The organism is Marinobacter sp. (assembly GCF_965229985.1).
GTDB lineage: Bacteria > Pseudomonadota > Gammaproteobacteria > Pseudomonadales > Oleiphilaceae > Marinobacter.
Window position 1 is genome coordinate 910817 of sequence record NZ_OZ245935.1, and the last position, 57671, is coordinate 968487.

The 57671-nt window shown below is 57.1% G+C and carries 47 protein-coding genes and 1 other RNA gene (2 of these 48 running past the window's edge); 11 read left to right on the forward strand and 37 right to left on the reverse strand.

Features of this window, described 5'->3' with window-relative positions; all coding sequences use genetic code 11:
- Positions 1 to 1697, forward strand: partial view of a LuxR C-terminal-related transcriptional regulator gene (locus tag ACO06L_RS04165; protein ID WP_202347638.1) — the 3' portion only. 1036 nt of this gene lie to the left of the window's left edge; the window shows 1697 of its 2733 coding nt (coding positions 1037–2733); its start codon lies beyond the left edge, outside the window; it ends in the stop codon at positions 1695 to 1697.
- Between the two features lie 269 nt (positions 1698 to 1966).
- Here ACO06L_RS04165 and dinG read toward each other — a convergent pair whose 3' ends face one another.
- The 5 genes from dinG to ACO06L_RS04190 are packed head-to-tail and all read right to left on the reverse strand — an operon-like array spanning position 1967 to position 8900.
- Positions 1967 to 4171, reverse strand: coding sequence for an ATP-dependent DNA helicase DinG (dinG, locus tag ACO06L_RS04170; RefSeq protein ID WP_202347639.1), 2205 nt, complete (start codon positions 4169 to 4171; stop codon positions 1967 to 1969).
- The gene (locus ACO06L_RS04175) at positions 4171 to 4896 is read right to left on the reverse strand and encodes a general secretion pathway protein GspB (protein ID WP_202347640.1); all 726 of its coding nucleotides are present in this window, start codon (positions 4894 to 4896) and stop codon (positions 4171 to 4173) included. Before ACO06L_RS04175 ends, dinG begins: the two co-directional genes overlap by 1 nt.
- A 2-nt stretch (positions 4897 to 4898) precedes the next feature.
- Positions 4899 to 6593 (reverse strand): ExeA family protein, encoded by a 1695-nt coding sequence (locus ACO06L_RS04180; protein WP_202347641.1) that lies wholly within the window; start codon positions 6591 to 6593, stop codon positions 4899 to 4901.
- A gap of 1 nt (position 6594) precedes the next feature.
- Positions 6595 to 8082 (reverse strand): DUF3336 domain-containing protein, encoded by a 1488-nt coding sequence (locus ACO06L_RS04185; protein ID WP_202347642.1) that lies wholly within the window; start codon positions 8080 to 8082, stop codon positions 6595 to 6597.
- 29 nt (positions 8083 to 8111) lie between these two features.
- Entirely contained in the window at positions 8112 to 8900 is a 789-nt protein-coding gene (locus ACO06L_RS04190) for an MlaA family lipoprotein (RefSeq protein ID WP_064226950.1), read from the reverse strand.
- A gap of 91 nt (positions 8901 to 8991) precedes the next feature.
- Between ACO06L_RS04190 and ACO06L_RS04195 the strand changes: the two genes are divergently transcribed.
- Positions 8992 to 9399 carry an acyl-CoA thioesterase gene (locus ACO06L_RS04195; RefSeq protein ID WP_202347643.1) on the forward strand — a complete coding sequence of 136 codons (408 nt, stop codon included), beginning with the start codon at positions 8992 to 8994 and terminating at the stop codon, positions 9397 to 9399.
- A gap of 12 nt (positions 9400 to 9411) precedes the next feature.
- Here ACO06L_RS04195 and ACO06L_RS04200 read toward each other — a convergent pair whose 3' ends face one another.
- The 3 genes from ACO06L_RS04200 to ACO06L_RS04210 all read right to left on the reverse strand — a co-directional run bounded on the left by ACO06L_RS04200 (position 9412) and on the right by ACO06L_RS04210 (position 16418).
- Positions 9412 to 10533 (reverse strand): beta-ketoacyl-ACP synthase III, encoded by a 1122-nt coding sequence (locus ACO06L_RS04200; RefSeq protein WP_202347644.1) that lies wholly within the window; start codon positions 10531 to 10533, stop codon positions 9412 to 9414.
- Between the two features lie 149 nt (positions 10534 to 10682).
- Complete coding sequence (gene hrpA, locus ACO06L_RS04205) at positions 10683 to 14618, reverse strand: ATP-dependent RNA helicase HrpA (RefSeq protein ID WP_202347645.1); 3936 nt, start codon at positions 14616 to 14618, stop codon at positions 10683 to 10685.
- Positions 14619 to 14741: 123 nt separating this feature from the next.
- A complete protein-coding gene (locus ACO06L_RS04210) occupies positions 14742 to 16418 on the reverse strand; it encodes a long-chain fatty acid--CoA ligase (RefSeq protein ID WP_202347646.1) in 1677 nt (558 codons plus the stop codon).
- Positions 16419 to 16606: 188 nt separating this feature from the next.
- On the opposite strand from ACO06L_RS04210, the gene ACO06L_RS04215 reads away from it, so the two are divergent.
- Positions 16607 to 17092, forward strand: a complete 486-nt coding sequence (locus tag ACO06L_RS04215) for a MaoC/PaaZ C-terminal domain-containing protein (protein WP_064226954.1) — start codon at positions 16607 to 16609, stop codon at positions 17090 to 17092.
- Between the two features lie 46 nt (positions 17093 to 17138).
- On the opposite strand, the gene ACO06L_RS04220 is transcribed toward ACO06L_RS04215, so the two are convergent.
- The 25 genes from ACO06L_RS04220 to ACO06L_RS04340 all read right to left on the reverse strand — a co-directional run bounded on the left by ACO06L_RS04220 (position 17139) and on the right by ACO06L_RS04340 (position 44150).
- Complete coding sequence (locus tag ACO06L_RS04220) at positions 17139 to 18128, reverse strand: AgmX/PglI C-terminal domain-containing protein (protein WP_227715974.1); 990 nt, start codon at positions 18126 to 18128, stop codon at positions 17139 to 17141.
- Positions 18121 to 18609: an ExbD/TolR family protein gene (locus ACO06L_RS04225; RefSeq protein WP_202347647.1), complete on the reverse strand. Its 489-nt coding sequence runs from the start codon at positions 18607 to 18609 to the stop codon at positions 18121 to 18123. The genes ACO06L_RS04220 and ACO06L_RS04225 overlap by 8 nt, the downstream gene beginning before the upstream one ends.
- The gene (locus ACO06L_RS04230; RefSeq protein WP_202347648.1) at positions 18606 to 19136 is read right to left on the reverse strand and encodes an ExbD/TolR family protein; all 531 of its coding nucleotides are present in this window, start codon (positions 19134 to 19136) and stop codon (positions 18606 to 18608) included. Before ACO06L_RS04230 ends, ACO06L_RS04225 begins: the two co-directional genes overlap by 4 nt.
- Complete coding sequence (locus ACO06L_RS04235) at positions 19133 to 19759, reverse strand: MotA/TolQ/ExbB proton channel family protein (protein WP_064226958.1); 627 nt, start codon at positions 19757 to 19759, stop codon at positions 19133 to 19135. The genes ACO06L_RS04230 and ACO06L_RS04235 overlap by 4 nt, the downstream gene beginning before the upstream one ends.
- Before the next feature lie 16 nt (positions 19760 to 19775).
- Positions 19776 to 20123 carry a hypothetical protein gene (locus ACO06L_RS04240; protein WP_202347649.1) on the reverse strand — a complete coding sequence of 116 codons (348 nt, stop codon included), beginning with the start codon at positions 20121 to 20123 and terminating at the stop codon, positions 19776 to 19778.
- Positions 20124 to 20609 (reverse strand): tetratricopeptide repeat protein, encoded by a 486-nt coding sequence (locus ACO06L_RS04245; RefSeq protein ID WP_202347650.1) that lies wholly within the window; start codon positions 20607 to 20609, stop codon positions 20124 to 20126.
- Complete coding sequence (locus ACO06L_RS04250; RefSeq protein WP_202347651.1) at positions 20599 to 23406, reverse strand: tetratricopeptide repeat protein; 2808 nt, start codon at positions 23404 to 23406, stop codon at positions 20599 to 20601. The genes ACO06L_RS04245 and ACO06L_RS04250 overlap by 11 nt, the downstream gene beginning before the upstream one ends.
- Positions 23403 to 24809 carry a tetratricopeptide repeat protein gene (locus ACO06L_RS04255; RefSeq protein WP_202347652.1) on the reverse strand — a complete coding sequence of 469 codons (1407 nt, stop codon included), beginning with the start codon at positions 24807 to 24809 and terminating at the stop codon, positions 23403 to 23405. Before ACO06L_RS04255 ends, ACO06L_RS04250 begins: the two co-directional genes overlap by 4 nt.
- 6 nt (positions 24810 to 24815) lie before the next feature.
- Positions 24816 to 25364 carry a hypothetical protein gene (locus tag ACO06L_RS04260; protein ID WP_227715973.1) on the reverse strand — a complete coding sequence of 183 codons (549 nt, stop codon included), beginning with the start codon at positions 25362 to 25364 and terminating at the stop codon, positions 24816 to 24818.
- Positions 25365 to 25812: 448 nt separating this feature from the next.
- Positions 25813 to 27066 carry a hypothetical protein gene (locus ACO06L_RS04265; protein WP_202347653.1) on the reverse strand — a complete coding sequence of 418 codons (1254 nt, stop codon included), beginning with the start codon at positions 27064 to 27066 and terminating at the stop codon, positions 25813 to 25815.
- Positions 27063 to 30470, reverse strand: a complete 3408-nt coding sequence (locus tag ACO06L_RS04270) for a toxin VasX (RefSeq protein ID WP_202347654.1) — start codon at positions 30468 to 30470, stop codon at positions 27063 to 27065. Before ACO06L_RS04270 ends, ACO06L_RS04265 begins: the two co-directional genes overlap by 4 nt.
- Positions 30471 to 30475: 5 nt before the next feature.
- A complete protein-coding gene (locus ACO06L_RS04275) occupies positions 30476 to 31408 on the reverse strand; it encodes a DUF4123 domain-containing protein (RefSeq protein WP_202347655.1) in 933 nt (310 codons plus the stop codon).
- Between the two features lie 11 nt (positions 31409 to 31419).
- On the reverse strand, positions 31420 to 33480 hold the full coding sequence (locus ACO06L_RS04280; protein ID WP_202347656.1) for a type VI secretion system Vgr family protein: 2061 nt from the start codon (positions 33478 to 33480) through the stop codon (positions 31420 to 31422).
- Between the two features lie 124 nt (positions 33481 to 33604).
- Positions 33605 to 34783, reverse strand: a complete 1179-nt coding sequence (locus tag ACO06L_RS04285) for a vWA domain-containing protein (RefSeq protein ID WP_202347657.1) — start codon at positions 34781 to 34783, stop codon at positions 33605 to 33607.
- 34 nt (positions 34784 to 34817) lie between these two features.
- The gene (locus ACO06L_RS04290; protein WP_064226964.1) at positions 34818 to 35660 is read right to left on the reverse strand and encodes an AAA family ATPase; all 843 of its coding nucleotides are present in this window, start codon (positions 35658 to 35660) and stop codon (positions 34818 to 34820) included.
- 17 nt (positions 35661 to 35677) lie between these two features.
- Positions 35678 to 37795: a VWA domain-containing protein gene (locus ACO06L_RS04295; RefSeq protein WP_227715972.1), complete on the reverse strand. Its 2118-nt coding sequence runs from the start codon at positions 37793 to 37795 to the stop codon at positions 35678 to 35680.
- Between the two features lie 43 nt (positions 37796 to 37838).
- Positions 37839 to 38183 carry a hypothetical protein gene (locus tag ACO06L_RS04300; RefSeq protein ID WP_202347659.1) on the reverse strand — a complete coding sequence of 115 codons (345 nt, stop codon included), beginning with the start codon at positions 38181 to 38183 and terminating at the stop codon, positions 37839 to 37841.
- Complete coding sequence (locus ACO06L_RS04305) at positions 38183 to 38629, reverse strand: YcgN family cysteine cluster protein (RefSeq protein ID WP_064226966.1); 447 nt, start codon at positions 38627 to 38629, stop codon at positions 38183 to 38185. Before ACO06L_RS04305 ends, ACO06L_RS04300 begins: the two co-directional genes overlap by 1 nt.
- Positions 38626 to 38919, reverse strand: coding sequence for a YcgL domain-containing protein (locus ACO06L_RS04310; protein ID WP_064226967.1), 294 nt, complete (start codon positions 38917 to 38919; stop codon positions 38626 to 38628). Before ACO06L_RS04310 ends, ACO06L_RS04305 begins: the two co-directional genes overlap by 4 nt.
- On the reverse strand, positions 38916 to 40073 hold the full coding sequence (locus ACO06L_RS04315; protein ID WP_202347660.1) for a ribonuclease D: 1158 nt from the start codon (positions 40071 to 40073) through the stop codon (positions 38916 to 38918). Before ACO06L_RS04315 ends, ACO06L_RS04310 begins: the two co-directional genes overlap by 4 nt.
- Before the next feature lie 31 nt (positions 40074 to 40104).
- The gene (gene recR / locus ACO06L_RS04320; protein WP_202347661.1) at positions 40105 to 40707 is read right to left on the reverse strand and encodes a recombination mediator RecR; all 603 of its coding nucleotides are present in this window, start codon (positions 40705 to 40707) and stop codon (positions 40105 to 40107) included.
- A 31-nt stretch (positions 40708 to 40738) separates the two neighbouring features.
- Positions 40739 to 41062, reverse strand: coding sequence for a YbaB/EbfC family nucleoid-associated protein (locus tag ACO06L_RS04325; RefSeq protein WP_053115401.1), 324 nt, complete (start codon positions 41060 to 41062; stop codon positions 40739 to 40741).
- Positions 41063 to 41065: 3 nt separating this feature from the next.
- The gene (gene dnaX / locus ACO06L_RS04330) at positions 41066 to 43030 is read right to left on the reverse strand and encodes a DNA polymerase III subunit gamma/tau (RefSeq protein ID WP_202347662.1); all 1965 of its coding nucleotides are present in this window, start codon (positions 43028 to 43030) and stop codon (positions 41066 to 41068) included.
- Positions 43031 to 43194: 164 nt separating this feature from the next.
- Positions 43195 to 43291, reverse strand: an RNA gene (gene ffs / locus ACO06L_RS04335) — signal recognition particle sRNA small type.
- Between the two features lie 109 nt (positions 43292 to 43400).
- Positions 43401 to 44150, reverse strand: a complete 750-nt coding sequence (locus tag ACO06L_RS04340) for a 2OG-Fe(II) oxygenase (protein WP_202347663.1) — start codon at positions 44148 to 44150, stop codon at positions 43401 to 43403.
- Positions 44151 to 44268: 118 nt separating this feature from the next.
- Between ACO06L_RS04340 and ACO06L_RS04345 the strand changes: the two genes are divergently transcribed.
- The 7 genes from ACO06L_RS04345 to ACO06L_RS04375 all read left to right on the forward strand — a co-directional run bounded on the left by ACO06L_RS04345 (position 44269) and on the right by ACO06L_RS04375 (position 54240).
- The gene (locus ACO06L_RS04345; protein WP_064226972.1) at positions 44269 to 45192 is read left to right on the forward strand and encodes a D-hexose-6-phosphate mutarotase; all 924 of its coding nucleotides are present in this window, start codon (positions 44269 to 44271) and stop codon (positions 45190 to 45192) included.
- A complete protein-coding gene (locus tag ACO06L_RS04350) occupies positions 45189 to 46004 on the forward strand; it encodes a lysophospholipid acyltransferase family protein (protein WP_202347664.1) in 816 nt (271 codons plus the stop codon). Before ACO06L_RS04345 ends, ACO06L_RS04350 begins: the two co-directional genes overlap by 4 nt.
- Positions 46004 to 46951 carry an SDR family oxidoreductase gene (locus ACO06L_RS04355; RefSeq protein WP_202347665.1) on the forward strand — a complete coding sequence of 316 codons (948 nt, stop codon included), beginning with the start codon at positions 46004 to 46006 and terminating at the stop codon, positions 46949 to 46951. Before ACO06L_RS04350 ends, ACO06L_RS04355 begins: the two co-directional genes overlap by 1 nt.
- 171 nt (positions 46952 to 47122) lie before the next feature.
- Positions 47123 to 47749, forward strand: coding sequence for a PEP-CTERM sorting domain-containing protein (locus ACO06L_RS04360; protein ID WP_202347666.1), 627 nt, complete (start codon positions 47123 to 47125; stop codon positions 47747 to 47749).
- A 125-nt stretch (positions 47750 to 47874) separates the two neighbouring features.
- Positions 47875 to 50010, forward strand: a complete 2136-nt coding sequence (gene prsK, locus ACO06L_RS04365; RefSeq protein ID WP_064226975.1) for an XrtA/PEP-CTERM system histidine kinase PrsK — start codon at positions 47875 to 47877, stop codon at positions 50008 to 50010.
- A gap of 102 nt (positions 50011 to 50112) precedes the next feature.
- Positions 50113 to 51486, forward strand: a complete 1374-nt coding sequence (prsR, locus tag ACO06L_RS04370; protein ID WP_082905077.1) for a PEP-CTERM-box response regulator transcription factor — start codon at positions 50113 to 50115, stop codon at positions 51484 to 51486.
- A 51-nt stretch (positions 51487 to 51537) separates the two neighbouring features.
- Entirely contained in the window at positions 51538 to 54240 is a 2703-nt protein-coding gene (locus ACO06L_RS04375; protein WP_336143556.1) for a tetratricopeptide repeat protein, read from the forward strand.
- 42 nt (positions 54241 to 54282) lie between these two features.
- Here ACO06L_RS04375 and ACO06L_RS04380 read toward each other — a convergent pair whose 3' ends face one another.
- On the reverse strand, positions 54283 to 55401 hold the full coding sequence (locus tag ACO06L_RS04380; RefSeq protein WP_336143553.1) for a hypothetical protein: 1119 nt from the start codon (positions 55399 to 55401) through the stop codon (positions 54283 to 54285).
- A gap of 223 nt (positions 55402 to 55624) precedes the next feature.
- Here ACO06L_RS04380 and ACO06L_RS04385 point away from each other — a divergent pair, with 223 nt between their 5' ends.
- Positions 55625 to 56416: a PEP-CTERM sorting domain-containing protein gene (locus ACO06L_RS04385; RefSeq protein WP_064229027.1), complete on the forward strand. Its 792-nt coding sequence runs from the start codon at positions 55625 to 55627 to the stop codon at positions 56414 to 56416.
- A 60-nt stretch (positions 56417 to 56476) separates the two neighbouring features.
- On the opposite strand, the gene ACO06L_RS04390 is transcribed toward ACO06L_RS04385, so the two are convergent.
- The 3 genes in view from ACO06L_RS04390 to ACO06L_RS04400 are tightly spaced (at most 8 nt apart) and all read right to left on the reverse strand, a layout consistent with a single transcriptional unit that may run on beyond the window.
- Positions 56477 to 56629 (reverse strand): DUF5989 family protein, encoded by a 153-nt coding sequence (locus ACO06L_RS04390; protein ID WP_162841250.1) that lies wholly within the window; start codon positions 56627 to 56629, stop codon positions 56477 to 56479.
- Positions 56629 to 57021 carry an SxtJ family membrane protein gene (locus tag ACO06L_RS04395; protein WP_064229026.1) on the reverse strand — a complete coding sequence of 131 codons (393 nt, stop codon included), beginning with the start codon at positions 57019 to 57021 and terminating at the stop codon, positions 56629 to 56631. The genes ACO06L_RS04390 and ACO06L_RS04395 overlap by 1 nt, the downstream gene beginning before the upstream one ends.
- Positions 57022 to 57029: 8 nt before the next feature.
- Positions 57030 to 57671: the 3' end of a carbamoyltransferase gene (locus tag ACO06L_RS04400; RefSeq protein WP_336143547.1), read on the reverse strand. It continues 1227 nt past the right edge of the window; the window shows 642 of its 1869 coding nt (coding positions 1228–1869); the start codon falls outside the window, past its right edge; its stop codon occupies positions 57030 to 57032.

Here is a 57671-nt window from a genome sequence, read left to right on the forward strand (position 1 = left end):
GCACTGTGGAATGGTTATTGGCCCACGGTCATGTTCAGGAAGCCATCGCCCAGATTGTCCGTCAGGAGGACTGGTCTTGGCTGGCCCGGGTATTGGCGGAACATGGCAACAATCTGATCCATGGTGGTTATCACCTGCCCGTGCTGGACTGGCTCGATGCCCTGCCACAGGAACTGGTAACCGATCATCCGCAACTCCAGATGCTCCGGATCTGGGGACTGTTCTTTGCGAATCGGGTGGACACGCTTGAGCCTCTGCTATCGGCGCTCGAGGATCTGCTGGACCGGCAGGTGGCTGATTCACATCCGGATGCCGAAGGGGCTCTGGGGTTGCAAAGCGAGATCTCGCTGATGCGCTCGTATTTAGCCCGAACCCGGAGTGACGACAAAAGCGCCGCCGACCTCACCCGACAGGTGCTCAGGGAAATAGACCACACCCGCATCCCGCTAAAGTCCGTGACCTATTATGGGCTGGGCCTTGATTGCTACGGTAAGGGTGAACTTACCGAGGCCGAGGACGCGCTCCAATCGGCCGTTCGTTACGGACAGCTTGAGCATAAACCCAGCACAGTGCTATCCAGTGGCGGCCTGTTGGCGTGGATTCAGTACAACCGGGGTGATATCGATCTGGCACTGGAAACCTGCACCGACATCCGGCAATGGGTAGACCGACACTATTCAGACCCCAGCCAACCAAGACTCATCTCCTGCTGGCAGAACAGCACCCTGTGTGAAATCCACCGGGAGCGAAATCATCCCCAGCTCGCCGCCACGCACCTCCAGCCTCTGCTGGAGCATGTTGAACGGGGCACGGAGCCGGGGCAGCACGTGATCATTCAATACGTTCGTGGTCACCTTGCCTTCAGCGAGGGTAAACTTGAGGAGGCAATTGAGGCCCTGGAAGACGCTTCCCAGACAGGCCAAAAGCGCCGCGAGCAGATTGTTTTCGAGCCGCCTGCCAGCACCGCTCTTCTTGCCCGGTGCTATCTTGCCGCCGGTCACCCGGAAAAGGCCCGTGCCAGCCTGGATTCCAGGCCCGACACCGAATTCACGAACCCGCTTCACCTCGAACAAAGCCGGATCAGCGAAGCTCGTGTGCTGGTGGCACTTAATCAGCCGGAGCGTGCCCAGGAAATACTCAGCGCCTTACTGAAACCGGCTGAACGCAATGCCCACAACCGTCACCTGGTGGAGATACTGTTGGTCTATGGCGAGGCCCTGGCACAACAGGAGCGGAAAGACGAATCGGAACAGATGCTGACCCGTGCTGTAACCCTGGCTTCCGAGGCCGGGTTCATGCGGCTGTTTGCCGAAGAAAGCCCGGAGCTTCGTACCCTACTGCTGGATCTGCCCGCGCTGAACTCACCTGGCAGCTGGAACGCCAACGTCAGGAAGATGCTTGTTGATCAAAGAGAGTCTCGTCAGATACACCTCAAAAGCAGCATAAGCTCAGGGGCCAGTGTGCCTGAACGTCCGGCAATTGATCCGGAAGCACTACCGGAACCACTCAGCCAAAGAGAGCTGGAAGTGCTGGAGTTGATTCACGAGGGGCATGCCAACAAGGAAATTGCCTCTAAAATGAAGGTCGCGCCGGCCACCGTGAAAGCACATATTCGCAACCTCTACGGCAAACTGGGCGTCGGTCGCAGGACCGAGGCACTGGCCCGGGCCCGGGATCTGGGGCTACTGGAAGGCTGACACCCAATCGACCAAAACTGTGATGAGCATCACATTTTGCCTCAACTATCTAAGCCCGCTACGCCCTTTGGACGATCCGTCTACGCCCTCTAATCCCCTATTATTATTCCAACGGTGAGGGAAACCTCACCAGGAATTCTGAAACTTCAGGCCTTCAGATTTCTTGTTCCGCGTTGTTTCGACGCCCGGGTTCGAAAGAACCCATTTGATGAGAGCCAACCCTCCGGGGGCGGCTCTTTTTTTATGGCTGAATGGTTTGTCGATGAGATCTAGCGTTCGATAATTCGACGGAACGGCGGCAAGGCATCCAGCAACAACTGCCCATACCGCCTGGCGATGATCCGTCGATCCAGGATGGTCACCCTGCCAGTATCCTGCTCGGTTCTAAGTAGCCGCCCAACCGCCTGAACCAGTTTGATTGAAGCATCCGGAACGGTGATTTCCATAAAGGGATTGCCGCCTCGCTGGGTTACCCATTCGGCCAGGCTCGCTTCAATGGGGTCATCCGGAACGGAAAACGGCAGACGGGTAATCACAACGTGGTGCAGGTACTTGCCTGGCAAATCGATGCCCTCTGCAAAACTGGCAACGCCAAACAGAACACTGGGCCGGCCCTCATCCACCCGGCTGCAATGCTGGCGAAGCACCTCACCTTTGGCCATATCGTCCTGGGTAATAATCAGGTCCGGATACTCTGGAGCCAGTGCATCCCGAACCTGCTGCATTTGGCGCCGGGAAGTGAACAATACCAGAGTCGCTTTTTCGCCGGCCCACAGGTCCGGCAGTCGTTTAACGAGCTCATCAGCAAAGCCGTCATCCGTCGGCATGGCGGACATCGCCGGCACCTCGACCGTCGCCATCTCGCCATAGCGGAATGAGCTGGGAACAACCAGGAAGCGGCTGCCCTGGGGTAATCCCGCCCGGGCATTCAGACGATCAAATCGTCCAAGTGCTGTCAGGGTGGCACTGGTGAGCACGGCCCCGTAGGCGCGGGACCAGAGCCGGGAGTAAAGGAGGTTGTCCGCCAGTACCGGTGAACTGTAAAGCGTAATGTCTTCGACATGGTCCCAGCGTTGACGCACAGCCCAGCGGGCCGGTGGCGGGCTTTTCTGCGCTGGCGGCCTGGATTCCTTCTCATCACCCGCTTCAGAATCCGTTTCTGACTCGCTGGCGGGTTTTGCATTGCCCTGCTCGCACCAGGCGGTCCAGAGTCTCAACTGGTCCTCGGCCCTTGCGTGGAAAGAGCCAATCACCGGGTACCAGGCTTCTGCGGTTTCCCGGTCAATCTCATGTTCCTTGCGCTCGTCGAATGCTCCCTGCAGTTCGTCTGCCAGAACGCCAAGCTGGCGGACCATATTGGCGGTGGCAATGCGGCTCTCGGCTGAGAGCTCTGCCATGGCTTCCGGCAGTTCACCCTCAGGATAGCGCCATTGGGCCGTCCGGCGCTCCTCGTTGAACTCCCACCCGGTATTCTGCTCGGCTTCCTCGTACACCCGGTTCAGCACCAGATCCACTTCCCTTGAGGCAGAGCTGATTCGATCCAGGGACTTGGCGGCCTGGGTGCCAGCCGCCAGGTAGGGCTGCATTTTCACCAGCGCCTGGGAAAGCTGTTTCAGCCATTGGCGGGTGGCATTAAGCGGGAGCGACGCCGCAAAGTGGTTCAGCGCTTTGTCCGGAAGATGATGAGCCTCATCGAAAATGTACAGGGCATTCTCCGGCTCCGGCAAAATCGCCCCGCCGCCCAAGGCCAGATCGGCGAGCACCAGGTCGTGGTTGGCTACCACGATATCGGCATCGTCGAGATCTTTACGGGCATCGAAAAACGCGCAGCTGTCAAAGTAGCTGCAATGGCGGTTGGTGCACTGCCGGTGGTCCGTGGTCACCTGTCGCCAGACATCGTCCGGAATCTGCTCCGGCCAATGGTCCCGGTCACCGTCCCATTCCCGTGAACCATAACTCGCCAGCATCTCTTCAAAGAACGCCCGGGTACCGGGTTCTTCATTCTTCGGGCCATCCAGCAGGAACAGAGGCATGGTGTCACTGTCGGTGTTTCCCTCATCGTGCAAGCGTGCTTCCAGTCGGGACATGCACAGGTAGCGACCCCGGCCCTTGGCGAGCGTCCAGTTGAAGTCCATCTTGCTGTGCTTCTTCAGGTCCGGGAGGTCCTTGAGCACAATCTGGTCCTGCAGGGCGACGGTCGCGGTGGATATAACCAGGGTTTTGCCCAGGGCTTTAGCCACCGGAATGGCGGCGATCAGGTAAGCGAGGGTCTTGCCGGTACCTGTGCCCGCCTCCACAACACAGGCCGCAGCCGGAGAGGTTCTCTGGCCATCGTTCTCTGTGATATCGCCCATGTACTTGGCAATTTCGGCAATCATCAGACGCTGACCATAGCGCGCCCGAATGTCCTTGCCGGCAAGCACATCGCGATAGCCTTGCTGGATGGATTGCTTGATGTCGTCGGTGAGTGCCATCAGCGGGGGCTCACCCAGTCCCGCACCACACCAACCCGGAAGCGGCGACCGTCGCGACTCAGCACCACACCCTCTTCGGTGATGTCGTCCACCCGCAGGCCTTCAAAGGTATCGCCCACCCGAAGGTAGGTATCGTTGATCATCACCCGGCGTGACCCAGGAGACGAAGAGTAAATATGGCTGTTAAAGGTCAAGTCGGGAACGCTCTTCTGGAATGAAAGCGGCAACTCTACCAGATGAGGCACACGGCCCGCCTGCTCCTGTTCCACCATCGGCACCGCGGTTTCGGATATTGCGGATGATGGCACAATAACCGTCGCCCGATCCCTGCTCTCCGCTACCGGAGGTTCTGAGGCGATCTGCGACGGCGTTGCCTCAACAGGATCGGGCTCCGGGATTGCCCCCGTCTCCGCGACGGGATCTTCTGATGTCGGTTCTGCCTCGGTCGCGGTCGGTACCGGCACAGGTTCAGGGACCGTCGCTTTCTCCAGGGCGGCTGGCGCCTCTGATTGTGACTCCGCAAACCACGGCAACGGCGTTCCCGGCCAGAACACAAAGGCCAGGACCGCGGCGTTCAGCAACAGTGCCAGCGACACCCAGAGAGCTGGTGACACCCTCTTTTTCTTCGGCCGGTGAATCAACTGCACCTGTTGGCCGAGGTCCGGAACGCGACCCTGCCGCCGCTCGGTTTCGGATTTTCGCAATGCGTCAAGAATGTAAGACATGATTACTCTCGACCATCCGACTGCGGGGGTTTAAGACGAGGGATGGAGGCTTCCAGATCATTGTTGATCTGGATGATGGTCATGGCGCCGGCAATGCCATCCACAGTGAGCCCACGTAATGCCTGATACCAGCGAACCTGCTCTTCCGCGTTCATACGTTTAACGCGGTCGCTCTCTGCACGGGATTTACTGTGCCGGTCTGCCAGATCCATCATTCGGGCGCCAATCCAGAGTTGTTCACCGCCACCATTGCTGTAGAAACCGTCCCCTGTAAGGTATTCCGGCAAGCGCCACAATACCCGATATTCTCCGAACCAGTATCGCTCGATACTGGCAAAGGACACGGTCTGATTGCCAGAAGGCATGGCAACCTCTGCCTTATTACCATTGAGGTGGCGGAGCACGACAAAACCCGTGTTGCCTGACTCATCCTGAAGCTGAAGCATTGCCGGACGATCAAGAAACTCCAGGCTCCGGCGGCTGCCCTGGCGATTAAGGCAACCCAGCCCATTTTCTCTGGCCCAGTCGCAGGCCACGGGTGCTTCCGCCGGCTGATAGCTCCGCCCCCAGATTCCGAAAAGTACCTGAAACGCCGACACCGAATCCAGAAGTTGATCCGGAACGGCCAGTTCGCCCGGCTCCGGCGGCTCTTCTGGCAAATTTTCAGACCCCTCACCCACTCTTTCCTGTTCTTGCTCCTGCTCTTCCAACCGTTCAACCGCGCCTTCAAGAGGCTCTGCCGACGAGTGCCCCGTCGAAGCTGAACTGTCGGGGGACCACCGCTCAAACAGCCAGGCGGTTCCGATGATAGCCACCAGAATCGAAGCGGCAACAACCAGGTACTGGGACCTGTCCGGCGACCGGCCTGATCGTGAAGGCGCGGGACCAATCGAGTGTCCCCGCACTTCCTTTGCCGCGTGGCGGATGTGATCAGCCGTGATTTCATGTTCCCCTTCGGCATACGCGCCCAGTAACGCCCGGTCGCTGATCAGATTGATCAGCCGGGGAATACCCTGGCTTTCGCGGTAAAGACGATTCACCGCCCGCTGCGAGAAAATATCGCCTCGCATACCGGCGACGCTGAGCCGGTAGCGAAGGTAGGCGGGCAATTCTTCCCGGCCGATGGCATCCAGATGGTACCGCGCGGTTACGCGCTGGTTCAGTTGGCGCAGCTCCGGAAGCGCCAGCATTTCCTGCAATTCGGGCTGGCCCAGCAAAACAATCTGCAGCAGTTTTTTCTCTGCCGTTTCCAGGTTGGTCAGAAGCCGCAGCTGTTCCAGTACCTCGGCCGACAGATTCTGGGCCTCATCGATCATCAGAACCTTGTGTCGCCCGGCCGCATGGGCCTTGAGCAAGTCCTGGTTAATCAGATCCACCAGTTCCTTGATGGTGGCACTGATCTCGTGGGGTATTTCCAGCTCATCGCAGATGGAGGACAGCAATTCCCGCGCAGAGAGCCTTGGGTTAAGGATCAGCGCGATATCTACGTTATCCGGAACGTTCTCGATAAAGCAGCGGGAAACCGTTGTTTTCCCGGTTCCCACTTCACCGGTGATCACGATGAAGCCGCCCTGCCCCTGAACCCCATACATCAGGTGTGCCAGCGCCTCCTTGTGGCGATCGCTCAGATACAGGTAACGAGGGTCTGGAGCAATGGAAAACGGCGGTTCGCGAAAGCCGAAAAAGTCGTAATACATATCAGGACGTACCGGAATCCGCGTTGCTGATCAGTCTGAGCTCGGCGGTGCGCCGGTTCTGTTGCTTGAGCCGCCGGACACACCGCTCCAGGGTTTTCGAGATACGGGCATGGGAACGGATCATGGAGATCTTCGGCCAGGTGGCCCGTTCGCCGGCCAGAATCATCTGCCGCACGTAGGCCGGATCGGGATTTGCCAGCATCCTGCTGTAATCCTTGAACGAATATGAGGGCGCAATGGTAACGTCTCCCGAATAGCGCTGGGCCATGATGGTGTAAAGCTGACCGGACATCTGCCGCAGAAGTTCCGGCCTGAGGCGTTTGCGCAGGTAGTCGAACACCCCCTGGCCATGAAACTGGATTTCGGATTTCAGCAAGTGCATGGGCAGGTTGCCAAGAGACAACTTTTCATCCCGTCCCCGCTGGCTCAGGAACGGCACCACGTGGGGATTGGTCTGGCTCACGATGGTGTAATTCACGTCGTACAGGTGCATCAAACGTTCAATCGGGAGGTCGCTGACAACCGAGCCATCCACAAACTTCAGGCGCGGCATATAGGGTAGCGTGTTGCCCTGAATGTCCTTTTTCATCAGGGTAACCGGCGGAAAAATACCGGGAACCGCGGCGCTGGCCAACACCGCACTCCAGACCATCAGGTAAGGCGAGGTGTATCCGCACAGCAGGCGGGCCTTCTGGTGGGCCTGAACCGGTGAGACACTCACATTGATCGAACGGCCAGTACGCTGGTAAGCCTCTTCAAAGGTGTATTCGCCGATATTCCCACGCAGGCATTTTCGAAGCTCTTCCTGATCCATGAGCCCGTCTCCGCGCACCGCACTGAGCAGGCCCCGCCACTTCCAGGCTTTCAGATTATGGTTTTCCGGCACCAGCATCTCCGGAATTTCCGCGTCCGTGTGTACACCAAGAATACCCGCGATAATGGCGCCAATACTTGAGCCGGCAATGACCTGAGGCAGAAGCCCCTTTTCCCAGAGGGCCTTTATTACCCCAAAGTGGAACACACCAAGGGTCGCACCGCCGCTGAGCAAAAGTGCGGGTCGACCAAAGCTGGTAAGGGTATCGCGGAAAAACTGAAGCTTGTCCGCAACGGGAAAACCGGGCACCGGTTGATCACAGAGATAATCCAGCGCTTCGCAAACCTGGGTGATGTATTCTTCGATCAGGTGTTTGGTGCCAACTCGCGACCGCGTGTAGAGCACCGGGTTGCCCATATTCCCAAGATCGTGGTGCAGTCCTTCCCGCAGAGCCCGTTTCAGACGTTCAACATCATTCTGCTGGCGATACTGTTTGAGGTTGCTCAGGCGGTCGTAAATCAGTTCATAGTGATAAAGGTCGGAGGCGAAATCCTCTTTCCACTCGGCGTTACCTTCCAGAAAGTCCAGTTCCAACGCTGCGGCCTTCCAGACTTCGTAGTTCGGCGCCTCCGCCAGCATTTTCCGGAATTTGGCTATTCTTGGATCCTTCAGCACCGCTGACCTCCTATCAATCCCGATGACGCTCAGAAATCATCGAGCATCAGATCCTCATCATCACCGCTGGCAAACGGATCGTTGACCACTTTCCCATCATTGATCAGGAATTCCCGACGCTGCAGGAACGCGTTTCGGACAAATACGTAGCTGTCGCCGGATATGAAGCTTTCCGCGGGAATCAAATCCGCGCGCTTATCAACTACCTGCACGGCCCGAGCGTAATAAACTTCCGGACTGTCCACAGTATCCCACGCTGATGGCAGCGCAAAGCCGTCAGTTGCAAACCCGGTAAAGTGCCTCGGCGTGGACGGGCCGAGAAACGGCAGCATAAGGTAGGGCCCGGATCCCGCGCCCCAGTATCCCAGGGTCTGGCCAAAGTCCTCGGGCCGCTCCGGGAGATCAAAGGCGGTTGCCACATCAATCAGACCGCCCAGGCCGAAGGTGGTGTTGTAGGTAAAGCGGCCGACAGCCACCACCGCAGACTCCCCTTTCAACTGCAGCACACTGTTGGTGAAGTTCCGGAGCTCAGTCAGGTTATTGAAAAAGTTGGTAATACCACGGTCAACAATCTGCGGGGTAAACGTCCTGTAGGCCTGCGCTACCGGCTTCAGGAACCAGCGGTCGATGGTCTCGTTGAAGGTATATACCTTGCGGTTCCAGTTTTCCCAGGGATCTTTCGGGTCAACCGGAACAGACCCTTCGGGAGCGGGCTGCTGCATATTCTGGGCGAAAGCCTGGCCCACTGGCAGGAATATGGCCAGGGACACCAACATGGTGAGCGTAAACAGCCGGCGCCGGATAAAAATGTGTTTCATCATCTGCTCTTGGGTTGTTTAATTCGTTTCAATTCGTCGAAAATACCGGCGCTACTTTTTTTATTATTAAACCGTTGTTCCGGAGAAACCGATGTCAGTACCGGGAAATCTTGTAAGCACGATTACCATGCCGCTCCGCTGGGGAGACATGGATGCATACGGCCATGCCAACAATACAGTCTACTTCCGATTTTTTGAGGAAGCGCGCATTGTATGGCTGGCCTCACTGGAGCTGGGCGGCCCCGAAGAACCGACCGGCCCGGTTATTATAAAGACCAGTGCCACCTTTCTAAAGGAATTGAACCACCCGGCAACGGTTGAGGTGAAAACATACGCCGACAAGGCGGGTAACACCAGCCTCGACACCTATCATTTGCTGACAGATGTCGAAACCGGCGCTGTTTATGCGGAAGGCTATGCGAAAATCGTGTGGTTCGACCGGGAAACACGTTCCTCGGCCCCGCTGCCAGACACCCTCCGGGCCCTGGCAACGACCTGAACCGGAAGACTCCTACCGGCGGCGTACCACCACGCTGCCGATGGAATAACCTGCCCCGAACGAACAGATTACCCCGAGATCGCCACTGACAAAGTCATCCTTGTGCTTGTGGAAGGCGATGATCGAACCGGCGGAGCTGGTATTGGCGTACTCATCCAGAATCACCGGTGCCTCTTCCTCAGTGGCATCGCGACCCAGCACCTTGCGGGCAATCAGCTGATTCATATTCAGGTTAGCCTGGTGCAACCACATGCGACGGAGATCATCCGGCGCCAGAGACAGGCTTTCCAGCTGTTTCTGGATGGTCTCGGCAACCAGCGGCGACACCTCCTTGAACACCTTGCGACCCTGTTGAACGAAGAGCTTGTCGGGTTTACCAACACCGGAATCATCGGCACGGTTCAGAAACCCGAAATTGTTCCGGATGTTATTGGAAAACTTGGTTTTCAGGCTGGTACCGAGAATCTCGAACCCCTGCCCCTCACGGGTATCTTCTTCGCGCTCTACCAAAATGGCTGTGCAGGCGTCACCAAAGATGAAGTGACTGTCCCGGTCCCGGAAGTTCAGATGGCCGGAACAGATTTCCGGGCTGACGACCAGAACAGAACGGGCAGTGCCGTTCTCGACAGAATTGACAGCCGCCTGAAGGCCGAACGTAGCGGAGCTGCACGCCACGTTCATATCGTAGGCAAACCCGTCGATACCGAGCGCTTCCTGAACTTCGATAGAAACTGCCGGATAGGCCCGTTGCAGGTTGGAACAGGCAACGATCACGGCATCGACATCCTGTGTCGACTTACCCGCCTGCTCGAGGGCCTCACGGCAAGCAGTCACAGCCATTTCGCATTGCACCGAGGGCTCCTCGTTGCTGCGATCGGGGATAAAGGGCTTCATGCGTTTGGGATCGAGAATGCCATCCTTGTCGATGACATGGCGGCGCTTGATGCCGGACGCTTTCTCGATAAACGAGGAGGACGATGGCTGCAGCGGCGTCACATCGCCATTGGCGATGGCGTCTGCGTTCTCCGCGTTGAACAGTTCAACGTACTGGTTGAAGGCTTCGACCAGTTCGTCATTATCAATGGTTGCTGGCGGTGTGTAGAGACCGGTCCCGCTAATAACGGCTTTAATCACGCTAACCCCACGTCATGATTGTGAAAACGGGATGACTGGCGTCCCGTCTGATTCGTTCATTGACCTACTGCCAGAAATACTAACACAGTATCGGGGTTTTGCCCGTCGGCTATCAGTCAGTAGCACCGGATTGGTGCAGCCTGCCTTCCTCAGACTCTGGTCTTTTCCCACTGCCGGTCCAGACGTTTCACCGACACGGTCATCACCGTGCCCAATTGCTGGGCAAAGAACGACACCCGGAACTCCTCGAGCATCCACCGGTACAACACCAATTCAGGATCCCGAATCCCCTGCCGCTGCTGTTCGTCCCGCTTTACCGCGTAGCGGGACCAGAGCGGCTCGATAGTGTGAAGAAACTCCCGCTCCCGGCCCATTTCCCGAGGCATCTTTTCAAGACGAATCAGCGCCGCCTCGAAGTAACGCCCGAATTCCGCCAGCCACTCAGGCGGTGTTTCCACCAGAAATCCGGGATAGACAAGGTTCTGTAGCTGAAATTTAAGATCGGCCATGCTGTTGGCCAGGGCGAGATTGATTTTGCCTTTCAACTGCTTCGCCACTTTCTGATAACCGGACATCGCCTGATACAACCGCTCGTCTGCCTGCTCCAGAGACGGGATGAAGTCGCCCCGGTGAGCGTCAAACACACGGTCGAAGTCCTCTGCTGTCCTCGGAACACCCTCCGCGAGAAAGTGCTGCATGGCCGTTGCCAGCAACAGATCATCCAGCAAGACTTTCGACTGGCCGACAGGAGCAAACATCAAAGCAGACTGCTTGAAACGCGGAAGTTTCCGCTCCAGGTCATCGAGCGTCCTGCCGAACCGGTTAAGAATCAGCCGGGCGATTGCCTTCCGGGTGGTATCTTCAGCAGTCAGCCGGTCCAGACAGCGTATCTGGCGCACTTGCTTGCCCAGATCTTCCAGCGCGGGATAGACGGTCACCTGCATGCCGCCCTTTTCCGTCTGGACCTGTTCGGGCAATGCTCCGAACCGCCATTCGGTGTACTCGCCGCTCGGCTCCGCCGCCGAATCATCTTTTGTCGCCGACTCAAGCGCCTGCTCGGCCTGCCCCTCAAGTTGGTGCTGCAGGTCAGACGTGTCGCGACTCTCTGCGATGGTGCGCCCCCCGTCGCCCATGACCCGCAGATTCATCCGGAGGTGCTTTGGTAACTCCGATTCCGACCAGGCCTCTGGATCAATCTGTACGCCGGTCATTCGTCGCAACTGCTCGCCCAGTTGAAGCGTTAACGGTTCGTTGGACGGCTGCAGGTTCTCAAGGGCTGCGTCCACAAAATCAGGCACAGGCACAAAGTTACGGCGCAACGCCTTGGGCAGAGACTTCACCAGGGCAATGCATTTCTCTCTCAACAATCCCGGCACCAGCCATTCCAGACGACGAGACGGAATCTGTTTGAGGGCCATCAGGGGAACCTGCAGCGTGACGCCGTCTTTTTCACTGGTGGGTTCGAACTCGTAGCTCAGCGGGTAGCGAACACCCTGCCACTCCAGATAATCGGGGTACAGGTCCGCGGCCTGGGCATCCACCGGCCGCTGGAGAATGTCGGCTTCGGTGAGCTCCAGTTCTTTCAGTTGCTCCGCTGAGAGCCCCTTCCACCAGGTCTCGAAATGCCGGCCACTGATGATGTCTGCAGGCAAACGTTCATCGTAGAAGGCCACGAGCACTTCATCGTCAACGAGCAGATCACGCCGCCGGGTCTTCTTCTCAAGATTCTCAACCGTGTCGAGCATCTCCCGGTTACGGGCTATAAAGGGCGCCTTTGACCGATAATCCCCCTCCACCAGCGCTCGCCGGATAAACAGATTCCGACATTCCGCCGGATCCACTTTGGCGTAGGGAATACGACGGTTGGCGACAATATCCAGCCCGTAAAGGGTGACCTTTTCGTAGCCCATCACCTGGGACCGCTTCTGCTCCCAATGGGGCTCAAAATAATGGTGTTTGACGATATGACCGGCGAGAGGCTCAATCCATTCCGGTTGAATGGACGCCACCACCCGGGCAAATACCCGACTGGTCTCCACAATCTCGGTGGCAACGATCCATTTCGGACCGGTCTTGGCTACCTTGGAGCCGGGAAAGATCAGCACCTTCCGGTTCCGTGTCGCCAGGTATTCCTTCTTTTCTACCTTCACGGCTACCTGGCCCAGAAGACCGGCCAGTATCGCCTTGTGCAGCGCTTCGTAACTGGCGGCATCCTTGTTGACCGCCAGCTTCTGTTCACGACAGATCAACGTCAGCTGGCGATGGATATCACGCCATTCCCGCATTCGCATCCAGCTCAGGAAGCTCTTCTGGCAGACCTTCTTGAGCTGATTCTGGGACATTTCCTGGCGTTGTTCTTCATAGAAATTCCACACGTTCAGCAGGGTGACGAAATCCGATTCCTTGTCATTGAACGGTGCGTGGGCCTGATCCGCAGCCTGCTGTTTGTCCTGGGGCCGCTCCCGCGGGTCCTGAATACTCAACCCGGCAATGATGACCAAGGTTTCCGCCAGACTGCCAAGCTCCGCCGCGGTGACCAGCATCCTGGCCAGGCGTGGATCGAGGGGCAGCCGCGACATGGTTCGACCAAGCCGGGTAACCCGGCGCTTGTCATCCACTGCACCCAATTCTTCCAGCAGCTTGTAGCCGTCGTTGACCTGACGCTTATCCGGCGCCTCCAGGAACGGGAACTGCCGAATTTCACCAAGCCCCGACGTCGCCATTTGTAGAATGACCGACGCCAAGTTGGTGCGCAGTATTTCCGGATCGGTGTATTCCGGGCGGTTGATAAAATCCGTCTCATCGTACAGCCGGAAACAGATACCCGGGGCCACCCGGCCACAACGTCCTGCCCGCTGGTTGGCGCTGGCCTGGGAAATGGGTTCCACCGGTAAGCGCTGGATCTTCGAGCGCACGCTGTAACGACTGATCCGGGCAACCCCGGTATCGATCACGTAGCGGATGCCCGGCACCGTTAGCGAGGTTTCCGCCACGTTCGTGGAAAGCACGATCCGTCGGCCCTTGTGGGACTGGAACACCCGGTTCTGCTCGGCATTGCTCAACCGGGAATAAAGCGGCAACACTTCGGTGTGCCGCAGGTCCACATGGCGCAGAACCTTGCTGAGATTGCGGATCTCCCGCTCCCCGGGCAGGAACACCAGCACATCCCCCGGTGGCTGTTTCTCGATGCGTTCGTGCTGCTCGATTTCATCCAGGGCGCCGAGAACGCCGTCCGTCCAGCCCTGGTCCCGATCGTCTTCATCGCCGGTCAGCGGCCGGTAACGCACATCCACCGGATAGGTGCGGCCACTCACCTCAATCACCGGCGCCTTGTCGAAGAATTCGCTGAATCGTTCAACCTCGATGGTTGCCGAGGTAATGATAACCTTCAGATCCGGGCGTTTGGGCAAGAGCTGCCGAAGATAGCCGAGCAAGAAATCGATGTTGAGACTGCGCTCGTGGGCTTCATCGATGATGATCGTATCGTAGCGGTCGAGAAACCGGTCGTGCTGAACCTCGGCCAGCAGGATACCGTCGGTCATCACCTTCACCCGGGACTGCTCCGAGGTGTTGTCGGTAAAACGGACCTGATACCCGATCTGCTGGCCGGTCTGCTCCCCGATTTCCTCGGCAATCCGGGCCGCCACACTGCGTGCAGCGATACGACGGGGCTGGGTATGACCAATCAGGCCCCGGATACCCCGGCCACTGTTCATGCAGATTTTCGGGATCTGTGTGGTCTTACCGGAACCGGTTTCGCCGGCAATGATCACCACCTGGTGGTTTTCGATGGCCTCCCGGATGTCGTCAACCCGTTCGGAAACCGGCAAGCCCTCCGGGAAGCTGGCTGGCTTATGCAGGGCATGACGTTGCTGAACCTTTTCCAGCCCTCGTTCCAGCCAATTCGCCATTTTCTCCAGGTCCTTCTGGCCCGGCTTTCCCTTGGTACGGGCAACGGTTTTCACGATGCGGGCGGCTTCCTGCTGATTGCAGGCATCCAGCTGCTCCATCATCGCTTTGACGGCCGCTTCGCCATCGGGTTTGGGTGTCGGTGTGCTCGGAGTTTCGGAACGGGTGTCTGTCATTGAATTGCCGGAATAGCGCTCACTCGGATTCGATTGGGCGACAGTCTATCGGGAAAGTCGGCTTCTTAAAAACGGAAAAACCCCGCCGAAGCAGGGTTTTCCTTGATCAACTGCCAGACAGGCTTACTTGTTGTTCGCCTCGTCCCGCAGTTCACGGCGCAGAATTTTGCCTACGTTGGTCTTGGGCAGTTCGTCACGGAACTCAAACTGCTTGGGTACCTTGTAGGCGGTGAGCCGCTCGCGACAGAATTCCTTGAGTTCGTTTTCTGTCACGCCTTCAGCCGCGGGCACCAGGTAAACCTTGACCGCCTCGCCACTCTTGCTATCGGGTACGCCAACGGCGGCACACTCGACCACCTTCGGATGGCTGCTTACCACATCCTCAATCTCGTTCGGGAATACGTTGAAACCCGAAACGATGATCATGTCTTTCTTCCGATCGACGATGCGGATGTAGCCATCTTCCTGGATCAGGGCGATATCACCGGTACGCAGGTAGCCGTCCTCGGTGAAGGATTTCTGGGTATCTTCCGGGCGCTGCCAGTAACCGCGCATGACCTGCGGGCCTTTCACACACAGCTCGCCAGGCTCGCCCAGGGGCGTCTCATTGCCCTCTTCATCGATGGTTATGACCTGCGTGGACGGAATCGGCAGACCAATGGTGCCAATCTGAATGGCGCTATGCGGATTAAATGTGACCACCGGTGAAGTTTCGGTCATCCCGAAGCCTTCGCAAATTTCACAACCGGTGACCCGCTCCCACATTTTGGCGGTGTCGCTGGTCAGCGCCATACCGCCGGACGATGTCAGCTTCAGACTGCTGAAGTCCAAATCCTGGAATTCTTCGTTGTTGCAAAGCGCAACAAACAGGGTGTTCAGGCCGAGGAAGGCGGTGAACTTGTGGTTCTTCAGTTCCTTCACGAAGCCCGGAATATCCCGCGGGTTCGGAATCAGCACGTTGTGGGCGCCGGCCTCGAGCATGATGCCGCAGTTCAGGGTAAAGGAATAAATGTGGTAGAGCGGCAGGGGCGCAATCACCACTTCCTGTCCCTCAACCACCATGTCTTCCATCATCGGGCGGGTCTGCAGCAGGTTGGCTACCAGGTTACCGTGGGTGAGCATTGCGCCTTTCGCCACACCAGTGGTACCACCGGTGTACTGGAGCACGGCAATGTCGTCCTGCTTGCACTCTACGGGGGTGAATTTCTCACGGGCGCCTGCACTGAGGACTGCCGGAAGCTTGTGCGCCTGGGGGATATTGAACGGCGGCACCATCTTCTTGACGTGCTTGACCACGGCATTCATCAGGGTGCGCTTGATCGGCGAATGCATGTCCGCGATTTCGGTAACAATCACGTGCTCAATGCCGGTATGTGGCAGCACCTTCTCGGCGTTCTCGGCCATGTTGGCAAGAACCACCAGGGCCTTGGCGCCTGAATCGTTGAACTGGTGCTCCATCTCCCGCGTGGTATAAAGCGGGTTGGTATTCACCACAATCAGGCCAGCCCGCATGGCGCCAAACACAACAACCGGGTACTGACTGACGTTAGGCATTTGCACAGCGATACGGTCGCCAGGCTTCAGATCTGTCTTGTTCTGGAGCCACGCTGCAAAGTTGCGGCTCTGGGTGTCGAGGTCACGGTAAGTGAGAGTTGCGCCAACAGCACTGAATGCGGGACGATCAGCATATTTTTTCACTGACTGCTCGAACACATCCACCATGCTTTTGTACTTGTTCAGGTCGACCTCGCGGGGCACGCCGGCGGGGTATTTATCCTGATAGAACTGCTCAAAATCCATCACCATCTCCTGTTTGGCGCTTTTGATTGTAATGATTTACCAATGTCAGGTTGTTCAAAAAATCAACCCTACAAAAGTATCAGCCTCAAAAAAGTGGGGAGAGAATAGCAGTTTTGTAACCGATGAGGTAGTTTTCGAGACTCTTACCCGAACACCTGTACTCAAATGACAACAGTGCGGAGCACGCGATGAGCGATACCCTTGATACCCTGGAAAATATCACCTACGACGAGCTGAACGAGGGCGACACCGCCACCTTTACGCGCACCCTCACCGAGGACGAACTGGTGCTGTTTGCAGCGGTCTCCGGTGATGTAAACCCGGTACACCTGGACTCCGAATTTGCAGCCGGCTCCATGTTCAAGGAGCGAATTGCCCATGGTATGTGGAGCGGCTCCCTGATCTCGGCGGCGCTGGCAACCGTAATGCCCGGCCCCGGTACCATCTACCTTGACCAGAGCCTGTCCTTCAAGCGTCCGGTGAAACTGGACGACACTCTCACCGTTCAGTTGAAAATCCTGCGCAAGGAACCGAAAGGCCGTGTCGTTGTCGAGTGCGACGTACGCAATCAGAACGATCAGAAGGTGGTCATTGGGGAAGCGAAGGTCATCGCACCATCAGAGAAAGTGTCGCTGCACAAACCCCGGTTGCCGAAAATCACCATCGAGAACTGAGCTCCCCGTATCGGGCAGTCCCCCCGCTGGCTGCCCGATTGCCTTATCAGCCGGGCAGGAAGTCAATCGGAAATCTGACCTTCCGGGCCTCAACATTGTCAGCCCCGAAATTGAACAGCCGCACCCGCATGGCAATCCGCTGTTCCAGCGTGGGGTGCTGGAGCTCTGAGCTGACCACCTCACAGGCGGACACCGAGCCATCCGGCTCTATGACCAGCTCCAACAACACCTTGCCCTCGAGGGTCGGGTCCTGCCGCAGCTCCCGCCGGTACATGGAATAGAGCGCCGTTTTCTGGGCATCGAATACTTGCCGGATATTACTCATTGCCCGCTCGCCAACCGATGGTTCGGCCTTTGCCGGCTTGGCGGCCACTTCTCGGGATTCCTCCTCGGGAACATCAACCGTTCTGACCTCATGCTCAGCCACAGCGACGGTGGTTTCCGGCGCCGGAGCATCTTCAACACCACCGCTTCCACTGAGGACTTGCTGAGAATCCCTGGGCGATTTCGTTGCTTCGGCCGCTGCCGGCTGGGTATTGACCGCAAACTCACGGGCTGGTGTGGGTTCGGGCGCCCTGAGTGAAGCCAGCTTGTCTCTCATAGCCAACAGACCGGAACGGGACGCTTTTTCCCGGGCCTGCTCGGTGGTCTGCTTCGGCTCGGATACGGCCTTAGGTTCGGGTTCTGGTTTCGGGGCAGGCGCAGGGTCGGGTTCAACCTTGGCCACTTTCGGTTCCGGCTGCCTTGGTTTCTCTTTCTTCACTTCCGGCTCTGGCTCAGGTTCTGGCTCGGGCTGGGCGGGTTCCGGTGTGACCAACGGTTTCGGCTTCTCCACCAGCCGCGCCAGCCGGGGAGGAACCTTCTCGGCCTGACTGCGCTCAACCTCCGGTACATCCAGCATCGGGATCAGGAACGCCGGCGGCAAAAACAGCGCCAGCATCAACAATACAATACCCGTAAATCTTCGACTCTCGTTGAGATCACGACTCCATGGCAGCCCCGAACGCTCTGTTGGGGAATATCCGTTCTCAGCCATTGCGGACCTCCCCTTCCACAGCGAGGCGCACCTGTCGATATTGTTCATCAACACAGGTCTGCATGACCTTGCGAAGCAATCGGTAATCGGTATCCCGACCCGCCATTATGGTTACCTCGAGCCCCTCCTCGGGAATTTCAGACCAGCGGTTGCGGCGCCAGGTAAGTTCTTCCGACAGACCGGCGATAAAGGTGTCACTGGTCTCAATGCCATCCAGTCTAGCCACTTCGCTCCCCTGGACCAGAATGGCATTGCCCGTTACCTGAACTGTCAGGCTCTCAACCGCCTCCTGTTGAGCCGTGGAATTTGGCAAAGGCACGTCTGCAGTGTTCTGCATCACCTTCACATCCGAGGAATTCACCATCAGGAAAAACACCAGGATGGTGAAGATGTCCATCAGCGACACCAGGTTCAGGCCCCCGGGCTTGTGCATCCGGCCGTAATGCCGACGAATTCTTTTCGCCTTTCGGGACGTTCTCATGCGCCCTCCCCTGATTCGGCACTGGCGTTTACGGCAAGCTGTCTGTCCTCAGGCGCATCCATCAGAGAGACATCAGGAAACAGCTCCCCCTCAACCACGCTGGCCGCAACCACGGCCGGATAAGAGCGGACGGTATCCATGGCCGTGACCAGCGTCTGGTAATCGACGTCCGGTCCGACTTCCAACACCACGTCGGTTTTATCCGGCACACGGGTTTTTATCTGCCGAAGTACCTGACGAAGGTTCGCAAAATCCTGCCCCTCCTGGCCCACGGGCAGCACCCGGATCAGACCGCGGTCACTGTCGGCGATCTCGATACCTTGCGGAATCAAAGTAACCACGAGCCGGAATTCCTCAGGCTCCGGCGCCTGCCCGGATTCCATACCCGGAAAGTTCAGCTCGATCATCCGGACCTGGCTGAACACCATGCCAAGCAACAGGACGGGTACCAGCACAATCATGAGATTGAGAAAGGCGGTGATATCCAGCTCCGGCGAACTAGTTAACCTGCGGTGACGGCGTCTCATGGTTCAGACACAATGTTCAGCAACTTCACCCCGGCCATTTCGAAACTGTCGACAATCTCGTTGGTGCGGGTTTGGAGCACCGCATGGAACATAAGCAACGGGATCGCCGACATCAGGCCAAAGGCCGTGGTGTTCATGGCCACGGAAATACTTTCTGAGAGCAGGCTGGCTTTCTGGGAAGGATCGGCCGCCGCCACGGCGGTAAACGCCGCAATAAGACCGATAATGGTTCCCAAAAGGCCGAGCAGCGTAGCGATATTGGCCAGGGTCGCCAGGTACTGGGTGCGTTTTTCCAGGCGCGGCAGCACTTCCATCAGGCCCTCTTCCATGGCGTACTCGATATCCTCTCGCCGGCTGTTGCTGAGCAACCGGCCAATACCGGCCCCCATGATCGAGGCAATGGCACTGTCGGAGTTGGTGGCAGCTTTCATGGCCCGCTGATAATCCCGTTTTCTCAGCAGCGGAAGGATGCCGCGCTCAAAGGCAACCCGGTTACGCCGCCGCACCGCCGACAGATAAAAGAACCGCTCAAGAGTGATGGCCAGCCCCAACGCCAATACGATGGCAATGGGGTACATGAAGGGCCCGCCTTCCTGGAAAAAACGTACGATGGTGTCCAGCATTATTGTTCTCCCGTTATTATTGCGCAGTCACTGCTGAGTCTCCGAGGGGACTCAGGATCATAGGGTTGAGGTTTTCGCGAAACAGACGGTGCCGCTCCAGGGCGACCGGATCAGCCGGACGGACCAGTTCCGGCGCCTCGTCATTGAGATCTGCCCTTGGCCGTCTTGGCAGGCTCGGCGCCTGCCAAGGCAATATGTAAAGTACCCGGGGCTCGTCTTCGCCAAGACTTGCAGACAGGCCCTCAACACTGAGCCTGACAGTGTCATCCTGATCCGCCTGCGCCTGGTTGAGGAACAGCACCTGAAGGCCGGACAACAGGAGCGCAGTAAAGAGGTTTTTAGAGGTTTTCCGGCTACCAACCATTTATTCCAGCCTCCTTTCCAGGTCCGCAATCCACCCGGCCACCTCCTGGTCGTCTGCTTTCGTCAGTTCCCGGTAACGGTTGTAGTGCGTGAGGGCTGTTTTCAGATCCAGCAGATAGAGCTCAGCAATCACCGCCAGATTGAAGTGCAGCTCCGCCACATCCGGTGAGTGGGCAATGCCTGTTTCCAGCAATTTGACGGCTTCGGCGAACCGGTACTGATCCTTCAGGACCAGCGCCAGATTGTTCACGGTAACCGCATTGGTCGGGTCCAATTCCACGGCTTTCTGCCAGGCGTCCACGGCCGCACCTTTGCGACCTTCCTCGAAGGCCTTGCGCCCTTCCTTTTCAAAGCTTGCCGCCATTTCCGGATCGGCTTTGACCGGCTCCTCTGGCTGCCGGACTTCCTGACCGGCACAACCGGCGAGAAACACCAGCAGCAGGAATGCCCAACACAGCCCTGCCTTACGCAACGGATTACACCCCATCGTTAGACTCCATGTTCCAGCTGAGCCACTTGACACTCCGCTCGTAACGTCCCGGGTGTAGTTCCGCAAGAACGCCAAGGCTGCGACCTATCCAGGCGTCATAGCCCTCTGATGTAATCCGGCGGTGGTTTTCAGTGTGCAGTTGAATGGCCTTCTCTTCGAAGGGATACGCCTCTTCTTCAAGCAGCATCTGGTACTGCATGGCCTCAAGCTCATTCAGGTCCGAAGGTACTGCGGATGTCATCAGGTCTTTGGCCAGGCCCCGGTAGAGCTCCGCGCGGCGGAACAACGACTCAGACAGAACGCGCTCCCCGCCGAGAGCTTCGGCATCCAGGAATCGCTGTCGAGCAGTTTCCAATGCCTTCTGCTTGCGCGCGAGAGAGTGCTCCAGAGGCTGACTCAGGCTGATGCTGGTAAACGCGGCAGCCGCACGGGCGCCAAGCACCAGAGAAGACCGGGATGCCCACTCAAGGGTGTCGGCACTGTGCCAGGCGCTGTCCAGCTCTGACCGGACCAGTGCTTCCCGCCAGTAATCCGGATCGTCACCGGTTTCTACCAGGCGATAACGAAAGGTCTGGAGCCGCTCATGTTCCGATCCGTCGCCAGCCTTCGGGACGGTAGCGAGATAGTCCCTGTACAGGGCATTCCGTTCCGCTACATTGCCCGCCTCATTCAGCAATTCCGCAGCCCGCAGCCGCAATTGCCAGGGGTTGGCATGATTTTCAGCGGCCTGCAGCAATTCGGATGCTGCCTGGGTGGGTTTATCGGACTGAATCCAGGCGTGTACCAGCTTTTCACTGATACCCGCAGTCAGCTCATGTTGCGGGTGGTCGATACGGAACTCCTGCAGGTCGACAACAGCGGCTGTCCAGTCTGATGCCCTGAGCAAGGTATTGGCGGCGTCGTAACGGGCCCGGATGGCTATTTCCGAGCCAGGTAACACTGAATCAACCCGCCGGAAATGCCCCACAGCCTCTCCAAGCTTGCCCTGGGATGCACCCACTTCCCCCTGGCGATAAACAGCGGTCGCCAGTTGCCTGCGAATGGCCGCCAACTGGTCGCCGGTCACATCCTTGAGCTGATCGCTCTCGGCAAGATCCAGCGCCTGATTCCAGGCCCGTTCCGCCAGTCCGAAATCACCTTCTTTCTGGCGGATCCGGGCCGTCACCTGCCAGGTCGCGTATCGCTCTGCCGGCGATGCCCCTAGGGCGGTAAGAACCAGCGAAGCATAGTGTAATCCCCGCTCATGGTTGCCGGCAGCAAGCCAGCGGGCAGCCAGATCCGCCATCAGGCCGGAACCCCTGTTATCACCCGCGAATCGCTCGTTAAAACGATTGGCTTCGACTGAAAGATCCTGCAGCCCGGGTCTGAATTCGGCAGCCCCGTTCTGCTGGTCGACGCCGTCTCTCAACAGGGTGACGGCGGCCCAGGCAGCATCAGCCGCCTCACTGTAACCGGGTGCTTCGTAGGCAGCCTTGCGAAAGTTATCCAGCGCTCTCGGAAAATGCCCGGCCTGCAGTCGGGCATCCCCGGCAAGTCGCAAGACCTCGCCGCTCTGGCCGACCCGGGGCGCCAGTCCTTCATAGTAAGTGGCGGCCTGTGCAAAGGCAGACTCAGAGTTTGCCACCTGCCCCTGTTCCGCCGAGCGGGCGCCCAAATCATAGTGATAGTCCGCCAGCCGTCTGCTGAAGCTCCGCCACTTGTCCTGCTGGCCCCCATTCAGCTTGGCGAAGGCGGAATCCACGCTATAGCTGTCGACGAATCGGGCTCGGGCCGTACGAACCCGGTCCGCGTCACCCGCCGCTTGCCAGACATCCACCACCTGCAACCGAAAGGCGGGAACGGAACGGTGATTGGGGGAATACTCGATGAACGCCCGGTTAGCGGCAACACTGGCGCTGGTCTCTCCCTGGATGGCGTAGTAGTCCGCGAGCCGGTCAAACAACAGGTGTTCCCAGGGGCGCGGCTGGTCCTTGTCCAGCCACGCAATGAGGGTGTCCGGCCCACCTTTTCGGGCTGCCATCAATGCCAGCACCCTGAAGGTATCATCGATGGTGTCCACAACGGATTCACTGACCGACTCAAGACTCTGTTCCTGCGGCAGAAACTCGTCCAGAACCTCGACAAAGGTGGCTGCGGCCCTGTTCCATGCAGACGGGCCCTTTTTGAACTGGCTCCAGCCAAGCATGTATCTGGCCTTGGTGCTGAACTCTTTGCTGTCGCCGGATTCAATCAATTGCCGGTAGCCGGTTTCTGCCTCAGCATAATGGCCAGCTGCAAAGGCGGATTCCGCCAACCGGAACCGGGCCTCCGGTACCAGAGAGGAATCAGGATAGAGCCCGACCAGCTGTTTCAGCCTCTGGATCGACGCATCCTGCTGTCCTGTAAGGGCATGGGCCTTGGCCATCTGGTAAAGCAGTTCATCCAGCCGCCCACCATAGGAGCCGCGCGCCAGAATGGACTCGTAGCTGCTGATCGCTTCGCTATAGACCCTTTCCTCTTCAGCCGGAGAAAACCCTATGTCTTCACCTGAACGGTCCCGGATATTGCTGAGGCGGTTAAGGGCATCAATCCGGACCTCTGGCTCGTCCGAGGTCTGGAAAAGGCGATGGTAACGACGAGCAACTTCCGAAGGCGAGATTGCCGGCATCGGCCGGCTTTCAAAGGTCAGGAACACCGGACGCATATCCCCGATGGTCTCGCCGTCCCGGCCCAGTTCCACACGAAAAGATTCCTGGGCCACAGCCGGCGCTACCAGCAGTAAGGAAAGGCAGAGGCTCTGAAACGGCCGGATCATGGTTGGGTCTCCTCCAGGTTCTGAAGGGCGAGATATTCATAAAGGTGAGCAATCTGCTGTTCGGTTTTGTCCAGAGCGAAGGCCATCTGCTGGTCCCTGGCTTCGACATAGTCGAGAGCCAGTTCGTCCAACGCCGTTTCAGATGTTTCAAGCAACTGACGAACAGACAACAACAGCATTTCGTTGCGCTCTGTCAGCGCAGCGGCAGAGCGACGTAACCGTTCCAGGATCTCCGGTTGCCCCGATGCCTTGCTCCGGACCTGACTCAATCGGGTCTGGGCATCCGAGAGGGTTTTCCGAAGAGCCTGGATGCGAGGTTGCTGGCCGGGCCCGGCGCTATCCGCGAGGCGCTGCAGCCGTGCACCGAGCTCTTCCCCCCGCGCATTAAGATCAGCGGTGCTTTGCCTGGATTCCTGCTGATGGATGCCGACCAGCTGTTCTCTCAGAGCACCCTGAAACACCTCAAGATCGTGATCATGGCGTTCAAGTTTTACCGCCATCGAACGAAGGGCTGCCACTCGCCCTGCAGCCCTCTGGACGTCAGGGTCCTCCATGAAGCCAAGAAGATAGGCCATCCGCGGCTGGGTCAGTGTGCGGCTGTCGGCCAGAAACCAGTCGACCCCGGTTTCCCGGGCATCGTCCACCAGGGTTTTATAGGCCCCCTGTTCCCGAATCTTTCCGGCCAGTTTGCGAAGGGTCACCCGTTCACTCTCGAATGCAGCGTTAGCGGCAAGGTAGGCTTCTCCGGCCTGCCCGAGATAGCCGGAAAGATCGTAGCCGCGCCCCATGCCAATCCAGGCGTCGGCAACCCCGGGGTATGCCAGGGGATATTTCCTGGCCCGATGCCAGCTCTGCATGGCGGCCCGGTGATTGCCCTTTTCTGCCAGGGCCAGACCATGGAGGTAAAGGGCCCTTGGCGTGTTGAAACTATCGAGATCGACCTTCTCCAGAAAGCTGATGGCTTTATCGAACTCGCCGTGCTGGTAGGCAAGGTAGCCCGCGCGGACCAGCAGATTATTCTTCAGGTGCTGGCTGCGCTCGGAATTGGCATCACCGTCCGACATGGCTAACGCCACCCGCAGCGCAACCAGCGCCCTGGCGGGGTTGAGATCGGTTTTCGCGTAATCGCTGGCAAGATTGAGGTAACCCAGAGCCGCCCAGTAGCCTTCTTTCATACCGGCCAGGATTCGCCCGGCCTCATCAGTACGGCCCGCGGTTCGTGCCTTCTCAGCATCTTCATAGAGTGCTTGCTGTCGTCCATCCCCAAGATCCACGCCGACTTCTCCGGCTTGCCGGAATTGCTTGAGACCAGAAAGGACGGCGTCCGGCATTGCCGGAGTGGCCGCCACGGAAAAACCGGAAACTGTCAAAGGCAACACAAACAGCAGGACCCGGAACATCATGGCGCCCTACTCCCATTCCATGAACGAAACCCGAGGTTCGTAATCGGGCGCCCGTGCTTCCAAGCTCATCTGCAGACGGAGCACACCGGGGCGTTTTCTGAACCGATGGGTGGATTCCCGCCGTACGAAATCATCATCGGCAGAGCGGGCAGTAATCACCGTTTTCAACTCATGCTCGCCGTTTTCCAGGTTCCCGGTGAACAACTGCTGGATGCCGCCGCGCTCAAGCGATGCCCGCTCTCTATCGGAATACAGGTGGGAAGCCACAGGCTTGCCATTAACGAACAGCTCAACGGAATCAAGGTCGAGGGCATCCCGGCTTTGAAGTGTCAGAAAAACTGCCAGCCGCGTATTGGCTGGATGAAGGACCTTCTGTTCGAGCGCGAATACGCGCTCGGAATGACTGGCGACCTCGGCACTCAGGCGCTCGAGCTCGTCGTCAAGCCCGGCCGCAGCCGTCGCTGGAGCAGACAGCAATGCCAGAACCACTGACCCGATGGCGAGTACCCTTTGGTCTGCTATCCGGCGTCTTTGTGTTTGTTGTGTGCCGAACATAAGCCTCCTGCCTCTGTAACTCATGCAAACTTCTGTAACAGATCGGCAGAAAGCGTAACACTTGGTAACTGCCAAGAACGGTATCCAGATCACCAAATGAAAAACGCGAGTCAGGCAATTGAAGATTCGGGAAAGTGTCGAGTAATTTGACGGTATTCAGAATGGGGAGGAATGTCAGAGCCAGGAATTCGCCCAACTGGATTTTTAAACGACTGTTTTAACAGCTTTTAATCCAACTGGCCCTGTATTTGCTCCTGGAAAGCGGCGGGAGTGCCTTCAGGCAACCCCGCTTGATATGCCGAGCTTTGCCGATGCTCTCAACCGCATCGGCTTTTTTTATTTACTCATGATCTTCCTGACCTCCCACTCCACCAGCCGGTTCGGGAGGGAGGTCAGTGAGTATGGGTACCCGGGATCTGTATCAGCAGGCTATCGCCGGCCGGTTCCCTCATGCCGGCAATGCCTCCCCTTCCCGGGACTCCCGGTAAAACGCCTCCAGCAGTGCCTGGGGTGTCAGCCCGGGGTTCTTCTTACGCAGGGATTCCATGCGGCGGTTTCCAGCCTGCAGGGCCTCGGAGGGCCTGGCCCACTGGTCTTCGGGAAGGGGCTGTGACCACTCGTGCAGCTCAACCGGGAGGCTCCTGGGGATCAGGTTGTTGACCCGCCATTCCGTGAGTTTGTGGGCCAGGTAGCGCTGGAAGAACCAGTCGCCCACCTTCTTCCACAGCCAGGCGCCCATGGGTTTTTCCCGACGGGCCTGGCGGCAGCTTGCCTTGTAATGGGCCAGGGTGCCGTAGTCCCGGGGATCGGGGCAGGCCTCCGGGCCGTCCTCCATGAACCAGCGAATACTTTCCCACTGGGCCAGACCCACGGTTTCATGGCCTACCGCCACGGACGCCGCCGCCTTCGCCGTTTCCGCGTGGTCCGGGTCCGGCACGGCCAGGGTCAGCATCGTGCGTTCGGTAAAGATCGAGGGGCCCATATCCTGCTGTTTCTGGACGTAGGCCACCAACTGCTCCCAGGGGTGATAAACGTACTCCAGGCGGGGCTTGTGTTTCTTGTGCAGGTGCAAGCCGATGAGGATGTAGGGGATGAAGACGAGACTTTCAAGAAATAACGCACCCAGGCTCCAATACACGAAAGACCTCTGAAATTCATCCAACGGGCCCTCATGAAGAAACGGAGCCATAACGCCGAAACTCGTAAAAAGATAGATGGTGTAGATCCCCACAGAAGCATCCCTGCCCCAAAACGGGATTTTGACCTCCTTCCCCCCCACCCAACACGGCATGGCCACTTCCCGCTTCTGGCGATTAAGCCGAATGGGGGGGCCTTCCTTGATGGCCTTATTGGTGTTGTAGTGGATCACTATGCCAAAGGGAGCGGTAAAAAACAGGCTGCCAACGACAGCTGCAATAGTTGGCTCCCACACAAACCTATCATTGTGCAAATAGAAGGCAATCGTGACGTATACCATTGCCAAACACAGCAGAATGCACAGGCTCAAAAACATCAACGACAATTCAGACGCAAACACCAGGCTCCCACCCTGCAGATCCATCCAGACCGGGTTCTTGCGGCGTATCCAGTCCGCCGGGTCCGACGGACGGGCACCGGAAGCCACCGGCAGGGGGCTCAGCGCCAGCAGATCTCCGTCAGCTGCCTTCCGGCGCTCTCCGGCTCTCAGGGGGTGATCGCTCATGCCTTATCCTTTTGCGGGCGTAGTGCCCGGTAGTTTATCAGCAAGGGTTCCAGCCGTTCATCAGGCCTCTCACGGAACCGCATCTGCTGCCAGACCTTGTCTTCGTTGGTTGCAATGTGGGGCACGTTGCCGCGCTCGCCCAGTTCGAGGAGGCAATGGAAGGCTTCGCCACTCCCCGGCAACCAGCGGGTAACGCCGTCCGGCTTATAGCGTACCGCGATATACAGCCGGTTAACGGCTTCCAGCTCATCAAACAACAGGCTCACCTGCAACGAAACGCCCCCCTGGTCACAGCCTGTGACCAGGAAGCGGTCGCGCCAGTCTTCCGATGACCAGGACCACTCCACGCCCTGGCGTTCCAGCACCACCCATTCCGCATTATCGGCCTTCAAGGCGGACACACCGGGCAGTGTCAGCCGCAGGGCACAGTACCGGAAACGCCCTTGGAGGGCCTCCCTTTCGGCCATCACACTCAGTTCGGGCTGGTAGACCACCTTGGCGAGCTGGTAGCGCTGTTCGTCGGCGGGCCAGCCCTTAGAGGCCTTGCCCCAGGCACTGCTTTCGCACCACGCCTGGAGTTCGCTTCGCTTGTAGCGGTTGTAGATGTATTGGCCCACCAGCACGAATAACGTGCCGGCCCACAGCCAGGCGTTCATTCCTCGAAGCAGGCCGCCGCCAAGTTGAAGCATACTTTTGTGAACTGATGCCCAGGTAACGTCGGCGGCTTGCTTCACAAGGACATGATAAATGCCCGTTGAGCCTGTCCAGGCTATACGGCCGCTCCCGAAGATAATCATTGAATCCCCGGCAAGAGTTACCCCTGCACCAACTTTGGAGCCAGTCGTGTTTTCCTGTTTTGTTAACTCCATAAACTGTTTAATACCATCCGCACCCGCCGCAAAAAAACCGCCCCAGGCCGCAATCGTTCCACCCCAGACGTTAGCCCGGGCAAGCCGTGTGAGCACCGTTTCCGCCTTGCTGACCGACTGGTAGTAGTAATTCAGCCGGGCGCTGGCAACGATGGTGCTGACACTGGCGACAGCGCCAATGGTCCCGAAGCCTGAGCCCAAGGTGTCCCATAGTTCGCCGATATCGCCATCCATTAACTTTTTCCAGGAGCTGGCGAAACCAGCAAAGCTCACAAGTCCCATAAATGAAACCACCCCAAGCCCCCCGATCCGCCTGGTGATGTCCATCATATCCTCGCCATGCACCAGGCCACGGGCGTGGTCGAATACCGCCTTCATGCCGGAGCGTTTCCTCAGGGCCTCCAGTTCCTTGATTTCCGCGTTGACCGCCCTCGCTTCTGCGGTGTTTTGCAGGCCGCCGAGCCGGAGGATACCGTCGTACTGGTTGCCCTCGGAAGGGATGAATTTCTGCAGCTTTTCGGCGGCGCCCTTGAATCGGGCTTCCTCCAGCTTCCTGGCATCGCGGAGCCTTCGAATCTCATTGTCGTAGCGATCTTTATGGGTACGCTGAAGGGGCCGTTTCCAGGCCTGGCGCTCGTTCTCCAGGCGAACTTCCTGCTGTTGCAGTGTTGCGTAGCGACGGGAGTAGGTTTCCATGTCGCTGATCAGGTCATCCACGATCTTCAACGTGGCCCCATCGGCAATCTCCAGGTCCAGCTTGAAAACCAACTGGTTGTCCAGCAGGTGGGCGCGCAGGCCCGGTTTCATCCGTTTGAACACGTCGTGGAGCCGCTCGTGCAGCCGTGCGCTGCTGGCCTTTTCCACCAGGTTAAACAGTTCCTGCCTGGCGGAAACCGTCAACTGGGCCAGCCGGTTGCTTAACTCGGCGCTCAGTGCCGGGGTCAGGGTCGCGAACCGGAGCTGCGGATTCTCGGACAGGGTCTGTACCCACTCCTGATGGGCCGAGGCGTTTTCGTGGGCCCCCACAATCGTGTTATACACGTCGAGCACCCTGGCAACCGAGCCGGTGTAGGCGGACGGGTCAATGTCGAAGGCCGCCAGATGCTGGTGCCCTACCTCACCAAAGTAGTAGGAGCGGATGAAGCTGTAATCGCCAGAGGCCAGGGCGTAGTCGTTCAGGACATTGATCAGGGCATTATCAAGCTTCAGGAAGGCGCTGTAGGCCTCTTCTTCCTGCCGGTCATAAAGGTGGCCGAACAAATGGTATTTCGGCAAAAGGGTTTGCAGCGAACCAATAATCGCCCTTTTTTCACGATCAAACCCTGCCAGCCGGGTTTCGGCACTTTCCAGGTACTCGTTCATTGCATCCACCTGGACAAAATCACGGATACCACGCTCGCCGCTCAGGCTGCCATGTTCCGCCTCATCCTGGCTCTTGTGCAGGGCTTGGAGTACCACCTCCAGGGTTTCCCGGGAGGTGGCCAGTTCATCCGCCAACCCGGAAACACGCTCGTTCTGTTCGTGGCGCGCCACCACCACATCGGCTGGCGAGTGGCGCACATCAAGGGGCCCTGCCTGGTAGCGTTTCGCCAGGTTGGCCACCCGTTTCCTCTGCTCGGCCGAGGCGTTGGCAATGCGCGCCAGTGCGTCTATCCGGTCGGGGTCTTCGGCCGTGCTTAGCAGCGCATCGACGAACGAGGCAACGGTGTTTTCGTCCAGTTCAATCAGGCTCTGGATAAAACTGGCGGAGTAGTAGCGGGCGTCCTCCCCGGCCAACCAGTCGGAATGGGCGGCATCGACGGTGCTCCATGCATCGAGAAGGTCATTGATTTGTCCGGTGAGGTCGTCCAGCAACAGGTAGGCATGGTCTTTGTCGTACTTGGCAAGGCGATGCGCAAAGGGTTCCTGGCCGCCCTGTTCGGACGGCGCAGCCCAATACCATTGTTCAAATGCCTGCCCGTCGGATGTCTCACCCGTTGCGGGATGAGCCAGATGTTGTTCCAGTGCTTCCTTGGGCAGCAGGTGCCTGGAACCCGCTTCCACACAGTAGCCTTCAAGATCAACCACGCGCATGACCTGGCGTCGATAATCCGGCCAACCCAGGAGCATGCTGCATTTCTTGGCCGTTAACTGGGTTTCGCAAAACAGCACCTCAATACGGCCCTGCCGGGGCACAACGATGGCGGGCTCGGCCGAGAGGCCCTGCCTCTGGTCCCGGGTGGCGTCGTCGCCTTCCCAGAGGCGTTTCTCCACGGAGCCCCCGGCGGTGATGATGTACTCCTGGAGGATGTCGGGGGCGCTGGAATGGAAAAGGTATAAATACCCGTCACGCACGGGGCGTACGCCAAGGGGCCGGAAATCTGTTTCGTGCAGGGGATCCATCGCCTGCAGTTCGGGCTTTTGCTCCACGTAGGCGTAGCGCACGGGGATGAGCTGAATATCGTCCAGGGTCAGGGGGCAACTGCCAATGGCCGTGGTGTCTGCCATGCTCATGCGGTCGGCTGCCGCGATGGGGTGGGTCAGGGTAGCTGTCATGGGGATTACTCGGTCCTTGAGTTTTCGTGGTTCCCTGCCAGGGCTGACTGGCGGGCAAGGGTCGCCGCTTCGCTCGCCAGGCGTTCAAAGCCGGCAAAGTCAGTGTCTTTCGGGGGTGAATCCAGCAGCGTCAGGATCTCCGGCGGAAGGTCCCCTAACCGTTCCAGGTGGCTGGAGTAACCAAAAACATTGGTCCATTGACCCTGGGCGCGCTCCGAGGTGTAGCCGCTATTCCTGGCACGGGCAAGCAGTTGGCCGAGCAATTGGGACCGACTGAACCGGCTTGCCAAGGTCGCCCAAGCGGGAAAATACGTATCAAGATGGCGTGTCATCTTTTTCAACAGGGACCACTCGTCCACTTCCCCGAGCTTGTCCACCTCCTGGTCCGACAACACCAACGGAAATCCAGTGCGGTTCTCTTCGGCCCCTTCACTGCCGGCACCACTGGCGACTTCCATGTGTTGCCATTGCCATCGGACGATATCCGGCAACAAGAGCGCCTGGACTCCGGAAAGCGTGGTACAAAACGCCTTTACTTCCGTAAAGAGCAGGCCTGCCACACCAGGATCAGCAAGCCGCAGGATAAAATCAGTGCCCGTTGAATGACGGACCTGGAGGTACTGCCTCAGTTGCCTTGCCAACGCATGAAGGTCCTGGGCGCTTTTGATCAGATACCCCCACCCCGGATAAAAGCCCTCAGCCAGAAACCTCTGCGCGAAGAGAGACTTGTCATTGATGGAAATAAGCAGTGGGGCGACATCGGCAAGGGCGTCCCAGCTCGTTCCCGCGTAGAGGTTTACAAACGCCGGGAACTCGTTGTCCTGGTATAACCGTTTCTCCGCATCGGGCAGGCTGAGGCCATCCACCAGCAGGTAGTTCCAGCACCAACCGTCTGTGGTGAGCAGGCCATGGTTCGGGGGCGTCAATGGTGGCATCATGAATAACTCCGTCATACGGCCGCCCTACACACGGCCGTTAACGCTTTGCCTTCACTCAGTGCCTGGCGCTGGGACTGCGGATCAAAGACCGCTCCCTTCCCGACATCCGCCAACGTTGTTTGGGCCACTTCAATCGGCCGGTCACCCTCAATAACCTGTGGCATTTTCGCCATCACCACATCCTGCCCTGAGCCACTGCCCGGCGAACCACCAGAATTGATCTTGATGCCCGGCCCCGACAGCGTTACACCACTCGGATCAAGCTTCAAAAAACTGCCACCCGCCGAAATGGTGATTTCAGCGCCGGCATCCAGCACCACTTTGGTTCCCGACTTGTGGTGTACTTCAGTGCCCGCTTCGCTAAATGTTCCCTGGGAGGATTTCTGGTGGAATGTGCCGCCTATGTTCTGGCTGCAATCGCCTCCGATGGATTCCCGCTGCTCGCCATCGACTGCGCGATGCTCGTTGCCTTTCACGTGACTGAAATCGTTGTTTTCGACTGTGCGGTGACTGTCGTTACGAATCACCTCCGTGCGGTTGTTCTCGGTGAGCAGATCCAGGTCTTTCTGGGCGTGTACGTAGATCTGTTCCTGATCAGCCTCATCTTCAAACCGCAGTTCGTTACTGCCCTCGCCCTTGTGGGTTTTCGTTTTCAGGGTGGTGCGGGTTTTGTACTCCGGCAGCCCATAGGGTGGCGTGTTGGTCACGTGATGGGTTCGGCCGGTGATGATGGGCTGATCCGGATCACCGTCCAGAAAGGAAACAATCACTTCGTGGCCGATCCTCGGTAGCGCCATGAAACCATACTGGCCGCCGGCCCAACCCTGGCTGACTCTCAGCCAGGCGCTGCTGTGTTCGTTATTTTTCGAGTAGCGATCCCACGGGAACCGGACTTTTACCCGCCCATGTTCATCACAGTGGATCTCCTCGCCTTCCGGGCCGGTGACAATCGCGATTTGTGGGCCGTCCATCAGGGGGCGGTGCGGCGTCTGCGGGCACCAGGTCAGATCTGCAGGTATGGCCTTGAACTGGTTGTGGTACGTGGTGGGTTCGCTGCCGCCTTCCTCTTCCAGAGCCTGGGGCTGCGTTCCGGTGTGGGTGATAGACGTTAGCAGCCACTCCCGATTGAGATTGTCACTATCGTGCTCGGTCAGTTCCACTTTCGCGCCGGGGCTGAAATCCGGACGGTTACTCTCGCCGGATGCGGTGCTGGCATCATTGCGAAGGGATTGCAGTCTGGCTTCGGTAAAAGGCTGGCCACTGGCGTCGGCCTTGAAGCGGCCGGGGTAGTCGTAGTGCTGATAGTCTTCCCGGTGCTTCAGATCGCCAGAAGCATGCTCATGCATCAGGGCATAGGCGGGATTTCTGAAGGTGTAATCCTTCATTGCCACGGAGGCCACCCGAACCCGTTCTTCATACCGGAACCGATACACCGCCGGGCGCTGGGTGCTGCCGCCTGCTTTGGCGTTGTATGCTGCCGGCTCCAGTTTCGGAGCATCGCCATGATGGTCGGCGATTATAAGCGCCGACTGGGTGTCCCCGTCCACGCTCCCGTGTTCATAGCGGTAATGCCAACCCTCTTCAGCCGCGAGGCGTTCGAGAAAGGCCAGGTCGCTTTCCCGATGCTGAACACAGTATTCCCGTTGCTCCGGGGTGCGCTTCAGATCGAAGACCGAATCGATAATGCCGCGTTCCTCAAGCAGAGTCCGCACGATCGTGTCGGTGCTCTGGGTCTGGAACATCCGGCTGTTGTGCATCATCCCAAGGCGCCAGAGCGGTGGCTGGATACTCAATTCATAGCGGGTACGCCGGTGACCGGCATCGCCCCGAACGAATTCGTTGACCACCCCGGTAAACCGCCGAAGAGGCATGCTGTCCTGCCAGATAACGAGATCTACTGGTTGCTCCAGAATCTCTGCAGCCTGAATGGAGGGGTCGGTACTGGCCAGCTCAAGACGACCCTGAAACACCTCGGACAGGCGCTCGGTCAGTTTAAAGCCAACCACTGAGAATAGATCTGAGGGGAATCCGCCAACACGGGCGGTAAACTGCAATCCACTTGCCTGGGGCATATCTTCGTTCCTTGAAAAAGATCATCCTGTTCTGGCTCATCCTGAGCCGAAGCCGATGATAACTTTACCGTCCCTGGAATATAACCCCCCTTAAAAGCGGCATGTTGGTTTGCAGCAACACTTTTTACTTGCTGAGTTGTTTCATGGCCGACTCGAGGCCTTCAACGGTTAACGGGTACATGTGATCGTTAACGAGCTGCCTGGTCATACCCAACGAACCACCGCTACCCCAGTAACTCTCCGGGAGCGGATTGATCCAGACGACCTTACGGAAGTGCTCGGTGATGCGCTGGAACCAGGTGGCGCCTGCTTCCTCGTTCCAGTGCTCTATCGAGCCACCGGGATGGGAGATTTCATAGGGTGCCATGGTCGCGTCGCCGACAAAGATCACTTTGTAGTCGGGCGTGTACTTGTGAAGAATGTCCCAGGTGCTGGTGGTTTCGTTCATCCGGCGGATATTGTTCTTCCAGACACTCTCATAGATGAAATTGTGGAAGTAAAAATATTCCATGTGCTTGAACTCAAGCCGTGCGGCCGAAAACAGCTCCTCGCAGACACGAACGTGAGGGTCCATGGACCCGCCCACATCGAAGAAGATCAGCACTTTTACCGCGTTATGCCGTTCGGGCACCATCTTCAGGTCCAGGTATCCGGCATTGCGGGCCGTTGAACGAATGGTATCGTCCATATCCAGCTGATCTGCTGCGCCCTGTCGGGCGAATTTACGCAGCCGCCTCAGCGCCACCTTGATGTTGCGGATGCCGAGGGTCACGCTGTCGTCCAGATCCTTGAACTCGCGCTTTTCCCAGACTTTGACGGCCCGGCCATGGCGGCCTTTTTTCTGGCCAATCCGGAAGCCTTCCGGGTTGTAGCCGTTGGCCCCGAATGGCGAAGTGCCGCCAGTGCCGATCCACTTGTTGCCGCCGGCGTGGCGCTCCTCCTGCTCTTCCATCCGTTTCTTGAAGGTTTCGATCAGCTCCTCCAGGCCGCCCAGAGAATCGATCTTGGCCTTCTCTTCCTCAGAAAGGTGCTTCTCGAATTCCGCCCGCAACCAGTCGTCCGGAATCAGGGCTTCCAGCAGATCGTCGAGATTCTCGACACCTTCAAAATAGGCCTGGAAGGCACGGTCAAACTTGTCGAAGTGGCGCTCGTCCTTGACCAGGCAAAGACGGGACAGGTAATAGAATTCCTCCATGTCCGCAAAGGCGAGCCGCTTCTGCAGGGCTTCCAGAAGGTCCAGAAACTCCCTCAGACTGGCAGGCACCCGTGCGCGCCGGACTTCAAGAAAAAAATCAATCAACATAAAACGTGACTCTTGCCAATGATCTTGCCGAGAATCAGCTGCGGCGACGGGCCATGAAGGCGAGCTTCTGCAACAGGTGCACATCCTGCTCGTTCTTCACCAGGGCACCGTACAGAGGCGGCAACGCCGAGCTGGTATCCTTCTCCTGCAACATTTTTGCAGACAGCTCGTCGGCCATCAGCAGTTTCAGCCAGTCAATCAGCTCCGAGGTAGAGGGCTTCTTCTTCAGGCCCGGGACCTTGCGCACATCGAAGAAGACTTCCAGGGCATCGCGAACGATTTGCTGCTGCAAGCCCGGGAAATGCACATCTACGATATTCTGCATAGTGTCATGATCCGGGAAGCTGATATAGTGGAAGAAACAGCGACGCAGGAACGCATCCGGCAGTTCCTTCTCGTTGTTACTGGTGATCACCACGATCGGGCGTTTCTTTGCCTTGACCAGCTTCTGGGTCTCGTAGACAAAGAACTCCATCCGGTCGAGTTCCAGCAAAAGGTCGTTGGGGAACTCGATATCCGCCTTGTCGATCTCATCGATCAGCAGAACCACCTGCTCGTCCGCCTCGAAGGCCTCCCAGAGCTTGCCCTTTACGATGTAGTTGCCGATGTCCTTGACCTTTTCATCACCCAACTGAGAGTCCCTCAGACGGGAAACCGCATCGTATTCATAAAGCCCCTGTTGGGCCTTGGTGGTGGATTTGATGTGCCACGGAATCAGCCTCATACCCAGACCAGCGGCCATTTCCTCCGCCAGCAGGGTTTTCCCGGTGCCCGGCTCGCCTTTGATCAACAGCGGGCGCTGAAGCGCAATTGCTGCGTTGACGGCCATTTGCAGGTCATCGGTGGCTACATACTTCTCGGTACCGGTAAACTTCATGCTCTGGTTCCTGTTGGTTACTTTTTCTGGTCTTTCTGATCAGGTTTCTTTTTCGGATCGTCTTCGGGTAATCCGGACTCGTCCTGATCATAATCGGGTAAATCGTCGAACTCGGACAGATCGAAATCCTCAAGCCCGAACTCTTCTTCGTCATCGTCTTCCTGCGCATCAGCGTCTGAGGGATCGGCGACATCCTCCAGCTCCGGGATATCCTCGTCCATATCCGCAGGCTCTTCCTCCACCGGAGTATCGGCCACCGGGATGTCCTCTTCCAGTTCATCGGCCGATTCCAACTCGGGTTCCGAAAGCGCTTCATCTTCCGCCTTCAGAGTGGCCTCATGCTCATCGATCACGGCTTCCAGTTCGGACATATCGTCCTCTGGCGCTTCCTCTGTGACCTCCGGAATCTCATCCGGTTCGGGCTCGCCGGCTTCCTCCGGCTCGACAACAGGCGCCGGGGCCGGCTCTGGTTCCGGCTCCTCCTGCAGATCCTCAAGCGTTTCGCGCTCAGCGGCGGCCTTCTCTTGCTCCTGCTGGCGCTGCTTCCGCTGGCGAAGTGCAAACCACACCAGGCCGCCAATCACTAACAGGCCACCACCTGCCGCGCCGACCATCCATAAAGGTACGGCAGAGGCGGTTTCCGTTTCTTCCGGCTCCGCGGGTGCCGGTTCAGGCTCCTGGGCCGCCGGCGTTACCGGCTCCTCTGCCTGGCTAACGTCGATGGGCGAAGCAATCGCTGGTTCAGGGTCGGGTTGCTCCGGCTCGGCTACTGGCGGCTCCGGCTCAGGCTGCTCGGTGGCGGGCGCTGGTTCTGTCACCTCAGGCTCCACCTGTTCAACTAGCTGATCGGCAGGCTCTGCCCCTTCAGGCACCGTGAACCCGACGGTAGCACTGAACTTGCGGTTGAAGGTCTGGCCGTCGGCGACCACATCAAAGGTGTAGAGGCCCGCAGCTGGCAATCGACTCACGGTATCCCGATAGGTGCCATCTTCCGGCGGCTGCTCACCACTCAATACTTTGGTTCCGCTTCTGCCATCTTCCGAAGTGATACTGAGGCTGACTTCAATCACACCCAGAAAATCAGGATTGGTGATTTTCTCCCCCTCTTCGAAAAAGCCAACCCGGAGTTCCAGTGGCTTGTCCACAGTGAACGTAGTTGGTAGAGGATTAACGACCATCCTGAGATCGCTGACCACCGTTACCCGGCTACCCTCGCCCAGCTCGCCATTGATACGCCACTGCCCGGCCAACGGCTCATTGACCGTGATCAGGTCATAGCCGGCTTCCCTTGCCCAGCGGACATTATCGGGGAATTCGGAGAGATTCACGGTCTGTTCGTCCGGGCGAACCAGTGCAAGCTCCCGTGTTGCCGAGGTCTCGGACTCCCCCCAGAAAATCAGGGCGGTAAATTCACGAACGCCTTCATCCACGGTGAAACCGTTGCCCTCAATCGGGATCTGCTCCTGGGGCACCGCCGTGTTCAGGGCCTGCAGGAACGCCAGGTTCAGTGCATCCGCCGTATCGGCCACCTGGAACCGGCCGCCGGATTCCGTCGCCAGGGCTTTCAGAAAGTCAGTATCGGCAGCCTCTGACAGGGCTACCGGGTGGAACGTGGCGCCCCGCTCTATGAGGTCCGCAACAATGGTGTCCAGAATCCGGTTTTCCTCTGCCGTATTGGCCGCCGGATCGTCGGAGATATCGACCTTGCCGTCAGTCAGCAGGATAAAGTGGGTACTGCTCAGATCGCCGTCAGTGAAATAGTCATCGCTTGCCGTCTCGATCGCCGCTCCAAGGTTAGTCCTGAGGGCGACCGAATTGATCTGCGCCGAGCGCTGAACGGCCATGTCGCGCCACGCGTCGGTCACTTCCCGATGCGGCACCAGCATGTTGACGTACTGCCCAAAGGTCCAGACACCGGCGGTGGCACCCTCCGGCAACAGCCGGGCGAGCAGTCGAACGGCAGGCTGACGCAGGTTTTCCGGATCGGTGTCTTTCATGGACCCCGAGATGTCGACAATGATCCGCACGTCCGACTGCGCTGGCAGCTGAACGTCATCACTTTCCTGGGCGTAAAGCCCGACAGGCAGGCTGAGCGCGAGGAAAACCGCAAACAGACCAAGCCATCTCGATGTCATCTCTCTCAAGGCATCCATCCTTTTCTTCTTTTGTTTTTCTGCGTTACTTGCGAACAAGACGGTAGCGAACCAGATCCAGGACCCAGACCAGCAGCATCACCAATCCGGCCAGACCAAGATTGAACAGGGCCCGGCCTGAAGCGTCGGCGTCGCCAAGAATCATTTCGTAACCGCCAAACAGCCAGGCCGGAATCCACCAACCGGCCAGATCCGGCGATTCAACCGGGGTAAGCAGCAAAGCCACCAGGGCTGCAAGAATCAGCGTCCGCATCCCGTAAAATGGAAGGAAACGGACCAGGCTCTTCATCATGTAAAAGAACACGACAAAGGCAATGGCGTAGGCGGCCCAGAAAATCCCGTAGGCCAGTTGTGCATCAGTATCAATCATTACAGGATCCAGTGAATGATGTGTTCTTCCCAGTCTTCTTCCGGCACGCGGTCCTCTGACATCACCTTGTGACGGATTGAAACGCCGGCCTCGTGCACCGAATCCGGATCCCCACTTCGAAGAGGATGCCAGTCGGCCAGGGGCCGGTCTTCAGCCAACGTCCGGTAGGCGCAGGTATACGGCAACCAATGGTAGTCGCTGACGGTATCCGGTGTCAGCACTGTGCAGCCCGGCACTTTCTGCAGCCGTTCTTCATAGACGGTGCATTGGCAGGTTTCCTCGTCCATATAACGACAAACCAGGTCGGTGTGGTAAACCTCACCAGTGTCTTCGTCTTCCAGTTTGTTCAGGCAACATTTACCGCAACCGTCGCAGAGAGACTCCCATTCCTCAGGCGTCATCTCATGCAGGCGTTTACGCTGCCAGAACGGCACCTGGGCAATCATGGATTGCGCTGGTCCAGCTTGCGTTTGAAGTCCACCACGTACCCTTCCTGCTCTTCCGGCATCTGGAGAAAGAAGTCCTTCTCGCCGATCGCTTCCAGAACCTGCTTGCCGGTGGTTCTTGCCAGCTTGCGGTCCGGTGTCAGCACCAGATCCATGGAATGGACCGGCTGCCCGAAGATACCCCGGAGGCTCTCGGGAAGCTCCTCCCACTTCTGCCCGCGGCGAACAAAAAGGTAGGTGTCGTTTTTCTTGCTGCTCCGGAAAACAGAGACAAATTCACGCTCTTTCATGACTTCAGTAATTCCTCGATATCAGCGCGAACCGGCGCGAGAATCTGCGCCCGCCAACCCTGGAAAAATTCGTGTTGCGCCAGATCGGGGTGCTGCACAACCTTCTCGAGACGCTTTCTGGGCGCCAGTAATTCCATGGGAATATCAGCATCTTCCGCCGCTTTTCTGAAAAGGCGCTTTAACTGCTTAAAGAATCCCTGCTGATCCCGGGACAAGGGTGGCGCGATCCTCTCAAGGGACGAATTATCCGCGGTCGATCCCCGGCTAACAAGTTCAATGAGAGTATCGCCGTACCGACGAACTGCGCCGGAGGGTACACCCTGAACGTTGGAAAGCTCCTTGAGGGAGCCTGGTAGCCGTTCCGCAATTGCAATCAATAGCGCATCCGCCAGCACCCGGTTCCTGGGCCGGTCACGCCGCTGACATTCCAGTTCACGCCAACGAACCAGCTCCCTGAGCACCCCCTGCTGCTGAGCCGAGAGCGTCCAGCCACCTCGCAGTTTCAGGTAGTGGTTATCCGGATCCTCCTGCCCCGCCAGCTCATCGGCAAAGCGAGCGGATTCCTCAACCAGGGCCGCCTTCAGTCCGCGATCGCGCAGCAATGTGCTGACCCACTGGTACATCGGCTCCAGAAAACGGATATCTTCAATGGCGTAGCGTTGCTGGGCATCGCTTAGCGGTCTCGCCAGCCAGTCAGAACGTGTGGCGGACTTGTCCAGCGTCTCGCCGAACAGGGTTTCCACCAGCCTCGCGTAACCCAGGGAAAACCCGGCGCCGGCCATTGCGGCACCGATTTGAAGATCAATCACACCGGCAGGCTCAATATTGAGCCACTGGCGAAACAGTTCCAGGTCTTCGCTCATGGCGTAAAGGAGCTTTGGGGTATTGGGATCCGCCAGGATCTCCCGGAAACGCCGGGATTGTTCGGCGACGGAAGGGTCCACTAGGCAGAACTCGCCGTCGAGACCCAGCTGAACCAGGCCCGGTATCGGGTAAAAGGTGTTTACCCGCTCGAATTCGGTGTCCAGAGCCAGAGGCCTGCCCGGCGCGCGATCCAGCCATTGGTCCAGAGCCTCCGGCTCCCGGACCCAATGGATGCTGGCCGGAGCCGGGGGAACGTCAACAGCCGCAGCGGCCTGGGCAGAAATATCCATAAATGTGCCTGGTAGGGTTATTCGGTCTGGTTCAATCGGAGAGCGGCTTGCGGCCGCGGAATGCGTGAGTCAGGGTAAAGCCGTCAACATAGCCCAGCTCGCCACCAACCGGAATGCCATGGGCCAGCCGGGTAATCAGGATCCCCTGGCCATCAAGACGGTCGGCTATGTAGTGGGCGGTAGCCTCGCCTTCCACGGTCGGGTTGGTCGCCAGGATCAGTTCCGTAACGCCCTCCTCGCGAATCCGCTTCAGCAGGCGTTCAATGCCTATTTCCTCCGGCCCCACGCCATCAATCGGTGACAGGTGCCCCATCAAGACGAAATAGCCACCCCGGTAATCACCAGCCTGCTCAATAGCCAGAAGGTCCGAGGGACTTTCCACCACACACAAGGTACCGGTACGCCGCTGGGGATTGTCACATATGCCGCAGATTTCGGTGTCGGCAAAGTTCTGGCAGCTTTCGCAGCGACGGACACCGTTCATGGCCTGGCTTAATGCGTCGGAAAGACGGGTGCCGCCGGAACGGCCACGCTCCAGCAAATGGAAAGCCATGCGCTGGGCAGTTTTCTGGCCAACTCCAGGCAGGCAACGAAGGGATTCTACAAGCTCATCAACCAGCGGGCTGAACGCCATGAAAGGTCCTCAAACGACTTCAGGATGAAATTCAGAACGGCATCTTGAAACCGGGCGGCAGACCCATGCCCGACATCATACCGGACATCTTCTCCTTCTGATTTTCCTCAACACGCCGAACGGCATCGTTTACCGCAGCGGCCAGTAGGTCTTCCAGGATGTCCTTTTCCTCAGACATCAGAGATGAGTCGATGTCCACTTTACGAACGTCGTGGCGGCCATTCATGGTGACTTTGACCAGCCCGGCACCGGCTTCGCCAGTCACTTCTGCCTTGGCGATCTCTTCCTGGGCCTTCTGCATCTCTTCCTGCATTTTCTGGGCTTTTTTCATCATGTCGCCCATGTTGTTCATCATATCTTATCTCCTGCTTGTCTCTGGCCTCGTCTCGGCCGGCCGGATACTCTCTTCGACTACCCGCGCCTCGAATCGTTCAACGATAGACTTTACGACCGGATCCTGGTGAATGGACGCCTCCGCCGCTTTCTGACGCGCCTTTCGCTGGCGTTCCTCATAAGCCGCCGGGGTATGAGGCCCCGGATTGCCCTGCTCTGTACGTAACTGAATGGAGTCGCCAAAGCGGTTTCTCAAGGCAGCCAGAATTTTTTCCTCATGCCGGCTGTTCAACAGCCTGGAGTGGCCCTCATCAATGGTCAGGGTAATCACATCGCCATCCCGCGACATGGCGCCGTGACTGGCGAGGTTACCGGGCATACCAACAATGCCAAGACTCCGGAAATCCCGGTGCCAAACGAACTCCCCCTCAGCTTCAGGGGCAGCTTCGGCCGCTGGCTCAGGCTCTGGTTGAGGCTCTGCAAAAGCGGGTTCCGGAGCCGGGGCAGGCTGAGCAGCTGGCTCGGCGGCAACTTCAGGTGCTGGTTCTTCTGTAACAGAAGCCTCATCACTTAAAGGATAGCTCTCTTCATAATCTCCAGCCGCCTCGGCCTGGGCGTCCAGACTGGCAAGCCAGGATGCATCCTCCTCCGCAATAGGCGGGGCAGCCGGCATCTCGGGCTCCGGCTCAGGTGTGGGCTCGGGTTCGGGCGCTGGCTGTGCAGGAACTTCGCTGGCCTCTTGGGCCGGCTCCGCGGCCACTTCCGTCGCCGGCTCAGAACGTGGCGATTGAGGTTCCGGCTGCTTTTGCTCTATTTGCGGAGTCGGCGCCGGGTCGGGCTCATCCCGTGGCTCAGAGGCCGCAGACTGACCGCCGGAGCTTATGGCGGGCGGCTCGCGCCGATCAGCCCCGGGGCGAAAGGCCAGCATCCGGAGCAACGTCATTTCGAAACCCATCCGGGCATCGGGCGTAATGGTGAGGTCTTTCCGGCCGATCAGCGCAGACTGATAGAAAAGCTGGGCGTCTTCGGCACTGAGCTTACGGGCCAGGGCCTGGACCTGCTCGGCATCGCCCAGGGCGTTATCGGCGCTGCCCGGAACCACCTGCTCCATGGTGACCCGGTGAAAGAGCGACAGCAGATCGGCAAGGATGACACTGTAATCCGGCGCAAAGTCCGAAATCCGGCTGATTTCCGCCAGCAAGGCGGGGCCGTCGCCTTCAACGAGTGCATTCACGATGCGCTCGATATCGCGCTGATCAATAGTGCCCAGCATATTGCTGACATCACTGGCCGACAGCTTCTGGTTGCCAAAGGCGATCGCCTGATCGGTCAGGCTCAACGCATCTCGCATACTCCCATCAGCAGCCCGGGCCAGGAGCCACAGGGCCGGTTCCTCGAACGGAATCTCCTCGGCACCCAGCACATGGCGGAGGTGGCCAGCGATGTGTTCCGGAGTCATGCGTTTGAGATTGAACTGCAGACACCGAGACAAGACGGTGACCGGCAACTTCTGGGGGTCGGTGGTGGCCAGCAGGAACTTGACGTGTTCCGGCGGCTCTTCAAGAGTCTTCAGGAAGGCATTGAACGACTGATTGGTCAGCATGTGCACCTCGTCAATGAGGTACACCTTGTAGCGGCCACGGGTTGGCGCGTACTGGACGTTATCGGTCAGTTCACGCATATCATCCACGCCGGTGCGGGACGCGGCGTCAATCTCGATCAGATCCACGAACCGGCCTTCCTGGATCTCCTGGCAGCTGGAGCATTCGCCGCAGGGATTGGGCGTAACGCCGGTTTCGCAGTTCAGGCAGCGGGCAAGCAGCCGGCCAATCGTCGTCTTGCCTACCCCACGGGTCCCCGTGAACAGATAAGCGTGATGGAGACGCTGGCTTTCCAGTGCGTGAATCAACGCCTGGAGCACGTGTTCCTGGCCCACCATATCCTCGAAGGTGCGTGGGCGCCATTTACGGGCAAGTACCTGGTAGCTCATGTTCCGCCAACTGCAGTTAAAAACGGCTCTAACCTTAGCACGGACAAAGATCTATAAGAAGCAGACTTGATCCCGGAAACGCACGCACAAGTGCCGCACATAAGTTCATGGCTATCAAGGATAATCAGAAGGAAAAACAAGCGAGGGGATAAAACTGGGGGTGACTCCATCAGCGACACCCCGGCACACAATTCCACCGCTGCGGCTGCTCCCTTCCGGGCCTGACCGGGTTCACGGTTTCATGTTGCGGAGGCACCAATGGAGCCACCATAACGGCGTTTCAGGACAATTCCCTGAAAGCGGCGCGCATATTAGCAAAAGGGTTTGCACACTACAATGACAAATCCGCACGCCGCCAGCATAGGCCTTATTATAAAGGCAGCGGCACCTCATCCTGGCGGAACCAGCAGGCCAGACTGTAACGGGTGCGGTTTGCCGGCAACACCTCGTGTGGGATTTCTTCGCTCATGAACAACGCCATGCGCCCTGCCTCGGGCAACACGGTTCCGCACACCTCAAGGTCGTTATCGCGATTGAACACCTGAAGGGCGCCGCCGTCGGCTGCCTGCCAGTCTTCGTTGAGGTAAAGCACCAAGCTCACCACTCGAGACGCCCTGCCCTTAAAGCTGTCCAGGTGCTGCTTGTAAAAGTCACCGCAGTGGTAGGTAGCGTAATGCGTTTCGAACCGCTTCAGGCCCAGAAACAGCCTCTGGTTCAGACCCTGACGAATCATCTCGAAGAATTCGAACAATGCTGCCTGAGGGGCAGTAACACCCTGCAGCCAGGCGATCTTGTCGCGGCGTACCGAACGGTCACGCACCAGATCATTGCCGCGGCCAATGCCGGCTTTTTTCATGGCATCGGTACGATCCAGAATCTGCACTTCCTGTTTCAGTGCCGCCAGCAGGTTGGCCCCCAGCTGTGATCGCACATCCAGCGACATCCAACCGTGCTCACTCAGCCCCGAAGCCAGCTCATCCAGCCAGTCATCAGGCAAGGCCGCATGTTGATCCGGCGCAGGGTCCATCAGCTGGACATCACTACCCGCCACCGCATCCTCGGCGCTCTGCAAAGGGGTCAAAAGGGGATCATGGATCGGGATGATTACCGGCGTTTCCATCGGCGGGCCTCGCGCAAAATTTGAGCGTATTTTAGGCGCAATTCTCGCCGGAGCGGCAGTTTTAATTTACTCTCTGTGTAGGGAAATACACTTAACCGGTTTCATTTAGCAGATAACCATGTCAGAAAGCAGTAACAGGCCACCGCTCTCACTCTCTCCGGGCCAATGGTCCTTCACGCGCTGGAAAACGATCGGGCAACTGGAAGCCCTTGAGGTACACCACCCTTTGTTCCAGGCCACCCTGTTTTTACAGGGCGCCCACCTGGCAAGCTTCAAGCCCCAGGACGAATCTGACTGGCTGTGGATGAGCCCAACCGCCCGCTACGAGCCTGGCCGTGCCATTCGTGGAGGCATTCCGGTCTGCTGGCCCTGGTTCGGTGATCCGGCCCGCAATGCGCCGGAAGTTCGCAAGCGCATCCATACCGACAAAGCCCACGGGTTTGCCCGCACCGCGCTCTGGAAACTGGAAGATGTCCGGGAGAACGCCCACGAGGTAGAAATCAGCCTGTCACTGGATGCCAATGAAGATTTCAGTGATGTCTGGGCCGGCCACGCACTCGCCCTGCTCACCTTCAGCTTTTCCATCCGGGGCTGCCAGCTGGCGCTGACCACCACAAATCTGGGCAACGATCCCCTGGCCTTTACCCAGGCGCTCCATACCTATTTACCCACCAGCGACATAACCCGCACTCGAGTACTGGGCCTGGGCAACAGCCAGTACATCGACACCCTGGATAACTGGGAATACCGCAACCAGGAGGGGCCGGTGTACTTCGAGGGCGAAACTGACCGGATCTACGAAAGCGGCGAGACCCTGACCATCGTGACACCCCGAACTGGCCGCAAACTCTCCGCGGTGGGCAGCGACTCAACCGTCGTCTGGAACCCGGGCCCTGCGAAAGCGGCAAAACTGTCGGATTTTCCCGATACGGCCTGGCAGTCCATGCTGTGCGTCGAAACCGCCAATGCCGCCAGCGATTACCGGGTGCTAAATAATGGGCAAAGCCACACATTGGGCGTATTCATCGGAAGGAAATCATGAGCCTGGCATCGTTTCTCAAAACCCGACTGGTTCCCGCGGAACTGGACGAGCATATCAACCGCATCCGCAAACCCATCGGGAGCCTGGGCTACGATCCGTGGGGCTACAACAACGAAGCCATGAAATACGGGCTTTCGCTCACCAAACAGATTTACGAGAAATACTTCCGGGTACAGGCGCACGGAGTAGAAAACATTCCCGCCGAAGGCCCGGTGCTGATTATCGCCAACCACAGCGGGCAACTGCCGATCGACGGCCTGCTGATTGGCTATGCCCTCGCCTCCAGGGAAAAAGATGCCCGCATTCCAAGGGCAATGATTGAACGCTTTTTTCCGACCGTGCCCTGGCTGGGCAACCTGTTGAATGAAGTGGGCGCTGTGCTGGGCGACCCGGTCAACTGCGCCAAGATGCTCGCCAACAACGAAGCCGTCATTGTGTTCCCAGAGGGCGTGCGAGGATCCGGCAAACTCTACCAGGACCGTTACCAGCTAAAGCGGTTTGGTAACGGCTTCATGCACCTGGCCATGAAGTACAAGGCGCCAATCGTGCCCGTGGGTGTGGTGGGCTGCGAAGAAACCATCCCGGCCATCGCCAACATCAAGCCCCTGGCAAAGGCCCTGGGCATCCCCTACGCTCCGGTTGCCATGCCCGTGGTGCTGCCGGCAAAGGTACACCTGAACTTCGGAGCCCCGATGTACTTTGACGATCTGGAAATCCCCGAAGAACAGGTCACCGATCGAGTGGAGAAGGTAAAGGCCGAGATCAGCCGGCTGATCGACAAGGGACTGAGCGAAAGGAAAAGGCTTTTCTGATGACCGAACAACCCAGACCGCACATTCTGATTACCGGCGCCGCTGGCGCCCTCGCCCAACAGGTCATCGAACAGCTCAGGGATACCTGCGACCTGGTCGCCGTGGATTTCCGGGAACAGGTCTACCTGGGCGACGACATCCCGAGCTACTGCATCGATTTCAACAAGCGGGTATTCGAGGACCTGTTCCGGCGCTACCAGTTTGATGGCGTAATCCACATGGGCCGGATCATGTCCAGCCAGCTCACCCGTATGCGGCGCTACAACGCCAATGTGATGGGCACCCAGAAACTGCTGGACCTGAGCCACAAGTACGGCATCAAGCGTGTGGTGGTGCTCTCAACGTTTCACGTATACGGTGCCGTAGCCTACAACCCCGCGCTCATTGATGAAGCGGCGCCGCTCAAGAGCGCCGGACTTAGTGCCGACCTCATTGATTCCGTGGAGCTGGAAAACCTGGCCAACATTTACCTGTGGCGCTACCCGGAGCTGAACATCACCATTCTGCGCCCCTGCAACATCGTGGGCCCGGGCGTGCGCAACACCATCAGTACCCTGCTGGCCAGCGAACGCGCGCCGGTGCTGGCGGGCTTTTCGCCGATGATGCAGTTTATCCATATCGACGATATGGCCGATGCCATTGTACTGGCGTATAAAAAACCGACACGTGGCGTGTACAACGTGGCGCCGCAGGACTGGGTGGCGTACCAACACGCGCTCAAGCTTTGCGGCTGCAAAAGGATTCAGGTGCCCTCCATCCCACCGATGATTCCGAAGATGATACTTGGCACCTTGAAGTTGAAGAGTTTTCCGTCCTATCTGATGGCGTTCTTCAAGTACCCGGTGGTGATTGACGGACGGGCGTTTGTTAATGAGTTCGGTTTTGAGCCCAAGCGGCCGCTGAAGGAGATTTTCCGGTTTTATCGGGAGAATAAGAGGCCGGTTTGATCAAACTGTTCAATTTTCGATACATCACACAATGATGAGCGTCACCTTTCTTTACACATCATCAATGCGGTCGGAATTGTTCTATTTCTAAACAGGAGGTTAGGGAATCTGGAATGGTACGTGCTTAGCCCTATGTGTTCATTTGACAAACCAGAAAGGCAGGTATGGATCATGTCCAAGATAAGACGTATTGGAACCGCTCTCGGGCTGGCAGCGTTGGTGGTTTCTCCCTTCGCCTCAGCGAACTTGCTTGAAAACGGCAGTTTTGAGCAGGCCCTGACTCTGAATCAGGACGGCGGAGGATGGGGCTATTTTGACCCAAGCGATGTCGACGGATGGTCAAGCGACACCAACGACATCGAGATCTGGAACTCCGGCTACAATGACGTTGATGCTCAGGACGGCACCCGCTTTGCAGAGCTGAACGCTCACCCGAATACGACCGGAAGCGCATTTACGCTGTTTCAGGATTTTGACACAGTCGCGAACGAGAATTACCACTTGACTTTTGCCTACAGGGCGAGGGTTGGTCAGGAGTCGTTCAACGTTACGGTTGCCGATCTCGATATGGATATAATCAACTTCGACACCGGCGTCTGGACCCTGTTTTCGGGCATGTTCACCGCATCCAGCGAATCTACCAGACTGATGTTCACCTCAATCAACCCGGATACTGAAACCCTCGGAAATTTCCTCGATAACGTTTCCGTTGTTGCCAAGGTGCCCGAGCCCGGAACCCTCGCGCTTCTGGGGCTTGGCTTGGCTGGGCTTGGGATCGCGCGCAGACGCAAGAGCTGACACTGACCCTAAAGCAATATAAGCCAGCGCTTAAAACCCGCTGGCTTTTTTACAAATGAGTTACCCTGACTTTCAAACAAAGCTATTCTTGGCAGGGAACTTTCATTTTTTTGGGGCATTGAAGCATGTTCAGCAACATGGACGTACTCAGCTACTCGTTGGCAGCGATTACGTTCGGGCTCCTGGCGGTACTGGTTGCAACACGATATCTTCGGCGCGGCGTCGATCGGGCGCTGGCACTTGCAGCTGCTGTAACCGCAATCTGGGCATCATCACTCGTCAGCCAAAGCCTCTGGGGATACCCTGGCTTCAATATCCGGTATCTTATCGAATTGATCCGGGACGCAGCCTGGATCTACCTGCTGTTTGCGTTACTCAAAGACGGTCTCAGGGAAAACAGGCTTACGGGCAGGGTGAAGCAGGTTCTTGGCGCCGGTGCGGCAACGCTGCTGGTGATTTTGCTGGGGATCGGACTTGCCGAGAATTTCGCCGGAATTAACGTCGCTACTGGCAAAGTCAAGCTGCTTGGCCAGATAGGACTCTCGCTCCTCGGCTTATCTCTGGTAGAACAGATCTGGCGCAATTCACCAAGCTTTGGGCGCTCAAGCATAAAGTATATCTGTATTGGTGTAGCCACCATTTTTGCTTTTGATTTCTTTATGTATGCAGACGCGCTGCTGTTCGGTCACGTTGCTGACCCTTTCTGGAACGCGCGCGGCTTTGTCAATGCCCTGCTTACGCCGCTTTTCGCCGTCAACGTAATTAATACACGGAAACAGCCCGTGGACTTTCAGCTGTCCAGGTCCGCCGTTTTCCACGCGGGTACACTTTTGTTTGCTGGTGGCTACCTGCTGTTCCTGGCGCTTGGGGGATATTACGTACGTGTACTCGGTGGCGACTGGGGAGACGCCCTTCAGGTTCTGTTCTTCACCATCTCCCTGGTTTTCCTGACAACACTCCTGTTGTCCCGGCGCATTCGCTCCAAACTCATGGTGCTCATCAGCCAGAACTTCTTCGATTATAAATACGACTACCGGGAAGAATGGCTAAAAATGACACGGGAACTGGCAGATCTGAGTGACGACCCTCCTCTGCCCCACCGGGTTATCCGGATGCTGGCAGGACTGGTGGAGAGCAATGCTGGAGCAATTTGGCTCATTGGCGAGCAGGATGCCTATGTGTTGAAGGCGGCCGTCAATCTCTCGATGCCGAAGTACACCATGATAGACAGCGATTCAGAGATTGTTCGATTTTTTCGGGATCGCGAGTGGATTGTAGACCTTCACGAATATAAATCAGATCCCGTGAGCTACAATCTGCTTGAAATTCCGGATGCCATTGCCAAGACACCCGACGGATGGCTCATTATTCCGCTTTACCTGGGTAATGAACTGTATGGAATAGCCCTGGTCGGCAATCCCTATGCCCGAGTGGAACTGAACTGGGAGAACTTTGACCTCATCAAGGTAGTCGCCCGGCAGACCTGTAACCTGCTGGCGCAGGCCGATGCCCAGAACCGTCTGTCGCGAGCCATGCAGTTCGAGGCCGTAAGCAAAGCCTCAGCATTCATGGTTCACGACCTCAAAACCGTCATTGCGCAACTTTCATTGCTGGTGAAGAATGCCCCCAAACATCGCAATAATCCGGCCTTCATTGATGACATGATCAACACAACCGATCATGCAGTCCGGAAGATGTCCAACCTTGTCGACCATATTCGCAAGCCAGATACAGACAATGTCGGCCTGATGAAACCGATAAATCTAACTGAGCTGATTCATAAGCTTGTTGCGAACCATCAGCATCGTGCACCCGCCCCCCGTCTGGACGGCGCCTTCCCTGACGTAGTCGTAAAGGCCGATACCGAACAGCTTCGCAGTGTTTTGAGTCACCTGATCCAGAACGCCCAGGACGCCACCCCCCCAGACGGAGAGATCACCCTGACTCTGAAGCCTGCTAAAGGCAACGTGGTGCTTTTCATCCAGGACAGCGGGAGCGGTATGACCGAAGACTTTATTAGCGACCAGTTGTTCAAGCCCTTCGAAAGCACTAAAGGGCTTACGGGAATGGGCATTGGAGCATACCAGGCACGGGAATATATTCAGAAACTTGGCGGCAATATTGATGTAACCAGCGAGCCTGGCATCGGCTCATGTTTTTCGGTGAGAATTCCTCTTGCTGACGCCTCTGCCATGGAGGCAAAACAACAGGCTGTACGGTCAATTTCTGACACCACTGACCGGAAGGAGAGCGCCAATTAACCGGCGCACCTGTTGATCAATGCAAACCGACATTGCAAAGTGCCAATGATCAGTTAAGAATCACGAATATGGAAACACTTTAAAAAAGGACTTAGTGCTGTTGTGACTAGACGACTCTTGATTGTAGAGGATGATCCAGGCCTACAAAGCCAGATGCGCTGGTGTTTCAGCGAAGACCTCGAAGTAGCAGTCGCCTCTGACCGGGATTCAGCGCTGACAGCGTTGAGGCGAGATGAGCCTGACGTCGTTACCTTGGACCTTGGACTTCCGCCGGATCCGGGAGGAGCGACCGAAGGCTTCAGCCTGCTTGAAGAAATCCTGCGCCTTGCCCCCATGACCAAAGTGATCGTCGTGACCGGCCGTGAGGACAAAGAGAACGCTGTAAAAGCAATTGGTATGGGCGCCTCAGATTTCTACCAGAAGCCGTTGGACGCCGACATACTTACCTTTGTTGTCAATCGTGCCTTCCGTCTCGCTGAGCTTGAAAAAGAGAACCGAGACCTGGCCCGGCAGGGCAACGGAACCAACATCAAGGGAATTGTTGCTGCCAGCCCACAAATGCTGACTATTTGCCGCACCCTCGAAAAGGTTGCCCCAACAGATGTGACAACACTGATAACCGGAGAAACAGGAACCGGCAAGGAACTGCTGGCCAAGGCTCTCCATGATCTTAGTCACCGTGCCTGCAAGCCTTTTGCCGCGATCAACTGTGCAGCGATCCCCGAAAACCTGCTAGAGAGCGAACTTTTTGGATTCGAGAAAGGCTCATTCACCGGCGCCAATCAGACCAAGAAAGGCAAGATTGAAAGCGCAAATGGCGGAACCCTTTTCCTTGACGAGATTGGCGACATGCCGATGGCGCTTCAAGCCAAGCTGCTCCGCTTTCTCCAGGAAAGAGTTGTTGATCGCGTCGGATCAGTAAACCCTGTTCCAGTGGATGTGCGAGTGGTCTGCGCGACCCACCGGGACGTCCGACAGCTGATCGATAGCGGTGAGTTCCGGGAAGATCTCTATTACCGGATCAGCGAAATTACACTGGACGTTCCGGCTGTTCGTGAGCGTGAAGGTGACGCCCTTGTGATTGCCCAATCGCTACTAAAATCCCTCGGCAAGCAAATGGATCGGCCCAACCTCGCTTTTACTGAAGACGCTATCAATGCAATCAATGGATATTCCTGGCCGGGAAACGTGCGAGAGATGATCAACAAGGTCAAGCGGGCCACCATCATGGCGGATGGAAAGCGAGTTACTGCCGAGGATCTTGAACTTCCTCTTGGCGAATCGAAATCTGATACTCAGCTGAACCTCAGACAGGTTCGCGAAGTAGCAGAAAGGCAGGCCATTATTCAGGCGTTGCGAACCTGCAATTTCAATATGGCTCAGGCCTCCCGATTGCTTGGCGTTACTCGCCCAACCCTCTATAACCTGACAGACAAATATCGAATCGACACCTCGCAGACAGTTACCGGTACCTGAATCGCCGGTACGGAATTCATAATAAGAGCTGATAAAACAAAGGAACTGGGCATGAAAGTATTCAAGGCAGCGCGAGTCACCCTTCTATCAACCGCCATAGCTCTCTCAGTCACCGCCTGCGGCGACAATCCACCAGAGATGACACACGAAGAAATTCAGTACATCAGTCATCTCGATCAGGCACGCTTTTTCCAAAGACAGGGAGAACTTCGGGCAAGCACACTCGAAGCACGTAACGCCATAGAGCTCCAATCAGACGAGCCTGATCCGTATTTCATCATACTGGAAAATCTACTTGCAGCCGGGGATGCAGAAAACGCAGAACGCCAGCTGGATCAGCTTTTAGCCGCCATGAACGAGCATGAAACAGACATCACTCCTGCGATTGAGAGCCAGGCGAGCCTCATCCGGGCTGAAGCAAACTTTCATCAAGGGGAATTCAAGGAAGCCCTTGCGGCTCTTCAGTCTGCCTCTTTTTCAGATCGCTCTAAACAACTGGATGCCAAGCTTCTTGAAGCCAAGATCTATCACGCTACAGGAGATCATCAACAGGCCAAAGAAGCCTACGAGGCCGCGCGGGATATTGATAACAGCTCTTCACTACCTCTAGTCGGTCTATCACGCCTGGCCTTTAGCATGGGTAACAATGAGGAGGTCACAGCCTTCCTTGAAGAGGCCGAAACTGTGGACCCAGCAGAACCAGAACTTTGGCTTTGGAAAGGCCAGCTCTTCCAGGCCAGAGAACAATGGGAACAGTCCGAAGAAGCTTACATCAGAGCTCTGGAGGACATCGGGCAATTTGACGTAATGACCCGCCGGAAATATGAGACCATGTCGTCCCTGATCACCGTACTTCGGGCCCAAGGTAAATCCTCTGAGGCCTTTGTGTACGAGGAAATCCTCGCCAAATCCGGGCCTGGAATGATCCGCAGCAGCCTGATTGCTGCACAGGAGGCCTATAACCGTGGGGATTTGAACGAAGCGGCACGCAATCTTGAGGAAATTCTTCGGCAGGCCCCAGGCCACACGCAAAGCAATCTGCTATTGGGAATAATTCGTTTTCGTCAGGGGCGGGTCGAGGATGCCGAGAAGCTGCTTACGCCCATCGTTGAGGCAACCGATTCTGAGGAAGCCAGTAAGCTTCTGGCAGCCACCCGGATCAAGCTACGCGATCCCGAAAGCGCAAAAGCGATTTTGGCGAACCTCAAGGATTCCGGAAGCGACCCATCGACCACCGCGCTTGCCGGAATTGCGGCTCTCGCCAGCGGTGATCTGGAAACCGGCGAAACACTAATACGGAAATCTCTTGAACAAAACCCGGGCAACCATGCCCTGAGGCTGCGCTTTGCACGCTACCTGACGGAGGTCCGCAAGTTTGATGAAGCGATTGAGAACGCTCAGACCGTTATTGAGGCTTCCCCGGATAACGACAACGCTCGCATTGTTCAGATTCAGGCCCTGGCTCGATCAGGCGGCCCAGAAAAGGCTATCAGCGCCGCAGATAGATGGATTGAGGACCGACCCTCAAGTCAGGCGCCGCTGCTAATGCGGGGTCAACTGGCGCTTGAGGCCGACAACCTGAAAGAGGCCGAGACCTATTTCGACAAAGCCCAAAAGGCCTTCCCCAATACATCGGCACCTCTGGTGGCGCTTGGCAATATGGAACTTACCCGGGAAAACGAAGACCAAGCACGCGATTACTTCAAGAGCGCACTTGAACTTGAGCCCGACAACCGCCAGGCCCTGATCGGTTTCAGCCAGGTCACCTCTCGTGATGAAACCCTTGCTTTGATGAACACTCTTTCAGACATCCACCCTGACGCCATGGGTCCGAAATTGCTGTTGCTGGATGCCGCACTTACCGAAGGCAATGATAAGCGTGCGGAGGAGCTCACGGCCCAATTACTGGATCGGGAAGAACCAGACCTTCCCTCCGCTTCAGAGCCAGCGGCCATGAATATTTATAGCGGTGTTGCGGCCCAAATCAGAGCAGAAAATCCGAAGAGGGCAGCCTCAATTCTTGAACGCGCTCGAGTACTGTTTCCAGAGAATGAACGCATCGCACTTCAGGCCGCAGACCTCGCATATCAGTCCGGGGAGAAAAATGCCGCGCGCGATATTATTCGGGAAATGAAGCGACTCCACCCCGAATCGGCTAACCCATACCTGATTGAGGCGTCTTTTTTCGAGCGACAAGGAGAGAATCGGCAGGCTTCGGAACTCTATGAGCTTGCTTTAACGAAGGACAATGCTGCCAACATACACGTTGGATACATCAGGTCGCTGCAAGCCGATGGCCAGACCGAGAACGCGTTACAAGCTGCCGAAAATGCGATCGAAGCCCATCCCTCGAACCCGTCTGTGTTAATGACATCGGCAATTCTCTTCCAAAATCAGCAGCAAATATCCAAGGCCGTGGCCGCTTACCAGAGCCTTCTGGAGTTGACGCCCTCAAACGTCGTGGCCCTCAACAATCTTGCCTGGATTTACCATGAAGATGGTGACGAGCGGGCCATGGAGCTCGCTAAGCGGGCCTATGAACTACAGCCAGAAAACGGCGCTATAGCGGACACATACGGTTGGATTCTGTTTAAATCAGGAAGGGCTGAAGAAAGTCTGCAGGTTCTGAAAAAGGCCCACGAACTCCAGCCCGATTCCCAAGAGATCGCTATGCACCTTGCAGAGGCTTACAAAGCAACTGGCAATACAGACGAAGCGAAGCGGATTCTGGAAAAGTTTGGTGGTCAGGGTTGATATAAACAGAGAGGCGATTCGCCGGTATCGCCTCCCGAGCCCTCACTGCTCGTCCCAGAGACCTGAACCGGCGAGAATTCCAGCAACCGCTTTATGCCCTTCAGGCGTCAGATGGCCTTCATTGGGGTGAAATAGTTGCTTTTCTGAGTTAATTAGATTTGCCAGTTCGGGCCCGAGATTTACCACACGGTATTCCCGGTCCTTGAGTTCACTCGACAACGCTCTTGCGGCGCTCTTCTGGTAAACCCCTGGAACCGTATTTTCCCGGAAATACCCGCTGCCGGGCATCAGAACGAACGCCATCTCACCACCCTGCCCTCTTACCATCGTCCTTGCCCTATCTGTCATAGCCAGGAAAAGGGCCACATCGCTCTTGAGACGCTCTTCAATATGTGACTGGAGGGCGTTCTCATCAAAGCCGATAATCGAGTTAATGCGCGTCCCGATCTGGGAATCAGCAAGAAGATCCTGCCAGATCGGATACAGGTCAAAGCCTTCCAAGATCGCTGAACTGACTGACATTGCCTGATACTTCGGGGTTTTCGCTTTCAAGGGAACCGGGCTGTTTTCCAGACGCAGGCGATTTCCATCCAGTACGTAATAGGGTTTTCCGTAACCAGCCTGCAACGGGAATGGGTAACGAATGTCCAACAAGTCGTTGCCAAGGTAGATCACCCACACCAATGTGTCCGGGCGATAACTCAGTAGATCGTCCAGGAGTATCAGTTGCTGGTCCGGAGCATAACCGGGCACGCTGAGGTTAAAAAAGTCTGTATGTGCCCCAGCAGCTGAACTATTGAGGAAATCCGGAAAGGTCTCCCCCTCATCAACGCCAAGCCCGAATGTAAAACTATCGCCAAGGAAGAATACCTTCTGGCTCTCCCCGCAAAATTCGAGAGCATCCCCACGAAACCCCAGTTCGTTCACCTGATACTGCACCTCAAAATCATGATGCCGGTGCTTGCCCTCCCAGCCGGGGTTTAGCTTCCAGCCAAGCCGGGAATCAAACAGTATAAATCCCTCATCCATGGATTCACTGCTTTGCATAGAACCGGTCATAGTCCTCAGAACCCACTCGAAGACTACCAGAACAATCACAACAGAAATTACGACGGTGACAATTCCGAACAGGGCATTCCTGACAGAGTTACCTTGTTTCATCCTCAGCTTCCTTACCAATTCAAGAAGTTTATGTTTCAGTGTCTCAAGAAATTTACAGCTCGGCTAAGTACTGTCGATTTTATTTACACTAACCTCCTCCCAACAATCTTACTTTGCTGTTTTAACAAGATATTTCCGTTCCGGCCTGGTTTTTGCTGCATACGGTACTGCATGTTCGCACAGCGAATTTAGCATTTCTGTGGAGCAAATCAGGACGATTATTATGAAAAATGCAGTAAAAGCCAGCCTGCTCGTTGGAGCCCTAGCCGCTCAACCGGTTTACGCAGATTTGATCAGTGATGCGTACGTTGGATCCGATGACCACGGATACGGCGACGTCATTTCAAACAATGCCGACAGAACGAAATTTGACATCACTGGCGCGGAAGCATCTCTCACAGGGAGTTTCCTGAATCTTTCAATCCAAACCAATTTTGTTAACCACGTGGGTATCTACCCCAACCTTACCAAGGACGGTCTCGGCGTTACTCTCGGGGACCTTTTCCTGGCAAGTGAATGGAACCCGGCCGGTAGCGCCTCTGATGGCTACAAATTGGACAACCACGCCAACGGAACCATCTGGCAATACGGCCTGGTCCTGAATGATCGTTCCAGTAACAATGGCGGTATTGCCAGTCTTTACCAGCTTACTGGCGCGACCAATGACGCAAACGCCATCCTTACCGAAGATGTGATGAGCAGCGGCGGAATTTTCCGGGACGGCCAGGAAACACTCGTCGATTTGGGCAATGAAACTGCGATCAGCACCGGGATCTCTGGCAGTTGGAGCATTGACTCAACCAACAACGTCCTGAATTTCGGCGTTGATCTGGCCGGCACCAGCCTCCTGTTCGGTAATGAAATTGCGTTTCACTGGAACATGACATGTGGTAACGACACCATCGAAGGCGCAGTTGACGTTCCCGAGCCGGCCACCCTTGGTCTTCTCGGGCTCTCGCTCGTAGCCATGTTTGGTCTGCGTCGCCGTAACCAGAAGGACGGCGAATCTGCCTGACCTGGTCATCGCGCTTAAAATCAAAAAGGGGCCTCCCAGGAGGCCCCTTTTTTCATTTCGTCAGAACAGCGTATAGATAAATGGGGCAAAGGCCGAACCCTGACTGAAAACAATCAGGCCACCCAGCAACATGAGCGTCGCCAGCAGCGGAATCATCCAGTACTTTTTCCTCGCCCGCACAAACATAGAAAAATCTTTCAGCAACTCCCACATCAGAACGGCACCTCCAGACTGGTCGTTGGATCGCTCTTTTTCCTGTAGGTCTCAGCGTCTGGCTCGAATGCTTTCGGAATTGGATCCTTTCCAAACAGCTTCATGATCAGGCCCATCGGACAAACCAGGAGAAAGTACACCACGGAGAGAAGTATCACTGAGTTAATACGCCCCAGCGGTTCAGCAATCTTCAGGAGACCTCGCTGGACTGGAGAGAGGGCAGAAGGCGCCAGAAAGGAAATGAACAACAAGATAGCCCCCGTCACCCAGGGCCACCACGGCCAGGAATAACTGAACAGCCATGGGAGAAACACACCAAATAGAACGGCGATGATAATAGCAAGACCAATTCCGAACTTCTTTAAATCTGACCTTTCCGCCGAACGTTCCATCCCTGCTCCTAATCCAGCTCGAATTGATCCACATGATCCATAAAGGCTTCCCTGCCAGACTGAGAGCCCTTGCTGAGCACAAAGTTCCCGACCACCAGGTAGTCCATGTCTGTAGCCATGAAGCAGCGGAACGCGTCTTCAGGTGTTGCGACGATTGGCTCTCCACGCACATTAAATGAGGTGTTTATCAAGACCGGACACCCTGTCAACGCCTTGAATGCGTGCAAAAGGCGTCGATACACAACGGACCCACCCTTGCCTACCGTCTGGAGCCGGGCGCTGTAATCCACATGGGTGACGGCGGGAATGGCTGAACGCACCTGTTTCAACTTCTGAAGCCCCGTAAGAGCCTCCCCATCAGCCGACTCGTGCCTGCGCGTCTTTGAAACCGGGGCAGTCATTAACATATACGGGCTGGTAAATTCGCACTCGAACCAATCCCTTGTATCCTCCTCAAGTACCGAAGGTGCAAACGGCCGAAACGACTCCCGGAACTTGATCTTGAGGTTCATTTTCTCCTGCATTCCGGGGAGGCGCGGATCACCAAGAATGGACCGATGGCCCAGCGCCCTGGGACCAAACTCCATCCTTCCCTGGAACCAGCCAACGACGTTTCCATCGGCAAGCAGCTTCGCTACCCTGGAACAAAG

Bases quoted from the DNA above. Each gene is read 5' to 3' on its own strand.
- dinG (WP_202347639.1), bottom strand. From the start codon at position 4,171: ATGGCACTCACCGACGACATCAAGCAATCCATCCAGCAAGGCTATCGC.
- ACO06L_RS04175 (WP_202347640.1), bottom strand. From the start codon at position 4,896: ATGTCTTACATTCTTGACGCATTGCGAAAATCCGAAACCGAGCGGCGG.
- ACO06L_RS04180 (WP_202347641.1), bottom strand. From the start codon at position 6,593: ATGTATTACGACTTTTTCGGCTTTCGCGAACCGCCGTTTTCCATTGCT.
- ACO06L_RS04190 (WP_064226950.1), bottom strand. From the start codon at position 8,900: ATGAAACACATTTTTATCCGGCGCCGGCTGTTTACGCTCACCATGTTG.
- ACO06L_RS04195 (WP_202347643.1), top strand. From the start codon at position 8,992: ATGTCAGTACCGGGAAATCTTGTAAGCACGATTACCATGCCGCTCCGC.
- hrpA (WP_202347645.1), bottom strand. From the start codon at position 14,618: ATGACAGACACCCGTTCCGAAACTCCGAGCACACCGACACCCAAACCC.
- ACO06L_RS04210 (WP_202347646.1), bottom strand. From the start codon at position 16,418: ATGGATTTTGAGCAGTTCTATCAGGATAAATACCCCGCCGGCGTGCCC.
- ACO06L_RS04215 (WP_064226954.1), top strand. From the start codon at position 16,607: ATGAGCGATACCCTTGATACCCTGGAAAATATCACCTACGACGAGCTG.
- ACO06L_RS04220 (WP_227715974.1), bottom strand. From the start codon at position 18,128: ATGGCTGAGAACGGATATTCCCCAACAGAGCGTTCGGGGCTGCCATGG.
- ACO06L_RS04225 (WP_202347647.1), bottom strand. From the start codon at position 18,609: ATGAGAACGTCCCGAAAGGCGAAAAGAATTCGTCGGCATTACGGCCGG.
- ACO06L_RS04230 (WP_202347648.1), bottom strand. From the start codon at position 19,136: ATGAGACGCCGTCACCGCAGGTTAACTAGTTCGCCGGAGCTGGATATC.
- ACO06L_RS04235 (WP_064226958.1), bottom strand. From the start codon at position 19,759: ATGCTGGACACCATCGTACGTTTTTTCCAGGAAGGCGGGCCCTTCATG.
- ACO06L_RS04240 (WP_202347649.1), bottom strand. From the start codon at position 20,123: ATGGTTGGTAGCCGGAAAACCTCTAAAAACCTCTTTACTGCGCTCCTG.
- ACO06L_RS04245 (WP_202347650.1), bottom strand. From the start codon at position 20,609: ATGGGGTGTAATCCGTTGCGTAAGGCAGGGCTGTGTTGGGCATTCCTG.
- ACO06L_RS04250 (WP_202347651.1), bottom strand. From the start codon at position 23,406: ATGATCCGGCCGTTTCAGAGCCTCTGCCTTTCCTTACTGCTGGTAGCG.
- ACO06L_RS04255 (WP_202347652.1), bottom strand. From the start codon at position 24,809: ATGATGTTCCGGGTCCTGCTGTTTGTGTTGCCTTTGACAGTTTCCGGT.
- ACO06L_RS04260 (WP_227715973.1), bottom strand. From the start codon at position 25,364: ATGTTCGGCACACAACAAACACAAAGACGCCGGATAGCAGACCAAAGG.
- ACO06L_RS04265 (WP_202347653.1), bottom strand. From the start codon at position 27,066: ATGAGCGATCACCCCCTGAGAGCCGGAGAGCGCCGGAAGGCAGCTGAC.
- ACO06L_RS04270 (WP_202347654.1), bottom strand. From the start codon at position 30,470: ATGACAGCTACCCTGACCCACCCCATCGCGGCAGCCGACCGCATGAGC.
- ACO06L_RS04275 (WP_202347655.1), bottom strand. From the start codon at position 31,408: ATGATGCCACCATTGACGCCCCCGAACCATGGCCTGCTCACCACAGAC.
- ACO06L_RS04280 (WP_202347656.1), bottom strand. From the start codon at position 33,480: ATGCCCCAGGCAAGTGGATTGCAGTTTACCGCCCGTGTTGGCGGATTC.
- ACO06L_RS04285 (WP_202347657.1), bottom strand. From the start codon at position 34,783: ATGTTGATTGATTTTTTTCTTGAAGTCCGGCGCGCACGGGTGCCTGCC.
- ACO06L_RS04290 (WP_064226964.1), bottom strand. From the start codon at position 35,660: ATGAAGTTTACCGGTACCGAGAAGTATGTAGCCACCGATGACCTGCAA.
- ACO06L_RS04295 (WP_227715972.1), bottom strand. From the start codon at position 37,795: ATGACATCGAGATGGCTTGGTCTGTTTGCGGTTTTCCTCGCGCTCAGC.
- ACO06L_RS04300 (WP_202347659.1), bottom strand. From the start codon at position 38,183: ATGATTGATACTGATGCACAACTGGCCTACGGGATTTTCTGGGCCGCC.
- ACO06L_RS04305 (WP_064226966.1), bottom strand. From the start codon at position 38,629: ATGATTGCCCAGGTGCCGTTCTGGCAGCGTAAACGCCTGCATGAGATG.
- ACO06L_RS04310 (WP_064226967.1), bottom strand. From the start codon at position 38,919: ATGAAAGAGCGTGAATTTGTCTCTGTTTTCCGGAGCAGCAAGAAAAAC.
- ACO06L_RS04315 (WP_202347660.1), bottom strand. From the start codon at position 40,073: ATGGATATTTCTGCCCAGGCCGCTGCGGCTGTTGACGTTCCCCCGGCT.
- recR (WP_202347661.1), bottom strand. From the start codon at position 40,707: ATGGCGTTCAGCCCGCTGGTTGATGAGCTTGTAGAATCCCTTCGTTGC.
- ACO06L_RS04325 (WP_053115401.1), bottom strand. From the start codon at position 41,062: ATGATGAACAACATGGGCGACATGATGAAAAAAGCCCAGAAAATGCAG.
- dnaX (WP_202347662.1), bottom strand. From the start codon at position 43,030: ATGAGCTACCAGGTACTTGCCCGTAAATGGCGCCCACGCACCTTCGAG.
- ACO06L_RS04340 (WP_202347663.1), bottom strand. From the start codon at position 44,150: ATGGAAACGCCGGTAATCATCCCGATCCATGATCCCCTTTTGACCCCT.
- ACO06L_RS04345 (WP_064226972.1), top strand. From the start codon at position 44,269: ATGTCAGAAAGCAGTAACAGGCCACCGCTCTCACTCTCTCCGGGCCAA.
- ACO06L_RS04350 (WP_202347664.1), top strand. From the start codon at position 45,189: ATGAGCCTGGCATCGTTTCTCAAAACCCGACTGGTTCCCGCGGAACTG.
- ACO06L_RS04355 (WP_202347665.1), top strand. From the start codon at position 46,004: ATGACCGAACAACCCAGACCGCACATTCTGATTACCGGCGCCGCTGGC.
- ACO06L_RS04360 (WP_202347666.1), top strand. From the start codon at position 47,123: ATGTCCAAGATAAGACGTATTGGAACCGCTCTCGGGCTGGCAGCGTTG.
- prsK (WP_064226975.1), top strand. From the start codon at position 47,875: ATGTTCAGCAACATGGACGTACTCAGCTACTCGTTGGCAGCGATTACG.
- ACO06L_RS04375 (WP_336143556.1), top strand. From the start codon at position 51,538: ATGAAAGTATTCAAGGCAGCGCGAGTCACCCTTCTATCAACCGCCATA.
- ACO06L_RS04380 (WP_336143553.1), bottom strand. From the start codon at position 55,401: ATGAAACAAGGTAACTCTGTCAGGAATGCCCTGTTCGGAATTGTCACC.
- ACO06L_RS04385 (WP_064229027.1), top strand. From the start codon at position 55,625: ATGAAAAATGCAGTAAAAGCCAGCCTGCTCGTTGGAGCCCTAGCCGCT.
- ACO06L_RS04390 (WP_162841250.1), bottom strand. From the start codon at position 56,629: ATGTGGGAGTTGCTGAAAGATTTTTCTATGTTTGTGCGGGCGAGGAAA.
- ACO06L_RS04395 (WP_064229026.1), bottom strand. From the start codon at position 57,021: ATGGAACGTTCGGCGGAAAGGTCAGATTTAAAGAAGTTCGGAATTGGT.